This window comes from Labrenzia sp. CP4 (genome assembly GCF_001579905.1).
GTDB lineage: Bacteria > Pseudomonadota > Alphaproteobacteria > Rhizobiales > Stappiaceae > Roseibium > Roseibium algicola.
In genome coordinates this window covers 4,667,396-4,725,066 of sequence record NZ_CP011927.1, presented here as the reverse complement: position 1 = coordinate 4,725,066, position 57,671 = coordinate 4,667,396, and the positions used below count along the sequence as shown (strand labels likewise).

The window sequence follows — 57,671 nt, the reverse complement described above, 5'->3', positions numbered from 1 at the left end:
TTCGAACAGCATCACCCAGCATTCGTCTTCTGCGAGCGGATTGTGCTCGACGCCCTTGGGCACGACGTGCATGTCGCCGGCGTTCAGGACGACATCGTCCCGGTCGCGGTAGCGGATGGTGAGGCTGCCCTTGATGATGAAGAAGAGCTCGTCCTCGTCCTGGTGGTCGTGCCAGACGAACTCGCCTTTCAGCTTCGCAAGCTTGACGCTCTGGTCGTTGACGTCGGCCACCACACGCGGCGACCAGTAGTCAGTGATCTGGGCGAATTCCCTGTCGATGTTGCTGATCATGATCAGACCCGCTCGATGATGGTCGCTGTTCCCATGCCCGCGCCGATGCACAGCGTGACGAGAGCGGTGTTGAGATCGCGGCGTTCCAGTTCGTCGAGCACGGTGCCAAGGATCATGGCGCCGGTGGCGCCGAGAGGATGGCCCATGGCAATCGCACCGCCGTTGACGTTGACCGTTGCCGGATCAAGATCGAAGGCTTGCTGGTAACGCAGGACGACGGAGGCAAAGGCTTCGTTGATCTCGATGAGATCAATGTCCTTGATGTCCATCTTGGCGTTTTTCAGAAGCTTTTCGGTAACATCCACCGGACCGGTCAACATCAGGGCCGGTTCGGAACCGATATTGGCGAAAGCCTTGATGCGTGCACGCGGCTTCAGGCCGGAGGAACGGCCTGCGGTGCTGGAACCGATCAGAACGGCGGCAGCTCCATCGACAATGCCGGAGGAGTTGCCGGCGTGGTGCACATGGGTGATCTTTTCGATTTCCGGATGCGCCTGGATGCCGACCGCATCGAAACCGCCCATGTTGCCCATCATTTCGAAGGAGGGGTTGAGCGAGGCGAGCGACTGCATGTCGGTTTCCGGCCGCATGTGCTCGTCCCGGTCAAGAATGGTGATGCCGTTGACGTCCTTCACCGGCACGACGGATCCGGAGAACCGGCCATCTTCCCAGGACTTGCCGGCGCGCTTCTGGCTTTCCACCGCATAGGCATCGCAGTCATCGCGCGAAAAACCGTATTTGGTGGCAATCAGATCAGCCGAGACGCCCTGGGGCATGAAATAAGAGGGGATGGCCACCTGCGGCTCGATCGGCCAGGCACCGCCGGAAGCGCCAAGGCCGACACGGCTCATGCTTTCCACGCCGCCGGCGATTACCAGCTTGTGCTGGCCTGCCATGACCTGGGCCGAAGCCATGTTGACCGCGTCGAGACCGGAGGCGCAGAAGCGGTTGATCTGCATGCCCGGAACCGACTTGTCGTAACCGGCCGCAAACACCGCCGCACGGGCAATGTCGCCTCCGGCTTCCCCGACCGGGTCGACACAGCCCAGGACAACGTCGTCCACCCGGGTCGTGTCGAGACCGTTCCGGTCGCGGATCGCTTCCAGCGCGGTGGCCGCAAGCCGGACGGCGGGCACTTCGTGCAGCGAACCGTCCTTCTTGCCGCGTCCGCGCGGCGTGCGCACGTGGTCGTAGATATAGGCTTCGGGCATCAGATCCTCCTCTAGATCGGATTGGCCTCAGGTCTTATCCGGCAAGGGATGGCCGGGCATGAGGTCGTAAGGATGTTTCCAGCCGGGCAGAGCCTTGATCCGCCCCAGCCACTTGGTGACATTCGGATAAGCCTCGAGATCGATCCCGAGCTCACCTTCGTAAAAGAGGTAGCTGCACAGCGAGAAATCCGCGCTTGTCGGCTTCTTGCCGATGGCGAAGTCATTCTTCGCGAAATGCTTGTCCAGGATGGCAAGGGCGGATTTCGACCGCCCGTCGAGCCATTTGACCACGTCCGTCTCGCCGGTCTTCATCAGCGTGCGCAGGAAGCGCAACGGACCGAGCAAGCCGGAAACCTTCTGGTTGTCGAAAATCGTCCAGCGCAGGATTTCCCGCCGCTCTTCATCGTTTTCCCAGCCAAAGGCGCCGAACTTCTCGGACAGGTCGTCCATGATGACGGCGGACTGGGTCAGGATGTCGTCACCATGCACAAGCACCGGCACTTCACCCATCTCGTTCAGCGTGTCCCGGAATTCTTCGGTTCGGGTGACCCCGTTGAAGAAGTCGACCCACTCCGGCTTCCAGTCGGCGCCGCACAGCTCCAGCATCAGGGCCACCTTGTAGGAGTGTCCCGACTGGGCCATGCAGTGAAGAACGTATTCAGCCATAACTTGAAATTCCCCTCGCAAATCAAATTGGAACGCGACTATAGCCGCCGGTTTCGATTTGCGGGCTCAAATTTCCGCCATCAGCGAGCTGGCCCCCGGACGCTTTAAAAAGCGTCCGCGGCAACCGACATCATGGTTTCGGACCCGGACGAGATTCGGGCAAGATGCGCGCCCGTTTCCGGCAAGGTGCGTTCCATGAAGAAACGCCCGAAGGTCAGCTTGGTTTCCAGCCATTCAGCCTTTTCGCCTGCGCCTTCCGCGACCTTTTCCTGAATGGCCTTTGCGATCTTCGCCCACATGTAGCCAAGGGCAACAAGCCCGAAGAGATGCATGTAGTCGACGGAGCCGGCACCGGCGTTGTCCGGGTTCTTCAAGGCGTTGTTCATGAACCACATGGTCGCGGCCTGAAGATCGTCCATGCCCTTCTTCAATGGCCCGGTGAAGGCGGCAAGGGCCTCGTTGTCCTTGTTCTCCTTCAGGAAGGTATTGACCTCGTTGAAGAAGCTCATGACAGCCCGACCGCCGTTCGCGGGCAGCTTGCGGCCGACGAGGTCCAGTGCCTGGATGCCGTTGGCGCCTTCGTAGATCATGGCAATACGGGCATCGCGAACGAACTGCTCCATGCCCCACTCGCTGATGTAGCCATGGCCACCATAAAGCTGCTGGGCATTGACCGCATTGGCAAATCCGGTGTCGGTCAGAACGCCCTTGAGCACGGGTGTCATCAGCCCCATCATGTCGTCGGAGAACTGCTTGGACTTCTCGTCGTCGGACCTGTGCGAGACATCGCCATGAAGCGCGGTCCAGATGACGAGAGCACGGGCGGCCTCGTTGAACGAGCGGATTTGCATCAGGGTACGGCGTACGTCCGGATGCACGATGATCGGGTCGGCGGGCTTGTCCGGGTTTTTCGGTCCGGTGAGGGCGCGCCCCTGGATGCGATCCTTGGCGTAGATGACGGCATTCTGATAGGCGACCTCCGACTGGGAGAGCCCCTGAACCGCAACGCCGAGGCGGGCCTCGTTCATCATGGTGAACATGGCGCGCAGGCCCTTGTTCTCTTCGCCGATCAGCCAGCCGGTGGCATCGTCGTAGTTCATCACGCAGGTGGCGTTGCCGTGAATGCCCATCTTGTGCTCGATCGAGCCGCAGGAAACGCCATTGTTGTCTCCCACCGAGCCATCGTCGCCGATCGCGTTGCGGGGCACGACAAACAGCGAAATGCCCTTGGTGCCTTCCGGGGCGCCCTCGATGCGGGCCAGCACCAGGTGGATGATGTTTTCCGCCATGTCGTGCTGACCGGCTGAGATAAAGATCTTGGTACCGGTAATCTTGTAGGAGCCGTCGGCTTGCGGCACCGCCTTGGTGCGGATGAGGCCGAGATCCGTTCCGCAGTGCGGTTCGGTCAGGTTCATGGTGCCGGTCCAGGTTCCGGCGATCATGTTGGGAAGGTATGTCTGCTTCTGATCATCCGTGCCGTGGATCGTTAGGGCCGCAACGGCCCCTGCAGTCAGGCCCGGGTACATGGAAAAGGCCATGTTTGCCGAAGAGGCAAATTCATTGAAGACGGTGGTCAGAGTATGCGGCAGGCCCTGTCCGCCGTAATTCGCGTCCGCCGACAAGGTACCCCAGCCGTTTTCGCAAAACGCCTTGTAGGCTTTCAGAAAGCCTTTTGGTGTCGTGACCGTGCCGTCGTCGTTGCGCGTGCAGCCTTCGCTGTCGCCGGTCTGGTTCAACGGCTGGAGAACTTCTTCCGCGAACTTGCCACCTTCGCGCAAGATCGCTTCCACAAGGTCGAGAGGTGCATCGGAAAAACCTGGCAGGTTGGAATATCGGTCATAGCCGAACACGTCCTTCAACAGGAAAAGCGTGTCATCGACGGGAGCGGTATAGCTCGGCATGGAAATCCTCCCAGATCTGCCGTTTATGTCTCGACCTTACGTTTCCGTAAACGTCACCTTGAGGCCTATATACGCGTGTTGTTATTGCCCGGCAAGTGGTGTCCCAACGGAAGGGTTGTCAAAAAAATACGCCTAAAACATGCTGATGGGAATGATTTCCGAAGGTCCCGTGCGCGAAATCGTGTTGCGAGGTGTCGTTTTTGGGAAATTTCACAGTTTTGGAAAAAGGGCGTCAATTCTCGCAAAAATTGCAAGTTGGCGGACGCACAAACAAAAACCGCCGGCGTTGCCGCCAGCGGTTTCAAAACTCTGAGGTCGAAAGGAAAGGGACTTATGCCTCTTCCGCTTCCTTGTGCTTCAGCATGCCGGAAACGATCTCGACAGTGCGCGACAGTTCCTCGATGGCCTGTTCGATGTCCTTGCGCTGATCTTCCAGAACGGCGATCTGCTCGTTGAACTTGGACAGGGCGACGCGGAGCTGCGTCACCTGACCGTCGCGCAGGTCGTAAAGGTCGAGCATGTCGCGGATCTCGGACAGGGAGAAGCCAACGCGTTTGCCCATCAGTACCAGTTTCAGGCGGGCACGGTCGCGGCGGTTATAGACGCGGTTCAGGCCGTCGCGCTTGGGGTTGAGCAACCCCTTGTCTTCGTAAAAGCGCAGCGTGCGCAGGGTGCAGTCGAATTCTTTCGCCAGGTCGCCGATTGTGAACTGGGTTTTCTTTGTGCTGTCGTCGTTTGCGGACACAACGTCCACAAGATCGTCTTCATTGAGGATCGAAAGCGCTTCGCTCATAGCAGTTTGTTCTCGTTTTTCAGCCGTTGTCCGGCTCATCGTTGATGTTTTGCAGTTTTCGAAACCCGCTCCGAAGACATGATCTCCAGTGCGTTCTCAGGCGATGCGGTTGTGTGCACAGTGGCTCAGCCGGTTTCTTGCGCACTGTTTAGCTTACGTTTGCGTTAAGGTCCAGTCACGGAAGGTCGCAGGGGAAAAATTCGTTAACGCAGCGTTTGCCGATTCGCGTCACCCTGATCGCGTGAACATCGGATTTTCATTCGAAAACGGTCTGTTTTCGCATTTAGCAAGGCCAATTAACGGCCTGTTTACCCTAAAACGACAAAGTCTTTCAAAACGCTGTGCCTGTCCCGTCCTCGACGGAATCATGGCGCAGCCTGTTTCATCAGCGGTCTGAATGACCGTCAGCCCAGGGTCAAGAGATGCCGGCTTGGAAGAAAAACGAGGCAGGACGCCGCGGCCGTGATGCGTATGAAGGCGACGACTTTTACGATGCACCACGCCGCGAGCCAGCGCGAAACCGCATAGAACGGTTGACGCGCACTGCAACGGCGCTTGGCAAAAATGACCGTTATCCCTCCGAGGAACGTGACGAGGATCTCGACGCCGTGGCCGACGAGCTGGACCGGCTTCTGGCCGACCAGGCGGAACCACGCCGGCCCGAAGTGCGTCGGCCGGAGCCTCACCAGTCTGCGCCGCGCCGCAGGGTGTCTCGCCGTGAGCCGGGCATTGATGAAGTCATGGGTGCGCTCGACCGATTGGACGAACAGGTGCAGGGGCTTGCGAGACCGGACCCGCGGGAAGACTATCGTCAGGAGCATCGCGCGGACTACCGGGATGAGCCGCTTCGGCCGGCGCCGAAGCCACGTCCTCGCCCGGGGAGCTATGCCATCGACAATCTGCCGGCTGACGAACCCTATTATGACGAGGACGATGCCTACGAAGCGCAATATGCGCCGCAGCCCTCTCGCCAGCGCGACCGGGACGTACGCTCCAGAAGCGAAGCGTCCATGCATATCTACAAGGACCTTGGCCGCCGCATCGACGCATTGAGAGCGCCGCAGGAACAGGCCTTCAATCAGGTTCGCGATGAGCTTGGTTCGCTGCGCGAGGCACTTGGCGGCCTGTCGCGCGGCACCAACGAAACCGTGAGCCGGCAGAATGCGGAACTGCGTCGCCTGTCCGACATGGTCGAGCGTCTGCGTGCCGACAAGAAGAACGACCAGCTTGCCCGCGAGATCCGCAAGGAAGTCGCCGACCTGAAGGACATGGTCGGCCGCACGAACGTGGAAGGGGCTCTCCAGACCCTCGAGCACGGGTATGCCCATATCCTGCAGCGTCTTGATGAATTGTCCCGTGCGTCTGTGGATCCCCGCGTCCTGCGCGGTGTGACCGCGCGCCTGAATGAAATCGAGGACGCCTTTGCCGCGCTGCCGCGGTCCGAGCACATGATGGTGCTGGAAGACCGGGTCGTCAGCATTGCTGAACGCATGGAAGAGCTCCTGCAGCGCAAGGGCCATGCCGATATCGAACCGCTTCGCGCGGAACTGCGTGAAGTGCGCGGCTTTGTCGAACAGATCGATATCAAGGGTCTTGTCGAGGGTATTGATGACCGGATGAAGTTCGTGTCCGGCCGCCTCGACGATCTGGAAGTCCTGGCCCGGGAACAGCGCGGCCTGGACAGCCGTCTGTCCGCCATGGAACAGCGCATGCCCGAGCCGGAAACGATCTCCAGGCTGCAGGGCCGCCTGGAAGACATCGTCGGCATGATGGCCGATGACCGTGCAGCTCCGGTGGACACTCAGCATCTGGGTCAGGTTGACCGGCGCCTAGACGAAATCGTTGACCGTCTCGAGAGGATGGAGCAGGCAGGTCCGCTTCCGTCGACAGACACGGGCGCTTTTGCAGCGCTGGAGCAGCGTCTGGAAACGATCTCCGGCAAGATCGACGCGATCGAAAAGAAGTCTGCGCGCCCGGTGCCGGTTCTGGATGCAGCCGCGATGCGGTCCGGCGGCAATGCGCCGGACACCAAGTTCATGGCCCAGCTTCAGGAGCGGTTGAACGATCTGACTGCTCGTCTGGATCAGCCGAAAGACACGGTCACGACATCGGACCTCGACAAGCTGCGCGCCGAGATCGGATCCATGCGTGCCAGCGTGTCGGCACCGGCATCGACAGAAGCGCTAGAGCAGCGGATTGCCGATCTGGCACAGATCGTTTCGAAAGGTGCCGAAGTTACCGACGACAGCCGCTTCGAACAGCTTGGAGCCAAGGTTGCCGCGCTCGCGGAACAGATCGAAAGCACGTCCACTCAGGCGTTCAGCATGGAGCAGTTCTCACCGTTCCTGGAGCGGATCGAGAAGGGCCTGGAAAAAACCCGCTCAGACGTCGTGGGCATCGCCCGCGAAGCGGCAAGGGAAGCGATCGAAAGCGCACCGGCACCGAGAAACGGCCAGTACGATCAGGCCATCACGGAGCTTCAGTCCGATCTGAAGCGGTTGCTTGACGCTGCTGAAGGTACTGACGAACGGACGCGGAACACCTTTGACGGGGTCAAGTCCGTGCTGGGCTCTCTGACTGAGCGCCTGGACAACCTGGAACGTGCCGACCACTTCGGTGAAACGCCGGCCTCCAGCTTCTCCCCGATCAAGGTTGATGAACCGGCCCCGTTGTTCTCCAAGGCCCCACAGGCCAGGAAGACGGAAGGCGAGCAGCAGCCCGCTGATGCACCGCAGGCACCGCGCGCCGATGACCGGACCCGTGATCGCAAGGCAGACTTCATCGCAGCTGCCCGCCGTGCAGCACAGGCAGCTTCGGCGGAAGCTGCCCAGCTGGAAAAGCGGCAGAAGGTAACGGAAGAACCTGAAGCTGCCGACGAGGAACGCGGCAAGGCCCGTGTCGGCTGGCTGCGCAACGTTCTCAAGCGCGACAAGTCCGCTGCGAAGGAAGACAAGGCCGAGCCGGTTGGCGATCTGGAGCTGAATGCCGAGGACGTTGCCGATCAGGCGTTTGAAACCCAGGATTCTGCCGTTCTGCCGGGTGATCGACCGGCACCGGAAGCTCCGCAAGCCTCCAGCGGCCGTCGTCGGGCCATTCTCTATACAGCTGCCGCCGTTGTCCTATTGATCGGAACACTGCAGGTGTTCCGCCTGGCAACCGGTGGCCCGGAAGAGGCCGATCAGCTTGCCGCGAACACGCCGGAAACCGTTGAAGCGGTTCCTGCGCCGGAAATGGCAGACGCTGCTCCGGTACAAGCCGACGTGCAGCCGGACGTTGAGGTTACTAGCGAGGTCGCTCTGGCAGAAAGCCGCGGCGTCGGATCTGCGGCCGAAGGCGCAGAATCCGGGGCTGCCAGCACGATGCCGGACGAGACGGCCGACACGATGTCAGAACAGGCCCCGGCTGTTGCATCAGCGCAGTCCGCGCCGCCGCAAACGACACCGGTCACCGAAAGCAACAATGTTGAGGCTGCTTCCGCGTCCGGTCCGCTTGCCCCTGAAACCGAACTGGCGTTCGCGCCGCCCGCAGGCGTTGCAAGCAGCTTCGGCGAAGCAGGTGAAAGCACTGTGTCCGGGTTCCAACCGGCAAGCGAAGCCGGCGCTCCGGCAAGCCTCCTTGCAAACCTGCCACCGGAAGGCGTTGGCCCGATGGCGCTGCGTAGCGCTGCTGCCAGTGGCAATGCGGCTGCAGAATTCCTGGTGGGTGTGAAATTCACCGAAGGCAGCGGTGTGTCGGCGGATCTGTCCAAGGCAGCAGTCTGGTATCAGAAAGCGGCCGACAAGGGTCTCGCGCCTGCCCAGTACAGGCTCGCAAGCCTCTACGAAAAAGGCCGTGGTGTCGACAAGGACCTGCCGAAGGCAAAGGCCTGGTATTCCAAGGCGGCCGAAGCCGGTAATGCGAAGGCCATGCACAACCTCGCGGTTCTTTATGCCGAGGGAGGCGGTGAACAGCCTGACTATGCAGCTGCTGCCAAGTGGTTCGAAGAAGCCGCCAATTTCGGCGTCAAAGACAGCCTGTTCAACCTGGGCATCCTCTATGCCGGAGGCATCGGCGTCGATAAGGACCTGGTAGCCAGCTACAAATGGTTCGCGATTGCGGCCGATCAGGGCGATCCGGAAGCAGCCAAGCGCCGCGACGATGTCGCCAACATGATGGATCAGGAAACCCTCGCCAATGCTCGGCTCGCGGTTGAAAACTTCAAGCTGAAGACGCCGAACGCGGCAGCCAACAAGGTGACGATGGAGCCGGGTTGGGTGGACAGCGCTACATTGCCGGCGGAAAAGGTGTCGATCCAGGCACCCGACAACACGGCCATGGTCAAGGAAGCCCAGGACAAGCTCAACTACCTTGGTTTTGACACCGGTACCCCGGACGGCCAGATGGGTCCGCGCACCCGCAGCGCGATCCGCGCCTTCCAGCGGAGCATCGGAATGCCGGAAACCGGAGAAGTCGACAACCGTCTGCTGGACGAGTTGAAGAGCCAGGCGATCTAGACCATCCCTTGGTGTATCCGGGGTGGGCGCGACAAGCGGCGACCTGATGAAACAAGCACCCAGCCAGGCCAGATGCCCGGCTGGGTGTTTTCACATTGCGGCCCACATTGTTTTTTCACGGTGACACGAAATGGAATTTTCTTCGGTAACGGCGCTACAGGCAATTTGCCGATGGAAAAGGCAGAGCCTGAATGCAGTCAGATATTCGAACGTGAAGCACTATGGGCGTGGTTTCAAAAACAGACCGGAACGCGGGATATTTGCGCAACGCAATGGTCGAATTCCGCCTGGCACTTGTCTAAAATCGGCGAACCGAACCAAACAGACCTGCTGGCCGGTTGACATGCTGGACTCTACAGGTCTTTAACCATTTCATCGTAATCTTTACGCAGTCATTTCTGCAGTTTTCCGGTTGATCCCGTGCAATTATACCTGCCCATAGCCGAGATTCCGGTGAATATCTTCGTGATATTCGGCATGGGCGGCGCCGTGGGTTTTCTGTCGGGGCTGTTCGGTATCGGCGGTGGCTTCCTGCTGACACCGCTTTTGATCTTCTCCGGTATCCCGCCCGCTGTTTCCGTTGCCACCGTCACCACGCAGGTGGTTGCCTCTTCGTCATCGGCTGTCGTCACCTATTGGCGACGAAAGGCCATCGACCTGAAACTTGGCACAATCCTGCTCTGCGGCGGTGTCATAGGGTCGTTTATCGGCGTCATATTGTTTGAGGTTCTGCAGTCCATCGGTCAGCTGGATGTCGTGATTTCGCTGTCCTATGTGACGTTCCTGGGCGCCATTGGCGGCCTGATGCTGTTCGAATCCATCCGTGCCATCCGTCGGCGCAAGTCCGGCGTTGCGCCCAAAGCCCGCAAACCCGGTCAGCATAACTGGATCCACGGGCTGCCGCTGAAGGTCCGTTTCCGGCGCTCCAAGCTTTATGTGAGCATCATCCCGGTTGTCGGCCTTGGCGCGATCATCGGCTTTCTCGGCACGATCCTGGGGATCGGCGGCGGCTTCATGATGGTGCCTGCGCTGATTTACCTGCTGCGTGTGCCCACCAGCATCGTCATCGGCACATCCCTGTTCCAGATCCTTTTCACAATGGCAGCCGCGACCGTGTTCCATGCCATGGGCACGAAGACTGTCGACATCGTTCTGGCCATGACGTTGATGGTCGGGGGTGTGATCGGAGCCCAGTTCGGGGCTCGCATGGGCCAGAACCTGCGCGGCGATCAATTGCGTCTGCTGCTTGCGCTTCTGGTCCTGGCTGTCGGCTTGCGCTTTGCGGTCGACCTGCTGCTGACACCGGACGATTTCTATTCCATCGCGATCCGGAAGGGGGCAGGGGCATGAGCCGGCTGATCCTGCTTCTGTCGATTGTCGTTGGCCTGGTAACCGGCGCTGCTGCCCAGAGCCGGCCGAACCAGGAACTGGTGACGTCCCTGTCCTCGGATCTGATCTCGATCCAGTCCAATTTCACGGGCACGGAAATCGTCATCTTCGGGCAGGCCAGCAACATCGAGCGCCAACCCAACGATCCGAGCGGCTATGAACTGGCCATCGTCGTGGAGGGGCCACCGCAGGACATCACCACGCGGCGCAAGGGCCGTTTTCTGGGCGTTTGGGTGAACCGGGAGGCCGAGCGGTTCCAGAACGTCCCTTCCTACTACGCGGTCGCCAGCACCATCAATATCGGCAACCTTGCGAACCGCACGGTTCTTGACGACCTTGGCATCGGCCTCAACCACATCAACCTGGCTGTCTCGGGCGTTTCCAATGTCGCTCTGTCAGACAGGGATGATTTTCGCCGCGCCTTCGTCCGGCTGCGGGAGCAGATGGGTCTTTACTCGGAACAGCAGACCTCGATCACCTTTCTGACCGACACAATGTTCCGAACAAATATCCCCCTGCCAGCCAACATCCCCGTGGGCGACTACAAGGTCAAAAGCTTCCTCTTCCTCCACGGCGAGGTGGTGGCCCAGACGGAGCAGACGCTGGCTGTTGCCAAAAGCGGTTTCGAACAGGTCACCTTTGAATTGGCGCAGTCCTATCCGTTCTTCTATGGCCTCCTCGCGGTGTCACTGGCCATTTTCACAGGCTGGCTCGCCGGTGTGATCTTCCGCAAGGACTAGGCAGACCCGATCTCGGCCCGCCCGATTTCGTCTTCTCGAGCCGATTGTGTCCTACCGGGCTTACCCATCTGACTGAACGCCGAATGTTATCGTCGGAAACCGCATGTTCGCGCACTTTCCGCTGGCGCTTGCCGCCGCCGCGGCTATTCTCGAGTCCAAAGATTTTTCAGGCTGTTGGGGCAGGCGGACATGACAGAAGAACCCTCATCCACACCACGGGTGGAAACAGTTGTGAAACCTGACCCGACACTGGATGCAAAGGTCATCGATATCGCCATCCGCCTAGGCGTTCTGGGGCTCTTTGCCTATTTTTCACTTCAGCTCGTCGCGCCGTTCTTTCTGTTCCTGGTCTGGGCGGTTGTGCTGACGGTCGCACTCTATCCGGTGTTTGACTGGCTCGTCGCCAGGCTTGGTGGACGAAAGGTTCTTGCAGCAGTCCTGATCACGCTCTGCTGTCTTGCAATCGTGATCGGTCCCGTTGCCGTGTTGATCGTCAGTCTCGTGGACACGCTTCAGGGCTGGTACCACGGCATGGCGAACGGCGTCCTCAAGCTGCCGCCCCTGCCTGAGAAACTCGCCGGGTTGCCGGTCGTCGGTGCCAAGATTTCCGAGATCTGGCAACTCGCCGGTCAGGGGCTGGAACAACTCCTGGCCAAGGTCGGGCCGACGCTGGTTCCGGCCGGCAGCCGCATCCTCGGTGTTCTGGCTTCGCTCAGTGGCAGCGTGCTGTTCTTCATCGTCTCCATCGTACTCGCAGGCTGCCTGTTTGTGCCGGCCCCGTCTCTGGCAAAGGGCAGCAAGCTGTTTGCCGACCGCATCATCGCGCCGCGCGGATCGGAATTTGTCGATCTGGCCGGTGCCACCATCCGCAACGTCTCGCGCGGTGTCATTGGTGTTGCTGTCGTCCAGGGGCTGCTGACGGGGATCGTGCTGATATCGTTTTCCGTGCCGCTTGCCGGCGTCCTGACCTTCGTGGCGCTGATCCTGTGCATCATCCAGATTGGTCCGGCACTGGTGATTATTCCCACGATCATCTGGGCCTGGAGCTCCTGGGAACTGGTGCCGGCACTCCTGTTCACCGTGCTGATGGTTCCGGTGATGCTCATCGACAATGTCTTGCGGCCAATCCTGATGTCCCGTGGCCTCAACGTGCCGATGCTGGTGATCCTGATCGGCGTTCTCGGCGGCACCATTGCCTATGGCTTGATCGGTCTCTTCCTCGGGCCCGTCATCCTGGCGGTGTTTTACGAACTGATCATTGCTTGGGTGAAGGCAGGCGAGAAAAGGCCGCCTGAAGTGACGACCTTGCCCGATCGCTAGAGCGTCTGAAAATAGCCACTTACCGGATCTTCGGCGAGATGACCGGAAATCATGGCCCAGGTTCCATCAGCAATGAGTCCGTCGATATGTGCCTTGTGGATTGCTTCGTTTTCCCAGCTTTCGACAAGCGTGAAGCGGCATGCATCGTCCAGGTCCTTCAGAACCTCGACACCCTGACATCCGGACACGCCCGGAAGCTCGGCCGAAACCGAGTGCATGATGGTTTCAAACGCCTCTTGCCGGTCCTTGAGAGCCTTGAATTGAACGACAACTTTGATGGCCATGGGGGATCCTTTCCGCGTCGGCTGTATGTTGCCGGCATGGGATAAACAGCCAAGGTAGCTGGCGACAGATCCATTCCTGCTGAACGGCTGCCCGATCCTGCGGAACTTTCCTCAAGTACCGTTCTGGCGAGGCGGGTCCAGAGTTTCGGCATATTGGCGCGGAGCCAAACCGAAAGCCGATTTGAAATCACGCGTGAAGTGAGACGTGCTTGCATAGCCGGCAGCCTCGGCTGCACGAGCCACGCTGGCGTTTGACGTCAGTAGGTGTTGCCGGGCGCGGTCGAGACGTACCTGCTTGCGGTATTGAAGCGGGGACTGACCGAACAGAGCAGTGAAACCATGTGCGAAATGGGAGGGGCTCATGGCAACTTCGGCTGCGATTTCGGCAATCGTCAGCTCCGGTTGTGCCGCATGGGTCTCGATATAGCGCAAGGCCTTGACCAGCCTTTCATCCCTTGCACTAACCAGGGTCCTCAAGACGCCAAAGGCGTCGGACCGCAGGATCCGGTAACAGATTTCCTGCAGGCACAGCGGTGCCAGCACATGGCAGTCGGCCGGATCCCGAAAAGAGGTGACGAGGCGCAGCAGCGAACCGGCAAGTTCATCGTCCAGCGGTTCACAGGAGATAAGCGCGCCTTTGGCCGGGGAAGACGTATGGGCATCGGTTTCGGCAAGGCGAACCAGTGTTTGAGCAATCAGCTCAGGTGACAATTGCAGTTTGAGGGCCAGATAGGGCTTTGCCGGTGTGCCCTCGACAACTGCGCTGTAAGAAGCGTCACCATGAAACGCGATCACGTGGCCGGGGTCATTGACGATCTGCTTGTCACCCAGGCAAACGCGTTTCAGCCCGGATACGGCAACGGCGACCGAAAGTCCCTTGTTCCGGCCACGGTGATAGGGAAGGCATTCCGACAGTTTCAAAGCCCAGACGGAGCCGAGTGGGGACGGAGCGACCCCTTCCGTTTTCGCAAACTTCCGAACGGCATCACTCAGTGCAGCGATTGCTGGCGAAGCACTGTCGGTATGGACGGAGTGGCAAGCTTGTTCGGGAGAATTCGTCAGCATAGCTCTGGCTTAGCCAACGGCAGCCATGAGCACAAGCGGCAGATGAAGTGTCAGTCCCCGACCAGACGGCTGGCAGTAAAGGGGAACAGGCGGTCATTACCGAGCATGAAAACGGAAAACTGCCGTCGCCGGAAGAGCATGCCATAGGCTTCATCGGTGACATTGAGGCCGCCGGTCAACGCGCCAAAGGCGGGCAGGACAAGACGGGTGCCGTCGGTAACGAAGCAGGCCCGCCGGATCGAGCGGCCGAAGCGGCGCACGCGGGCGGCCGGATGCAGATGTCCGCAGATTTCTCCTGCGGTCGACGTGGAACCGACCTTCTCGATTGGTTCGTGCCGGAAGGTCAGCGGGCCGATGGTGATTTCGTCAACCGTTACACCGCACAGGCGCACCGGTGCAATCGGATCGTGGTTTCCCGTGACCCAGATCCATTCACGGCCGAGCTGAAGGGTCGTCAGCATCGCGCGGTAGGGCGCTGGCAACCGGTCGGAGCCGTCGGGATCGTGGAAACTGTCGCCAAGGCAAATGACGCAAGCCGGATCGAAGGCATCGATTACGCCGGCAAGTTTCTCCAGCGTTGCTCCGGTGTCATAGGGCGGAAGCATCACACCGCGTCGGGCGTAGCTGGACCCTTTTTCAAGATGGAGATCCGCGACGATCAGGGTGGACTCGTCCGGCCACCACAAGATCCCGCTGTCGTGCAGACCGACCAGCTGGCCATTGATCTGAATGTCATGACATACCGGCGCAGCAGCATATTTGCGCAAATGGGATGTCAGGGCACTCATTCCATAGCCTCCAGTACGAGTTCTTCGGCTGCCTCTGCCAACAGCGTGTCCATGGCCTCCCCGTAGACCGGTTCCTTCCCTATTTCCAGGAGAATTGGCACGGCAAGGGGAGAGACGTGCGGAAGTTCAGTATGCGTGATTCGTCCGCGGATCCGGGCAAGAAGTTCCCCCAAACGCGAGATATCCAAAAGTCCTTCGGCGGCGTCGTTCCAGGTTGCCTTGAGTAATATGTGGTCTGGTTCATGGGCTCGCAGCACGTCATAGATCAGGTCCGAGGATACGGTTACCTGCCGGCCCGACTTCTCCAGCCCCGGATGGCGGCGTTCGATCAGACCGGCAATGACAGCACAATTACGAAACGTACGTTTCATGAGGCTGGATTCGGCGAGCCAGGCATCGAGATCGTCGCCGAGGATGTCTTCCTCGAACAATTGGTCGAGAGGAATTCTGCCGGAAGAAAACAGCAGAGACAGGTCTCCGAGGCCCCATATGGCAAGCGCATAGTCGTTGGCGACGAAGCCGAGCGGGTTCGCACCCAGCCGCTCCAGACGCTTGGTCAGCAGCATGCCAAGTGTCTGGTGCACCAATCGTCCCTCGAACGGATAACAGACCATGTAGTGCTTGTTGGCGCGCGGAAACGTCTCCACCAGCAAGCCGTCCCTTGCAGGCAGGACGGATTTCTCCCTCTGGATGTTCAGCCAGTCGCGCACCTGTTCGGGCAGCGCCTTCCAGCTCTCGGGTGTCGCCAGCATCGTGCGGACGCCTTCAGCGAGATAGGTGGAGAGCGGAAACTTTCCGCCCATGTAGGACGGGATCATCGGATTGTCCGATGTGGTGCGCGAGACATAGGCCTCGTTTTCGCGGATGCCCTCGAAACGCACCACCTCGCCGCCGAAAAGAAACGTGTCGCCCGGCGCCATCTGCTCCAGAAAATACTCTTCCATCTCACCCAGAACACGCCCGCCGCGGCCGACGGGTGTTCTTCGCCCGGAAGCCTTGGAGCGCACCAGCCGCACCTTGAGCATCGGTGCTTCGACGATGGTGCCGACATTCAGCCTGTATTGCTGCGCGATCTTCGGGTGGGAAATCCGCCAAAGCCCGTCCTGGCCTTTCCGCAGCTTGGCATATTGATCGTAGCTCTTCAGTGCGTAGCCGCCGGTGGCGACGAAATCGAGAACCCGCTCGAACGTCTCCCAGTCGAGATGCCTGTAGGTTTCAGAGGACCGTATTTCATTAAAGACATCTACTGCATCCAAAGGGTCTGCGCAGGCAAGGCCGAGCAGATGCTGGGCAAGCACGTCCAGCGCGCCCTGGCGCAGCGGCGGCGTGTCCTGATCACCGCGCATCGATGCGGCAAGGGCCGCCTGACACTCGAGCACCTCGAACCGGTTGGAGGGGATGAGGATCGCCTTTGACGGTTCGTCCATGCGGTGGTTGGCACGGCCGATCCGCTGGGCAAGGCGGCTGGCCCCTTTCGGCGCACCGATGTTGACCACCAGATCGATATCGCCCCAGTCGATGCCCATATCCAGCGAAGAGGTGGCAACCACCGCCTTCAGGGCACCGGTGGCCATGGCCGTTTCGACTTTCCGCCGCTGGCCGACATCAAGCGAGCCATGATGCAGCGCGATCGGCAGCGTGTCGTCGTTTATGCGCCAGAGTTCCTGAAACACCATTTCGGCCTGGCTGCGCGTGTTGACGAACAGCAGCGATACGTTGTGTGCCTTGATCAGCTTGTAGATGTCGGCAATGGCATAACGCGACGAGTGGCCGGACCAGGGAACGCGTTCTTCGCTCTCCAGGATCGAGATGTCGGGCTTGGCGCCACCGGCGACCTCAACGACATGAGACAGCGCCCGGCCGTCCGGGTCGGGCTGATCGACAAGATAGGCGCGCAGGTCATCCGGTTCGGCGACAGTCGCCGAAAGCCCGATGGTCCTGAGGTTCGGGGCAAGACGCCTCAGCCGTGCCAGGCCAAGTGCCAAGAGGTCGCCACGCTTGGAGGTCACCAGCGCATGCAACTCGTCCAGAATGACGGTTCGAAGCGAGGCAAACATCCGTGCCGAGGCTGGATCCGACAGAAGCAGGGCAATCTGTTCCGGCGTGGTCAGCAGAATGTCCGGTGGATTGAGCTTTTGCCGCTGACGCTTGTGAGAGGGCGTGTCACCGGTGCGGGTTTCCAGCCGGACGGCAAGATCCATTTCCGAAACCGGAGCCTCCAGGTTGCGGGCAATATCGACCGCAAGTGCCTTCAGCGGCGAGATGTAAAGTGTGTGGATGCCATTGCCCGCGGAACCGGGTTTTCTTTTGCCCTGTGCTTCCAGTTCCACCAGGCTTGGCAGGAACCCGGCCAGGGTCTTCCCGGCGCCCGTAGGTGCAATCAGCAGCGTGGAATGGCCCTGTTGCAGATGATCGATCAGTTGCAGCTGATGGGGCCTTGGAGCCCATCCCCGCGAGGCAAACCAGCTTTGGAATCTGTTTGGTAGCAACTGCACGTCCATGGCTTTGGTTTTAGGCCAGGGATGGGTGAAAGGCGAGGGGGAATGTTCCTTGATTGTTCAGCTTGTGTTCAGGTGACCTTTGGTCAATTCTGCGCGAATATGACCTAGGGGAGGTTCTTTTGAAAACATTGGTATTTATGGGACTTTTGTCAGTAACCGTTCTTTGTGCAGGTGGAAGCGCAAATGCTTCGGAAAGCCTCAATTATCGTTGCAAACTCGGCAATGAGTTCGTCTTCATTGAAACGATCCCGGAAGAGGGACGCGCAATTCTCGAGGATATCAACGGCAAGACAATCCTGGTGCCGGACGGGCGGGGTGGTTACTTCAACGATGACGAGGAAATCTCTTTTGAGCAGGCTAAAGCCGTTCCTGAACTCTGGCTTGGCGATGTGTCGCATAACTGCGAAATAGCGGTGCCAGATTCGATCGGGCAGAGCCAGGCAAGCAACGCTGTGGGAAAAAATGAAACGCAATTGAATCTCCAGGGCCAATCTCGGGGGGGCAAGTTGCGCGCAGGCCCGGGAACGAATTTCGCGCAGGTCGGCAGCCTTTCGGAGGGGACCTGGGTCACCATCCTGAAAAACAGTGGTGTTCGAATGGACGGCTACGACTGGTTTGAAGTTGTGGCCGACAGCGGATTGCGCGGTTTCCAGTGGGGCGGAATCATGTGTTCCAACGGCTCGAAGATTGCCGGTGTCGATCAAGCTTGTGGTGCGCAGGCGTCTGCGCAGCCGGCCACGAAAGTGGCTCAGCAACTCGGTGGTGGCTGGATGGCGTTTGCCCTGGCACCTGGTGGAGCCTTTGGTCATGGAGCTGCCCCCACCAGGGCAGCCGCGGAACAATTCGCCATGCAATATTGCGGCAACAATCAATGCCGGATTGCGGACGCCACCCAGGCAAGGTGCCATGCATTGGCTGTTTCGCCTTCCAGCAACGGTATTGGCGCTGGCGACAGCGAGCAGGCAGCGATGAACTTTGCCATGGGCTGGTGTTCGAACAGCGGCGCAAGCGGCTGCCGTATCGAGTATTCCTATTGCCAGTGAGCCACTTGCCAGTGAACCACGACGCCATGGCCATGCGACCTTTTCGCCGCATGGCCATGGCAGATCCGCAAATCAGACCTATCTAGCGACGGATGTCCGATCTACTGACGCTGACACCCGAAGGCCTCTATTGTCCTGAAGCAGGTGTCCATATCGACCCCGTCCGCCCGGTCGAAAAGGCGGTCATCACGCATGGCCACGCAGATCATGCGCGTTCGGGTCATGGCGCGGTGCTGGCAACGGGCCAGACCCTCGACATCATGGCAATCCGCTATGGCGAGAACTTCTGCGGATCGGCGCAGGCGATCGGATATGGCGAGACGTTGAGGCTTCGGAATGTCGAGATCTCGCTGCACCCTGCAGGTCATGTACTTGGCTCTGCACAGGTTCTGCTGTCATCTGCCGGGCGGCGAACCGTCGTATCGGGAGACTACAAACGGCAGGCAGACCCGACCTGCGCGCCTTTCGAAGTGGTGCCCTGCGATACCTTCGTTACCGAGGCGACCTTCGGCCTGCCGGTGTTTCGTCATCCCCCGGCGCGAGAGGAGATTGCCAAGCTGCTGTCGTCGCTGGAGCTGTTTCCGGAGCAGACCCATCTGGTCGGTGCCTATGCGCTCGGCAAGGCGCAGCGCGTTCTCGCAGAATTGCGGGCGGCCGGTTACCAAAAGACGGTCTACCTTCACGGCGCATTAGAGAAGCTGACGGCCTATTACCGAAGCCAGGGGATCGAACTTGGCGATGTCGAACCTGTCGGCCAGCGCGGCAAGGAGCTTGCCGGTGAAATCGTCATGTGTCCGCCCGGCCAGCTTTCGGACCGTTGGTCCCGCCGGTTCGGCGACCCGGTCGCGGCAATGGCCTCGGGGTGGATGCGTGTTCGGGCGCGGGCGCGTCAAAGAGGGGCAGAGTTGCCTCTGATCCTGTCGGACCATGCCGACTGGGACGACCTTTGCCGCACCATTCTGGAAACGGGTGCCGAGCAGATCTGGGTGACCCATGGCGCGGAGGAGGCACTTGTCCACTGGTGCGAATTGAATGGACGAAACGCCCGCCCGCTCAATATGATAGGCTATGACGACGGCGAGGACGCCGACGTTGCGCGGGCCGCACAAGGCTGATCCGGCCCACGCGAAATTGCGGCATTTATTTCCTTTTGGGGGAGAGGCAGTCATGGCGGACGACGGTGAATTTGCAGGTGCCGGCAACGGCCAGACAAACGGCGCCGGAGCTGGTGCCAACGGCGAAGCCGAAGAGGCGATTGCACAGCTCTTTGACGACTATCAGGCCGGCTTCAACGATTATGACATCGACAGGATCTGCGACTGCTTCGCCCTGCCGACCATCATCTGGCAGCACGAGAAGGGGCATGTCTTCAACGACGATGAGGAGTTGATCGAGAACATCGAAGCGCTCCTTCAGGCATTGGAGAAGGAAGGCGTGTCCCATTCGGACTTTCACGTCGTATCCAGCCATGTGAGCGGCTCGGTCGCACTGGTGACCCTCGATTGGAGCCAGGAAACGGCGGACGGCGAAGTCGTGTTCGAGTTCACCTGCCATTATCAGCTTATCCAGGACGGAGCGGATTGGGTTATTGCCTGCATCGTCAATGAATAGAACGACAGGCCGGAGGGCAGGGTGCCTTGCCCTGCCGATCCTTTGCCTGCTTTCGCTCCTGTCGGGAACCGCAGCGGGCGAAACGCGGGCTATCTATGGGGCATTGACGCCAGCACCGGAAACCTTGCGAGCCTGCACACTTCCTGACATGACTCCTGGCAAGGTGTTGCTGGAGAGCGATTGCCGTTATACGGAACCGGTCGTCATCTCCTCCGACAACATCCTGCTGGATTGCCGCGGTGGCACGATCACGGGCATGCACCGGCGCGGCATTACCATTCGGCCAGGCCTGAAAAACATCACCATTCGCGATTGTCGCCTCGACGATACCGGCGGCATCCTGATTGAAGGTCAAACGCCGTCGGATGACGCTGCGGCGCGGGACGAGGCGCGGGCAAATTCGTCCCAAGGGGTTGTGCTCGACCATCTGACCATCACCAAGTCCTACATGACAGGCGTCTTTGTCGATCACTACGTCGTCGGCGCGACGATCCGTAATTCCATCGTTGCCGATGGTCACCATGTTGGCATCTATCTGGAACATGGGTCGCAGAAGAACGTCGTTTCCGGCAATCTGATCCGCAACAATGGCCTCTTCACCAACAAGGGCATCCGGCGCATCGGCCCGACCCGCCGAGAAGGCCTGTCCGTGGATGGATCCGCGTACAATCTGATCGAAAACAACATCTTCGACAGCAACGCTTTCGGCGGCATCTTTCACTACAAGAACTGTTGGGAGTTCCACACCACCAACCCGGAAAGCCGACCGCGCCTGCAAGGATCGGACGGCAACGTCATCCGCGGCAATGTCTTTCGGAACATGGACATCGGCATCTGGGTTGCCTCGCGCCAGGCGCGCGATCTGGTGATGTGGGACTGCGGCGACAAGAGCCCTTACGACAGTCCGGTTTCACTGGCCCCGATGATGGGTGACCGCCCATGGGGGCAGTCCGACACTTTTCTGGGGTATCACTTCAACCCGGAACTCATCGCCGGTTTCGTCGACAAGAACGCGCTTTCTCCCAGATGGCCGTTTCCGATGGAGCTGCACCTTTACGAGGATTTCGCCGAAGACAACACGTACCAGGACAACTGCTTCGAGAACCTTGTCACGGGCATCCGGATCGAGGACGACGGCAACACGGTCCGGGACAATCTGTTTGTGGGAGACTTCGAATACCTTTATCTCGGCAGTCCGTTCCGGGCAAAAATGCTGAACCGGCCGATAGAGGGAACAGTGATAGAAGGCAACAAGAATGCCTCTCCCTCGTCGCGAAGCTTCCTGCAGAACAGCTTTCTGGCCGATGACGAGCACAAGGACACTGTCATCGTCCAGCCCGATGCTGGTTCATCCGTGCCTGCGCCGGATACCTGCAAGACGGGACAGACCTAGACCGGTTCAAATGAAAAAAGCCGGTGACGCTGGTCACCGGCTGTTGTTGTTCACAGGCCCTTCTGTTTGTCATCCCGGACGCAGCGAAGCGAGGATCCGGGATCGGGGTACCGATGACTTTAAGAAAAACCTGAAAACAGAAAGGCTTGCGCCTCCCCGGTCCCGGCTCGCGCTACGCTTGACCGGGATGACGACAGGCGAGGCAAGTCTGGTTCATCGTCTTTGCCGGTGACACTGGTCACCGGCTTTCTGTCAGGGCTTTCTGTCAGGGCTTTGTTTTCGAGGCCTTGCGCTCGGCGCGCGACGGCTTGTTTTTCTTTGCGGCCTTTTTCTTTGGCGGCGCGGAGTTGGCAGCCGACCGGGTCCGCGGCTTGCGCCGGTCGCCGTCCGGGCCATCCGCGGCACGTTCCTTGCGCTTGGGAGCGCGCTCGCCGCCGTCGAGGTCGCGAGCCAATTCCTTGGTGTTCAGAGGCTCGTAGGCAGGGTGGTGCGGCACGAAATCGTCGTCACCGGACCGGCGGCGGGATTTGCCACGAGGTCCGTCAAACTTGCCGCGCGGCCCGTCGAATTTGCCTTTGGGCCCGTCGAACTTGCCTCTGCCTTCGCGCTTCGGCCGGCCGGATTTCATGCTGTCTTCGGCACCGAGGCTTTCGTAATCCGGTGCATCTGCACCACGCGGACGGCGCTTGGGCGGACCAGAACGGTCGGACCGGTCACGGCGGAAGCCGTCTTCCTTGGGCGGGGCGGGGATCTTGCCACCACGTGCATCAAGCAGTGTGATGGTGGCATTTTCCTCGCCCGTGCCTTCGCGCTTGACCACATCGGCGAAGCGCTGGCCATGACTGCCGGCGATTTCGAAGTAGAGCTCGTTCTGGAAGATCTTGATCGCGCCGACTTCCTTCTTGGTGACGTGACCGGCACGGCAGATCATCGGAAGAATCCAGCGCGGTTCTGCGCGCTGGCGGTGGCCGAGCGACAGCGAGAACCAGATGCCGTCTTCGAACTTGCCGGTGATTTCCGCATTGCGACCGCCGCGCGAGCCGGCATCCCTGCCTCGGAGCGAGGTCTCATCGAGATCGGAGACTTCTTCCGGAGCGGGTAGACGCGACTGACGCAGCTTGACGAAGGCGGCAGCAAGCTGTTCCGGGCTGTGAAGCGCAAGCAGCTCGTTTGCGATCGCCAGTTCTTCTTCTTCCAGTTCCACCTTGAGTGCGGGATCGGCCAGAAGCCGTTCCTTGTCCTTGGCACGAATGTCGTCGGCGGTCGGAGCACCCTTCCAGGTCGCAGTGATGCCGGCAAAATGCAGCACGCGCTCTGCCTGGCGGCGGCGCGGGAAGGGAACCATCAGCACACAGGTACCCTTGCGGCCGGCACGTCCCGTACGGCCGGAACGGTGCAGCAGGGCAGCCTTGCCTGTCGGCAGGTCGGCGTGGATCACCAGATCGAGGTTCGGCAGGTCGATGCCGCGTGCAGCAACGTCGGTTGCCACACACACACGGGCGCGGCCATCCTTCATCGCGGCCAGCGCGCTGGAACGCTGTTCCTGGCTGAGCTCGCCGGAAAGGGACACGATGGAGAAACCACGGTTCGCGAGGCGCGATGTCAGCCGGCTGACAGCTTCACGCGTCGAGCAGAAGACGATTGCCTTTTCCGCTTCATGCTGGCGCAGCACGTTGATGATGGCGTTTTCGCGCTCGTTCGGAGCAACCGGATGCGCGACGTAGTCGATATCGCCGTGCTGTTCGCGAGCGTTGATGGTCGACAGTCGAACGGCATCTTTCTGGAAGCGCTTGGCGAGTTCTGCAATCGGCTTCGGAACCGTTGCTGAGAACATCAGCGTGCGCCGGTCCTGCGGCGCGGTATCCAGAATGAATTCCAGGTCTTCGCGGAAGCCCATATCGAGCATCTCGTCGGCTTCGTCGAGCACGACAGCCTTGATCTCCGACAGGTCCAGTGCGCCACGTTCGATATGGTCGCGCAGGCGGCCAGGCGTGCCGACGACAATATGAACACCGCGTTCCAGCGTCCGCCGTTCGGTGCGCGGGTCCATGCCGCCGACACAAGAGGCCGTTACGGCACCGGCTTCATTATAAAGCCAGGTCAGTTCTTCCTTCACCTGAAGGGCAAGTTCGCGGGTCGGGGCAATGGCCAGCGCAATGGGAGCGCCTGCCTGGCCGAGACTGTCCTGGCCGTCAAGCAGCGTCGGGGCAAGTGCGAGGCCAAAGGCAACGGTCTTGCCGGATCCGGTCTGCGCAGATACCAGAAGGTCGGCTTCCGGCGGCGCGTCGCTGAGAACGCTTTCCTGCACGGAGGTGAGGTTTTCATAGCCACGTTTCGCCAGCGCGGCCTTCAGCGCCGGGGCGAGAGAAGTCAAATCGGTCATAGAAATCTTTCAACTGCTCCGGATCTTCTGCATGCCAGTCAGCAGTCTACCGGATAGGGCCATCCAGTCATCGGCCCATGGATGGCCGCGGCTTATACAGGCATTTTTCCTCGCCGTCCATCCCGCATTTTTTAGGTGTGAAAGTGGTGCACTGGCAAAAACTGCAGCGTTTCTACGCCGTGCGCCAGGTACCGAGCGATGACGCAAGTGCACTATTGTTCCCCGTAACCGGTCATCTTGTAGGGCATTGACTAATTATCTTATGCCGTTGCTGAATTGAACTGGGCCTAGAGCCGGTCTTAGCTTTCAGACCGCCTTGAGATGGTAAGCTGAATTTTTTGTCTCTGACGTAAGGGCTTGCGGTCCGGGCGCTTTCGCGGTTCGTATAACGCTTATGCTGGCTTTTTCCCATCTGCTCGACCGGCTTTCGCTGGAACCCAGGCGCCTCGCCAAGGAAGCGCTCCTGATCCGCTATTTCCAGGAGGTAGCGGATCCCGACCGGGGCTTTGCCCTGGCCGCACTGACAGGCGGGCTGAGTTTCAAACACGCCAAACCGGCCCTGCTCAGGGCTTTGATCGGCGAGCGGACGGACCCGGAGCTGTTCGCGCTTTCCTATGATTTTGTTGGTGACCTGTCCGAGACCATTGCGCTGATGTGGCCGCAGGCAGCAAACGGAGAGGTTGCCCTGAAAGAAGCTGCCCCCAGCCTGTCCGAAGTGGTCAAGCGGCTGGAAGGGGCCGGAAAGAGCGAAGTGCCCGGTTTGCTGACCGACTGGCTGGACACGCTGGATGAGACCGGCAGATGGGCCCTTTTGAAACTGGTGACGGGCGGTTTGCGCGTCGGGGTATCCGCGCGCCTTGCGAAAACGGCCGTGGCAAAGCTCGGTGGACTGGACGTTGCTTCCGTAGAGGAGGTCTGGCACGGGCTGGAGCCACCCTATGAAGCACTGTTCGCCTGGGCGGAAGGACTTAGCGGACAACCGCAAACATCCGATCCCGCACCATTCCGGCCGGTGATGCTGGCGCACCCCCTGGCCGAGGACAGGGACACGGAGCTTCTGGACGCGGAGGACTTTGCGGTCGAGTGGAAATGGGACGGCATTCGCGTTCAGGCGGCAGCCGGTCTGACAGAGCGTGGCGACCGCGTACGCCGCCTGTTCAGCCGGACCGGTGAAGACATATCCAGGGCCTTTCCCGATATTCTGGATTTGCTGACATTCGATGCCTGCATTGATGGCGAATTGCTGGTGGTGTCGGACGGTCAGGTGCGTCCTTTTGCAGATCTGCAAAAACGCCTCAACCGCAAAACCGCCGGGCCAAAGCTGATCCGTGAATTCCCGGCCGCGATCCGTGCCTACGACCTGCTCAGTGTCGGCGGAACCGATCTGAGGGAGCTGCCGTTTGCAGAACGGCGCAAGGCGCTTGAAACCTTTATCACCGGATTGCCGGAGGGAAGCATCGATCTGTCGCCCATGGTGAAGGTAACCGGATGGGAGGAAATCACCGCCGCGCGCGCCGATCCCCATGCCCATCTGCCTCCTGCCGACGCCGATGCCGTTGAAGGCTTGATGCTGAAGCGGTGGGATGCGCCCTATGTCACCGGCCGGCCGAAGGGATTGTGGTTCAAGTGGAAACGGGAACCCTACCTGATCGATGCCGTGCTGATGTATGCGCAGCGCGGTCACGGAAAGCGCTCATCCTTTTACTCCGACTATACCTTCGGTGTCTGGCGTGACGGGGAGGCGGGAGCCGAGCTGGTTCCGGTCGGCAAGGCGTATTTCGGCTTTACCGATGAGGAATTGCGTGAAATCGACCGCTATGTGCGCAACAACACCATCAACCGGTTCGGACCGGTGAGGGAAGTCGTTCATAGCGCTGAAAAGGGGCTTGTGCTGGAGGTCGCCTTTGAAGGGCTCAATCGGTCCACCCGGCACAAGTCCGGCGTTGCCATGCGTTTTCCTCGCATTTCCAGGCTGCGTTGGGACAAGCCGGCAGCCGAGGCCGACAGGCTGGAAACGCTTCAGGCAATGTTGCCAGGCGAAGAAGGGTAATTCGGTGTTCGACAACTCGCTTTTGAAAACCCGCCCTTAAGTCGTGCTTTGGCCATGGAAATATGGCACCCATGGCAAGATACAAACGGCCAGACGCTTGTGCCCCTGTTTCAACTGAAATGCCTGGGGCGCGAAAGCGCGAGGCCGGCAACCGGAGAGGCAATATGACGATCCGCAACAAATATCTGGCTCCCGTGGTCCGCGGGCTGGCCGTGGCCGTTCTTCTGGTCCCGGCAGCTGTCGCTCAGGACAGTGTCGCCCCTGAAACCGCAGACGCAGTGACAAAGGGACAGGCGGACCGCTTTTCCCTAGTCAGGGTGGATGAGGATATCCTCAGGGTGGACCGGCAGAACGGGACCGTCTCCATTTGCAAGGAGCAGAGCGACGCCTGGCGCTGCAATCCCGTGCCGCTGGCAGAAGATGCCTATCTTGCTGAAATCAACGAGCTGGCCGGTGAAGTGGATCGCCTGACAGCCCGTGTGGAGGAGTTGGAAGGCAATGGCGTAAAGTCCGACAAGCAATTGCCACCCGGTTCCGCACTTGATCGCCCAAAGGCACCCGGCTCCAGTCAGGGCGGACGCAGCCCATCGACAACCGAGGAAGATGAGGAACTGGAAAAGGTTCTGACTTTCACAGAAAGCGCCATGCGTCGTTTCTTTGGCATGGTTCGCGATCTGCAGAAGGACTTCGAAGGCGAAGCCAACTGATCGCCTGAAGTCAGGATAAAAAAACAGCGTGTCCCTGCCAGGGGCACGCTGTGTCCGGCAAAGTTCCTTGGCCGGGAGACGTCAGTCGATCAGCATCTTGTTGATGCTCTGATAGGCTTCATCCGGCTGTTCCACGGCAACACGCCTGGTCAGATCCATCGTCAGCGCGACAACATCCAGGACGGCGGCGAGACGGTTCGTCCGTGTTTCAAACAGGTGATGGCGCATCGAGAAGGTCTTTGGATTGACGCCGGTAAAGCCGGAAACCACCAGCATTGCGTCGCCGGTCTTCAGCGGTGTGATCCAGGTCAGCTTCATTTCAACGGCCACCCGGCCGAAACCGTTTTCCGTCAAATAGGCGTGTGTCATCGGCGTACGCTGCCAGACATGCGCTACGCCGTCCGTGCAGCAGGACAGCGCAAATCTGTCGTCGGCCTTGCCGTCCGGACCGATGTCGCGGGGCAAAACGGTTCCCCGGTAGACGATCTGAGCGCCTTTCGACTGCAGGGCCGCAAGCGTCGCGCGTGCATTTGCCGGTCCGGCGGAAATCCCCCTTGGTCCGGCTTCTGCAATCATTGGCGTCTGGAAGTCGCGGAAGCGCTGGCGCAAGGTCTTCGCGGCGCTGGCGCTCGGCTCATATCCGTCGAGAGCTGTTGCCGAGAGCGTTCCCGTGGCGGCGTCGCGCATTTCGTGAATGACAGTGAGCATATGCGGGCCGTCAAAGGCGATGCTGGAGTGCACCGTGATCAGGTCCCCCGTGCGCATCTCCTTGTGGTAGCGCACGTGGCGCACCCGGCGAGCCCCCACGACGGTTTCGCTCAAGCCGGTCATCAGCCGGAACTGGCGATCTGCTTCCTCGAAACGGCTGAAGTAGAACTGGACGTTCAGATGATCGTTTTCGTCACATTCCCAACGGTTCACAAATGAAAACAGCGTTGCCTGAATTGTCATAATTGCTTCGTGCACTCAGTGATTTTTGATTATGTGATGTGTATTGGACAGGTCATTTGTTGCTGTCTTTGCATTGATTATCAACAAGAAATGTAGATTCTGGAAAATTAGTTCAGGCAACGTTGAGGAAGTGGGTAAAATGAAAAGATCAACTGCGGCGGCGTGATTTAAACTTTAGGTTGTTTTTGTTGATGGTTCTAACTTGACTATTTTTCTTGCGCCCAAAGGCAGCCTATTTGCCGTGCCAGCAGCGAATGCGCAGCGCGTGAACATGGAGTGTTGGTCAAAAGCATGGTTTGACTTGCGCGTAACCCATGTTGCAAACATACTTCACAATGGCCGCAACAACGGGGCTTCGCCACAAAATCAAGAAGCGAGCGGGTGCAGGATGACTGTGACGCATGGCTCTGGCGGAACCTGCGGGCCAAACGGACCGTTGAGGGAGGAATAACAACGTGTCGGCGACATCGTATCGGTTCATCATCGCGGATGATCATCCCCTGTTCCGGGGTGCTCTGCGTCAAACGCTCGAAACACAATACCCCGATGCTGTGATCGAGGAAGCCGGTGCGTTGGAGGACGTTACGGCCAAGCTGGAACAGGATGGCGAAGTCGATCTCATCCTGCTTGATCTGTCCATGCCCGGCATGCGCGGCTTTTCCGGGCTTATGTACCTGCGGGCCCAATATTCCGGCGTTCCGGTGGTCGTGGTCTCGGCCAATGAAGATCCGCAGGCCATCCGGCGCGCGGTTGAATTCGGAGCTTCCGGCTTCATTCCGAAGTCTCACGGGATCGATGTCATCCGTGAGGCGATTTCGGAGGTCATGTCCGGCAACATGTGGACCCCGCCGGATGTCGACCTTGCCGCCGACGATGGCAGTGGTGATCTGGTCCAGCGCCTCGCAACGCTTACCCCCCAACAGGTTCGTGTTCTGATGATGCTGTCCGAAGGTCTTCTGAACAAGCAGATTGCCTACGAACTGTCCGTTTCGGAAGCGACCGTAAAGGCCCATGTATCAGCGATCCTGCAAAAGCTTGGCGTGGAAAGCAGAACCCAGGCCGTTATTGCAGCGTCCAAGATCGAGGCCGGGCAGTGGCAGGTTGGCGGCGAAACCGCCGAGGCTGTCCAGGCACAGTGACAGCGAGCACACGCGCCACGTTACTTTCTGGCTGCTCTACCTGGAAACGGTCTCCAATGCGGGAGACCGTTTTCTGCTTTGCGTGCTGAGAGAGACCTGCCCGGATACAATTTCTGTAGGCCTTCAGTGCGAGCTTTCCAGTCAGGATTGCAAAAACATTGCGGAATCCAGACCACCGTTTTTACCGTAATTTCAGGGAATGGCTGTAACCGTCATTGCTGCGGGGCGCTGCCACGCAGAGTGCGAGTAGCCACCCGGAGAGAAAATGCGGTCCAGCTTCAATTGGCGACTGATCTTCAAGACGATCGGCATGGCCTTCGTGTTGCCCGGTCGTCAGCTCAAGGTGGACTTCCAGTCTGACGCGGACACGCAGACCGGACAGCAGGAAAGCAATCCTGTTCGCGCCTTCATGCTCGCGTTCGGTCACCCGGTGGTCGACGAACTCCTCGCCCGCAAGGTACGTGCAGCGCAGATCGCAAGTATCGCGCGCCTGACACCCTTTATCGTGCTGGCAAACGTCGTCAACGTAATCGTCATTACGCTCGCGTTTCAGCACTTCATGCCGTTCAGTTTCATTGCGGTCTGGATTGCGGCCATTGGAGCTTTTCTTGCCTACACCCTGTACAAGTGGCTGAAAGCGAACAGATCGCCTATTCATCTTGCCTCGCGGCGATCGCTGAACAAGGCGGTCTTGCACGCGACGATTTTCAGTGGTCTTTGGGCGGTCGTTCCAATTGCCGCATTCGGCTATGGCGATCCGGACGGCATCTGGATTGCCTCCTGCGTCACCACCGGCATGCTGTGTGGTGGCGGTTTTACTCTGGCAACCGTGCCGCAGGCAGCCTTTCGCTGGGTTGCGATCCTTTTCCTTGCATCGCTCGTATCGTTCGCAATCGGACGCAGCGCGGAGCTGTGGCCGCTGGTCTTCCTGTTGAGCAGCTACACGCTGGTGGTGGTCGGCAGCGTTGCTTCGGCAGGCTGGCTGTTTGCCTCCCATTTTCTTGCTGAAGCCGAGCTGGAACAACGCGGTGAACTGATCGCCCTGCTGCTGAACGAGTTCGAGGAAAAGTCCAGCGACTGGCTCTGGAAATCGGATAGCCACGGTAATCTGCATTCCATTTCCGACCGGTTCTTACATGCCAGCGGCCGGGACCGGGCAGAACTGGAAACCATGCGCATGGTCGATCTGGCCTATTCCCTGGACGAGAACGATGCGCGGTCCGCCGTGACCAGGCTGGAAAACGCCATGAAGCGTCAGCAGGCCTTCCGCGAAATCGTCATCGGGGTGGACGTGAACGGCGAGGAACGCTGGTGGTCCCTGGCAGCACGTCCGGTCTACGACGACCATGGTTCCTTTACCGGTTACCGCGGTGTTGCTTCCGACATCACCGAAGCCCGCAGGGCAAGCGCCCTTGTTTCTCACCTGGCCGAGCACGATTCCCTGACGGGGATCGGCAATCGGAGCTGGTTCCTGAAACAGGCCGAAGCGCAACTGGAAGAGCAAAACCAGAATGGCCAGAACACACTGACGCTCTTCCTCATTGACCTCGACAATTTCAAGGTCGTGAACGATACCAGCGGACACCCGGCAGGGGATGAACTTCTGAGGCAGGTCGCAAGCCGGTTTACCGCCCTTGGCGAAGGCAGAACGATGCTCGCGCGTTTCGGTGGCGACGAATTCGCCGCGCTCGGCCGTTTCGTCAGCGATCAGGCGGCTCTTGCATTTGCCGAGGAACTGGTTGCCGTGACACGCAAGCCTTTCCGGATTGGCCGTCGCGACTTCGCCATTGGCGCCACCGTCGGGTTCACCCGTCTGTGCGATAGCAAGGACACTGTCGACGATCTGATGCGCAAGGCTGACATTGCGCTTTACAAGGCAAAGGAAGGCGGCCGGGGACGGTCGCTCGCCTTCGAGCAGGACATGGAGCGTGAGGTCCGCGAACGCCGCGAACTGGAATCGGATCTGCGCGAAGCATTCGAATACGGCAAGCTCAATGTCGATTTTCAGCCGATCGTGGACGCCCGGTCCGGCAAGGTGGTGTCCAGCGAGGTCCTGCTCCGCTGGCTGCATCCCGAGCGTGGTGAGGTGCCGCCGGACGTGTTCATTCCGATTGCCGAACACGCCGGTCTGATACTGCCGCTCGGCAGTTGGGTTCTGAGGAAAGCCTGTGCAGCGGCGGCCCAATGTCCCGAGCTGGAGAGCGTTGCGGTCAACCTGTCGCCGGTCCAGTTCATGGATCCAAATCTGGTGGAACAGATCCTGACCGTGCTGCAGGAAACGGGGTTCCCGCCGGAACGCCTTGTCCTGGAAATAACCGAATCCGTGTTCCTGCGCGACTTCGGCACAGCATCGATCAAGCTGCAGAAATTGCGTGACCTTGGTATCCGCATCGCGCTGGACGACTTCGGCACGGGCTATTCGTCTCTTTCGTATCTGCGGCACTACAAGTTCGACAAGATCAAGATCGACAAATCCTTCGTCGATGAGATCGGCGAACGCAGCGACGGTCTGGCGATCATCTCTGCAGTCATTGCGCTTGCGCATAACCTTGGTCTGGAAGTCACGGCAGAAGGCGTGGAGCGCCAGTTTCAGGTGGATGCTTTGCGCACGCTCGGCTGCGACACCATGCAAGGCTATTACTTCGGCAAGCCGGATCCCAATCCGATGCGGGTTGCCCAGATCCGCAGGGAAGACTGGCAGGACCGTTCGCCGAGCACCGCGCCGAAGAACCCTGGAGCGCTCCGCTCCGCTTCCTGATGCATTGGTGCCGACAGCGTCCGGATCCCGGGCTCCAACGCGGCTTATTCGGCCGCCTGGCCTGCCTGGCAGCGGGCCAGATGGGCACGCAGGGCAGCTGGTTTCAACGGCTTGTTGAAGAAGGCGATGTCCTTTTCCTCGGCTTCCGTGCGCACAGGCCGGCTTCGGTCCGCGGTGATCAGGATCGCGGGGATCTGGCGACCGAATTTCCATCTCAGTTTCAAGATCGCCTCGATACCGGTGCCATTGTCGAGGTGATAGTCCGCCAGTATGACGTCCGGCGTCAGGCCGGCTTTGCTGAGCTCGTTTGCCGCCTCCACGTCATCGGCAGCTGCAATCACCTTGCAGTTCCAGTTCGTCAGCAGGTGGCGCATGCCGCTCAGGATGTCCGGCTCGTTGTCGATGGCCACAACGCAAAGACCATCAAGCTGGCCAGCCATGGTTGGGGCCTGCGGAATGGGAACGAGATCGGGCATGTCCGCGGAACGAGGCAGTTCGACCGAGAAGCACGAGCCCTTGTTGGCTTCCGAGCGGAGTTCAACCGGGTGGTTCAGAACGTGGCTGATGCGCTCGACAATGGACAAGCCTAGCCCCAGCCCCTTGGCAACGCGCATGCCGTCATCCAGCCGGTGAAACTCCTGGAAAATCGCCTTCTGCTTGCTTTTCGGGATGCCCATGCCGGTGTCGTGAATTTCCACGATCACCCGATTGCCGCGTCGGCGGCACCCCACAAGGACGCGGCCTGACTGAGTGTATTTCAAGGCGTTCGAAACGAGGTTTTGCAGCAGGCGACGCATAAGGCGTCTGTCTGTCCGCACCGAAAGGGACGTCGGCACGATCCGCAGTTCCAGCCCCTTTTCCTTGGCGACAGGCTGGAAATCGAGATCGATTCCGCGCAGCAGTTCGTCCAGCCGGAAGACCGTCGGTTCCGGTTTCAGGGCGCCGGTGTCGAGCCTGGAAATATCGAGGACGGCGCCGAGAATGTCCTCGACCGATTCCAGTGCCATTTCCACATTGCGGACCAGCGAGCCGTCGTCGCCGTCCTTAAGCTTGTCGACCAGAACCGAGGCGTAAAGACGGGCGGCATTCAGGGGCTGCAGGATGTCATGTCCGGCCGCTGCCAGGAAACGGGTCTTGCCGATATTGGCTTCTTCCGCGGCGTGGGTGGCCTCCACCAGGCGTTCGTTGACGTGGGTGAGTTCTTCCGTGCGTTCCCTGACCCGGCGTTCCAGCGTCTCGTTGGCGCGGGCGAGAGCTTCTTCTGCCAGAACCCGTTCGGTGATGTCTGTATAGGTGGTCACAATGCCGCCGTCGGGCATCGGACTGATGCGGACTTCGAACACCGCTCCGCTTGATTCCAGTTTTTCCTGAAAGGTTTCCTGGATCAGCACCAGCTTCTCGATCCGGTCGGCGACGATCGCTTCCACTGGCCCGGGGCCATGCTCGCCCCGTTCCGCGTTGAAACGCAGGATCGCATCCAGTGTGGTGCCGACCTGACCATATTCGGCAGGCAGTCCCAGCAGGTCGCGGAACTGCCTGTTCCAGCAGATCAGACGCAGATCCCGGTCGAACACTCCGATGCCCTGGCGCACCTGATCGAGTGCCGTCTGCAACAGGTCGCGGTTGTACTGAATGGCGATGGAGGCGTCGTCGAGCAGCTTCACTGCGCCCTTGGTCGACGGGTCGTGCCGCTTGAGCATCAAGGTCAGCACAAGGCGCGACGAGGCCGCGCCAATGGCACTTGCCAGAAGCTGCTCGGAAAAGCGCAGCAGGTTGGCGTCCGCCAAAGTTTTCGGATCGAGTTCGATACCTCGTTCGCTCGCAAACCGCCGGAACGAACGGGCCGTCCGCTCTTCGCCGAGATAGCGCGCGACGGTTGCCTGCAAGTCTCCGGCGGTAACGGACGTACGCCAGTAACGCAGGCTGGGGGAGGGGGCGAACTCGGCCGGTACGAAGACGTTTGCCTGAAGGGTTTCCGCGGGCAGAGGCTTTCTCAGGAAGGAGCCGCCTACAAACAGGACAATGTTGACGAAAAGGCTCCACAGGGTGCCATGGATGAACGGGTCCATGGTGATCCCGAGCAGGGCCTGCGGGTTCAGTTCGCTAATTCCGAACGGGCCGGTTTCCAGGAAGCCGTCGGAAATCAGACCGGATTTGGCGAAGGTCGGCAGAAGAAGTGTGTAGGCCCAGAAGACAAAGCCGCCGCTCAGCCCGGCGATGGCCCCCAGAGACGTGGCCCGGCGCCAGAAGAGGGCGCCGACGAAAGCAGGAGCGAATTGCGCGATTGCGGCGAAGGACAAAAGCCCGATGGAGACGAGCGCCGCGGTATTGCCGGCTGCCTTGTAGTAGGCATAGGCCAGCAGAAGGATGCCGAAGATGGCGAGGCGGCGGATCGTGAGCAGCCGGTCGCTCATGTCCTGGCCGCCGATGTTGACGATGTCGTCCTCGCTGTGCCGGCGCAGCAGGAGCGGAACAACGATGTCGTTGGAAATCATGATGGCCAGCGCAACCGTCGCCACGATGACCATGGCTGTTGCCGCCGAAAGGCCTCCTATGAAGGCAAAGAGGGCAAGCCACGGGTGTCCGGCGTCTATGGGCAGAGCCAGAACGAAGGTATCCGGATTGACGTCCTGTCCGAAGCGCAGCAGGCCGGCAGCTGCAATCGGGATTACGAACAGGTTGATCAGCACCAGATAGAGCGGAAACATCCAGGTCGCGCGGCGCAGCTCGGCGTCTGAATTGTTCTCTGTCACGGTGACGTGGAACTGGCGCGGCAACAAGAGCACCGCAAAGGCCGACAGGCACGACATGACGAGCCAGTTGCCGATGTTCAGCGGTTTTTCGAAAATCTGCGCGACTTCAGGCGCTTCCGAGATGGAACGGATCAGATCGACCGGGCCGTCGAAAAGCGAGTAGGTGACCCAGAAGCCGACCGCGAGAAAGGCAATGAGCTTGACCACCGCCTCGGCTGCGATCGCCAGCATCAGCCCTTCCTGATGCTCCGTCGCATCAATGTGTCTTGTCCCGAACGCCCAGCTGAAGATGGCCATGCCGAGGGCAATCAGCAGGGTGACGTCATCGAACACCGGCGTGAAGATGTCACCGGGGGAAATCAGCGGGCCGATCATGGTGGTGATCGACAGCGACACGGCTTTCAGCTGCAGGGCGATGTAGGGAATGACGCCAATGACCGCAATCAGTGTGGCAAGTGCTGCGACCGACTGGCTCTTGCCGTACCGCGCACCGATGAAATCGGCGATCGACGTGATGCTTTCTGTCTTGGAGATCTGGATGATCCGCTGCAGCAGCGGGTATCCGAGCGCGAAAACAATCAAGGGGCCGATATAGATGGTCAGGAATTCGATGCCCGTCCGGCTGGCATTGCCGACTGAGCCGTAGAAGGTCCAGGAGGTACAATAGACCGAAAGCGACAGGGCGTAGATGAAGGGGCGGCCGCCCGTACGCGACGAATACCGGCGCGGCATCCGGTCGCCGAAGCTGGCGATGGCGAACAAGCACAGGATGTAGGCCGTTGCGGCCAGTATCACGAGCCATCCATGCAGCATGATCTGGTAACCGTCCTCCCGAGCGGCATGGGGTCCGTCGGCCTCTTGTTGGGCCGGCTCGAACCTGTTTCCCGGCAACCCCTTACGCTGCCTTGTCCGATCCGACCACAGCCAAATCGATCTGTCTATTCGCCTTGCGACTGATCTGCTTTCAAGGCTTTCCCAAGGTATGTGAATTGATCACCTTCGGTGAAGTCTTCTTCACATCCTTTCATGGAACATTGGCAAGCAAACCCGATAAGGTGGCGCCAATTGACAATGAAGGATCTGCCACGTGACCAGCCTGATCGAGCGATTGAGCCCGGAAGCCAGAACCGCACCTGAAAGCGGTATCGTCGAAGTTTTCAATGCCGGTCGTGACCGGAAAGATCTGATCCCGCTCTGGGCCGGCGAAGGCGATCTGCCGACGCCCGAGTTCATCCGCGCAGCCGCAAAAGCGTCGCTCGACCGGGGCGAGACGTTCTACACATACCAGCGCGGCATCCCGCAGCTGCGCGAGGCACTGGCGGCCTATCATCAGGATCTATACGGCAAGCCTTTCTCGCCGGAACGATTCTATGTGACCGGATCGGGCATGCAGTCCATTCAGCTCGCCGTGCAGGCGGTTGCAGGAGCCGGGCGCGAAGTGATCGTGCCGACGCCGTCCTGGCCGAACATATCGGCTGCCATCGAAATTCACGGGGCGCGTTCGGTCAGTGTGCCGATGCGGGAGGAAGATGACGGCTGGCGGCTGGCCATCGAGGACGTCGAAGCAGCGATCACACCGCACACGACCGCGCTCTTCCTGAACTCGCCCTGCAACCCGACCGGATGGGTTGCAAGCGAAAACCTCTTGAAGGCTTTTCTGGATCTCGCGCGAAAGCATGACCTTTGGATCATCGCGGACGAAATCTATGCACTGTTCTATTACGGGGAAGGGGAGCGTTCGCCCTCCTTCTACGATATCGCCGAAGAAGACGACCGCATCATCTTCGTGAATTCCATGTCCAAGAACTGGGCAATGACCGGGTGGCGGGTCGGCTGGGTCTCGGCGCCGCCGGAACTCGGCCAGGTGTTTGAAAACCTGATCCAGTATTCCACGTCGGGTGTTCCGTCCTTTTCGCAGTGGGGCGCCGTTGCCGCCCTGACCGAAGGGCGCACGTTCCTGCAGGAGCAGGTCGCACGTGCTCGCAAGGGGCGTGACTGTGTTCTCAAGGGATTGCAGGGCCTTAACCGCGTGAAGGTGCTGCCACCCGACGGCGCGTTCTATCTCTTCTTTTCCATTGAGGGCGTCACGGACACACGCAACTTTGCGCTGGACCTTGTTCGCCAGACAGGTGTGGGTCTTGCGCCGGGCACTGCGTTCGGCAAGGGCGGTGAACATCACCTAAGGTTATGCTATGCCCGGCGCGAGGATCACCTGGAGGAAGCAGTGCGTCGAATTAGCACTTGGATACCAGAGATTTAGAGCCCTGACGGGTTGCTGGCCTACGGGAAAACCCTTAAACCTAGACGGGACGAGAATTCCATTTGGGTGCGGGGACGGTGGGCGACGACGTTTTAGATCACGATGATGACAATGCAGCCGTAACGGAAGCGCGTCTTGCCAGTGTTTTCGATACCGCGGCCGACGGTATTGTCGTGATCAATGACCGTGCGCAGGTGCTGGCCTTCAACAAGGCCTGCGAACGCCTTTTCGGCTATGAAGCCGCCGACCTGCTGGGACGCAATGTCAACAGGATCATGCCTGCTGAATATGCCAACGCGCACGATCACTACGTGAACAACTATCTCACCACCGGTCATAAGAAGATCATCGGTATCGGCCGCGAGGTCCAGGCCCGCCACAAGGACGGTACGGTCTTTCCCATCGAGCTGTCTGTCGGTGAGGCATGGACACCGGCCGGACGACAATTCATCGGCATCCTGCGCGACCTGCGCTCGCGCCGACAGATGGAAGACCGGTTGGCCAAGACCCAGGCACAGCTTCTCCACATGACCCGGATCAGCGCACTGGACGAAATGGGCGCGGCGATCGCGCATGAGCTCAACCAGCCGCTGACCGCGGTACTGCTCTACCTGCAATCCGTATCGCGCAAGACCCGTGCCGACAAATCCCTGGATCCCTTCATCATCGAGGTTATCGACAAGGCGGTACGCGAAGCCGAGCGGGCGGGAGAAATCATCCAGCGCATGCGTCAACTGGTGGAAAAGAAAACGCCCAATCGCCAGTCGATCGAAGTGCGGGACTTTGTCACCAGCTGCCTGGAAATGGCGGAACTCGGCAGCGGCAATGGCAGATCGATCATGAAGGCCGAGATCGCAAGAGGACTGCCGCCACTGATGGCCGACCCGGTGCAGATTCGGCAGATTCTCATCAACCTGCTGCGCAATGCGCGAGAAGCGGTCTGCGATCAGGCCGACCGCAAGGTGGTACTGGCCGTATGCCGGAATGGAGATCGCCTGGAATTTCGGGTTACGGACAACGGTCCGGGCGTTCCCGAAGAGCTGGTTGACAACCTGTTCCGGGCCTTTACGGGTGCCAAGCACAAGGGGGTTGGCCTGGGCTTGGCGATATCCCGTTCGATTGCTCAAAACCATGGTGGTGATTTGCGCCTGGAGAAGGGGGCAAACGGACGAGGAGCCTCCTTCGTGTTGTCTCTGCCAATAGACCCGCCCGAAGAAGATGTTGCAGAAAGAGCCGAAACGAACGGTTCGAAAGAAATGAGCTGAGGAAGTGATGGACATGAAAGCTGACGCGGAGGCCATATACATCGTTGATGATGATCCAGCGGTGCGCGACGCGCTGTCGGTGCTTTTCAATATGGAAGGCTATGTGGTCGAAACCTTCTCGGATGGCGACACTTTCGTGCAGTCTGCAAGCAAGGCTGTTCCTGCCTGTGTCATGCTGGATGTCCATATGCCTGGGCGCTCCGGCATCGAGATTCTCAAGGCGCTGAATGCCGAACACTATCCGGCGCCGATCTTCATCATTTCCGGCCAGGGCGACATTCCGATGGCTGTTGAAGCCATTCGCAACGGCGCCTTTGACTTCGTGGAGAAACCGTTTTCCGCTGAAACCGTGCTGGAGCGGGTGAAGGAAAGCATCGCCATCACCAAGCAGCGTCAGGACGAGGTCGTCACGGCCTCCTTCCAGGGAGCGGATCTGCTGACCCGCCGTGAGCTGGAAGTCCTGAAGGAAATCACCGACGGAGCTTCCAACAAGGAAGCCGGGCGCACTCTTGGAATCAGTCCGAGAACGGTAGAAGTGCACCGGGCGCGGATCATGGAAAAACTGGGTGCACGCAATGCGGCGGATCTCGTTCGCATTGTTTTGGGCCACTCCGCCTCGGGATAAGCCGGGTTCAGGTGAACGGCAGGAATGCATTTCCGGATGACCGGCATGCCGAAACGTATTTCTGCGTACATCCGGCAAGCAAAATATCGCGTATGTATGATTGATCGTCTGCGTTGGGGGCAGGCTTTGAGGATCTACATTCGTGGTTGTTCACATTGTTGAAGATGATGAAGCAGTCGCCGATGCATTGGCGATTGCGCTCGAAGATCTCGATCATCATCCGATAACTTACAAAGATGCGGAGAGTTTTTTCGCCGGCGGAATTCCTTCGTCGGACGATTGGGTGATCGTGGACATCGGCCTTCCCGACAGATGCGGCACGGATGTCGTTCGTGAACTCATGGGCCTGCCAACACCTCCGAGCATCCTTGCCATTTCAGGCAAGTCGAGAGTGAACCTGTTGCAGCAAATTCGTGAGCTTCCGGGGCTCAAGGTCCTGAGGAAACCGCTGTCGATAGACATGCTGACGGCGGCCATGGCTCAGAAGGCGATCATCTGATCTCTCCGCCTGCTTGAAGCAATTTCAGAAAATTGAGTGTTCGAGATTGAGCGCTGCCGATTTTGGCGGGCGTTGGCTTCGCGCGCCCGAAACGCGCAGACGGTCCCGGCCTGATTAGACCTTAGTCGGCTGCGTCGTTACAGCTCATATGTAGTTTATCTTACGCAGTCGACCGAATTACGTTGTGTGCACTCCGCGTTTTAGAGTGCATCCTGCAAGCTGCGGGGTGTCGGACGGGACACCTGCAAGCAGTGGTCGATTTTTCGAGCGGTGCGGAAATGGAAGCGCCAAGGAATGGAGATCACCCGCTGACGTAGCAAATGAAGGCCGTGCCACAGGCACGAAGGAGGGACATATGGCTTATTTCGACGCGGGTACCCCCGGCCAGGGCGCAGCACCAAGAATGACAGGTGCTCCCATCTGCACACCCAGCAAGACATCGTTTTCGGAATTTGGCGGCAAGGCTGTCCAATACGACACCCATGCGGTGATCTATTACGAAGGCGATCCCGCAAAGCGGCTCTATGAGTTGGTGAAGGGCTCGGTGATGCTTTACAAGCTGCTGCCGGACGGACGCCGCCAGGTTGTCGAAGTCCTTCGTCCCGGTGACATTTTCGGTCTTGCCGGCAGTGACGAGAACGACTGCACCGCCGAAACACTCACCAATGCCGAAATTCAGGAAATCGATCTGAAGCAGGTCGAACGCTCCGATGCGCTTCAGCGCACGCTCACCAGATGCCTGACCAACCAGATGCGCGTGCTGCACGAGCATGCCGTTCTGCTCGGCCGCAAGTCTGCCGTCGAAAGGGTTGCAAGCTTTCTGATGCATCTCGTTCCGGATCGCGGTGGTGTCGGCTGCATCGGGCCGATTGACGACAGCGACGACGGGTTCGACCTGAGACTGCACATGACCCGGCAGGAAATCGCCGACTATCTGGGTTTGACCATCGAAACTGTCAGCCGCGTTGTGTCCGATCTGAAACGCCGGGGCGTTATCCGCGTCGACCGCGCCGACCAGATCCATCTCAACAAGGTCTGCAGCCTCTGTCAGATGACAGGTATGCACTGATCCGTTGCTTTATAGTCGACCTGGAAAGGGCTGCGATTTTCGCGGCCTTTTTTGTTGTCGATCTTCGGCGATCCGTAAGCTGGCAAGTTCGGTATTCCGCCCCAAGGTTTCGCCTTGGGGCCATTTTCTTCAAACCGCGGCAGAATGCCGGGCCTTGCCACTTGCCTGGCTCGCCGCCAGATAGGCGTCAAAGGCTGCAGCTGCGAGACGTACGTAGGGCCGTCCGGCCTCAGTCACTTCAACCCTGGCAATTTCATTGCCGACTTCCAGACGGACCAGGCCATCGGCGGCCAGGTCCTGCAAGGCATCGAAAGCATCGTTCAAATGGCTTGTCGGCAGGCCGAATGCGCGGCAGGCCGGTATGAGATCGCAGGCATAGTTGGTCATCAGCTCTTCGATGATCCGTGCCCGCAAACGGTCGTCGGCAGAAAGCGCCAAGCCCTTGGATACCGGCAATTCGCTCGCCATGATTGCCCGGCGCCAGTTGCCGACATCAGACATGTTCTGAACATAGCCGGCAGACAGACGTCCGATGGAGGAGACGCCGAAGCCAACGAGTTGTTCGCCCTGGTCCGTCGTATAGCCCTGGAAATTGCGCTTCAAGGAGCCGTCCGAAAGGGCGATGGCCATGCTGTCGTTCGGCCGGGCAAAATGATCTAGTCCGATGGCGACATAACCGGCCTTGAGCAGTTCCGCGCGGGCGAGGTCCGCAAGGGCCAGCCGTTCGGCGGCATTCGGCAAGGTGCTTTCGTCAATCAGGCGCTGATGCTTGCGCATCCAGGGCATATGGGCATAGCCGAACAGGGCAATGCGCCCGGGCGCCAGCGAGAGCGTCTTTTCCACCGTATCGAATATCGTTTCCGGCGACTGGCCGGGCAATCCGTACATCAGGTCGAAATTGAGCGCGGTGACACCGGCTGCCGTCAGAAACTCTACGGCCTGTTTGACGACCCTGTAGGGCTGAAGACGGCCGATAGCCTTTTGAACGTCGGGATCAAAGTCCTGAACGCCAAGGCTGGCCCGGTTCACTCCGATGATGGCCAGCGTCTCGGCGAGCTGTTCCGTAACAAGCCTCGGATCGAGTTCGATGGCATGTTCCAGGTCCGGTGCAAGGTCGAAATTGACACGCATCAGGCCGGTGAGGTCGATCAGGCTCTGCCGTGGCAGAAGGCTGGGTGTGCCGCCGCCCCAGTGAATGTGCCGGACAGGACCGGCATTCGGCATGTGCCCGGCAACCAGATTGATTTCCTGGCCGAGTGTCGCTGCATAGGCCTTGAGCGGCGCATCCTGACGGGTTGCCTTGGTATGGCAGCCGCAATAATGGCAGAGCTCCCGGCAATAGGGGACATGCAGGTACAGCGAAAGCGAGTCCTGCGGCGAAAGCGCCTTGAGCCAGTCCGCATAAACGCCGGCCGTTACGCCGTCATGAAAATGCGGTGCTGTCGGATAACTTGTATAGCGCGGTACGTTGCGCATGGCGTAGGAGAGCGGATCTTTCATCATGTGTCGATCTATCCGTCCTTCGCCCGGTCGTGCCTTGATATCGCTCAAGGCCAGCCGTTTGAAAGACACGCAATTCGATGGAGAGCTGTGGGGTGACCGATTTGCTTGTCGCAACTGAACCGACCCGGAAACCTGAGGGGCTGGAGTGCTATCGCCTGCACGGTTCGCCTGACAGCGCCAATTTCATTGTCAGGATGATACTGGAAGAACTGGGCCTGCCCTATGACTACGTGGCTGTTGACAGGTTGATCTCCGAACAGAATTCGGAAGCATATCGGCGGCTCAATCCCCAAGGTTTGATCCCGGTTCTGGAAGTGCCGGGTCAGGATGCCCCCATGTTCGAAACCGCCGCGATCGCCCTGCATCTGGCGGATGCGCAAGGCTGTCTGGCCCCGGCGCCGGCCTCTCCACAGCGCGGCCGATTTCTGAAATGGCTGTTTTTTCTCTCAAACACCCTGCATTCCGACCTTCGGATCTCCTTCAAGCCGGAAAGATACGTTCGAGAACCGGAGACGGCCTTGAGCCTTCACGCTGGGCTGACCCGCCGGATTGCCGGCAGTTTCGCGCATCTGGAAACTGAACTTGCCACTTGGAACGGACCATTTCTCCTGGGACAGGACCTTTCCATCCTCGACCACTATCTTGCGGCCTGTGCCAGGTGGGCGCAGATCTATCGTAATGAGGGCAAGTGGTCCCTGGCGGCGACGCCGCACCTGCGCGCCCTGTGCGAACGGCTGGAAATGCGCCCGGCGATACACAGGGCCTGTGAACTGGAAGGAATTGAGGGTAAACCTTTCACGGAGCCCCGTCCTGTAAAGTTGCCGGGGACAACCGCCTGATAAAATACAGGCCGTACATGTTGATCCATGCAATCAACCATGCGCTGGCCGATCAATCCATTTATAGCTCAAGGAGCCATTCCAAGCTCAACGGTTCCCGATGCCTGCCAATTCGTTTCAATCTGCCGCCGGAAGACTTGCGGTCACACTTCTCATTGCCGCTGGCGGAGGAGCAACATTCAACCTGTTCGGGCTTCCCGCGGCATGGCTGTCGGGCGCCATGGTCTTTGTTGCCATCGCAACGCTTGCGCAAGTGCCGACGCTCATGCCGGTCCCGCTGCGAGACGCGCTCTTCGTCATGATCGGCATCTCCATGGGGGCGGGTGTTCATCCCGATATCGTTGACCGGGTGGCGGAGTGGCCGGTGTCCATGGCCATGCTGATCGCTGTCATGGTGGCGGTCACGTTCGCGGGCTACGCGGTTCTGCACTACGGGGCGAAATGGTCCAGGGAAACGGCCTATTTCGGCGCCATTCCCGGTGCACTTTCCTATGTCATAGCCCTTGCCACCGAACGAGGGGCGGACCTTCCGCGTATCGCCTCCAGCCAGTCCTTGCGTCTGTTCGTTCTGGTGGCGGTGCTGCCTTTCGCCGTTGTGTCCTCCGCAGAACCGGCGGGCGGTGGTAGCGGCACGATTTATGTCTCCGGTCTCAAGGACTTCCTGATCGGCATACCGCTCTGCCTCGCGGCAAGCTGGCTTGCCATCAAGGCCAGAGTTCCGGGGGGCGGTCTGACGGGTGCGTTTTTCATGAGTGCCGGCCTCAATGCATCCGGACTCTTGGTCCTTGTCCTGCCGGGCTACATCGTGTTGCCGTGTTTTGTCATGATGGGCGCTCACATCGGTTGCCGCTTTGCTTCCATGACACTGCGCCAGTTTCTCAGCGTGCTCGGCGCATCCATGGCCGCCTTTGCGGCGGCGTTCCTGACCTCGCTTGCCGGGGCGTGGATCGTTGCCGAACTGGTGGACATTCCCTTTGGCCAGGCCCTGCTTGCCTATGCGCCGGGCGGACTTGAGGTGATGACGCTTCTCGCATTCATGCTGGATCTCGACCCCGCCTTTGTGGCTGCGCACCAGATCGCCCGCTTTACCGGAATGGTGCTGCTGCTGCCTTTCATCACCGGACTTGTTCTGGGGCGTCGACGCAACTGATCCTGCTTAGCGGTCCTGTGTGCGGAACAAAGAACCGCCGATCTGCAGGTTGAGTGATGCTTCTCAAGGGTGGATGAAGTGGAGCGTGTTGAAACTCCGGCGCCATTTGGCCACGCGTCCTGCCATCGCTGCCGGATCGTTCGATCGCAGCGCTTCGGCTACCAGTTTGGCCAGCTCTGGCATGTCGACCGTCGTCATGCCCCAACGGACCAGTTCCGGTGTTCCGAACCTCAGGCCGTTCATGTCACCGGCGACGGGCGCTATCGGCAGTCCGATTCCGCATGCCAGAAACCCTGCCTGACGAAGCTTCTTCGAAGCTGCCTGACCGCCGCCGAGGGCTGCCGCTTCCAGGGCAAACTGATGTGAAGCGGTTGTCCCCTTGGCGGTAGAGAACACCGGCATTCCCTCTGCTTCGAGACCAGCGGCGAGCGCACCGGCGCTGGCGGCCATTTCGGCAGCGTAGGCCTTGCCGAAATCGCGCCAATCCAGAAGGGTGATGGCGAGCGCTGCAGACTTTGCAACGTCAAAGTTGGCTGTCAGACCCGGAAAGGCAATCTTGTCGAGCTTTCGGGCAAGATCCTGATCATTGCTGACGATCAGCCCGCCAGCGGGACCACCCAGGCTCTTGTAGGTGCTCATGGTCATGAGATGTGCGCCTTCCGATAGCGGGTCGGAAAAGACGCCACCGGCAATCATGCCGCACTGATGGGCTGCATCGAACAGGACAAAGGCGCCGACTTCATCGGCAATGGCCCGAATTTCTTTCACCGGGTGCGGGAACAGGTTGAGGCTCATGCCGATAGTAATCAGCTTCGGCCGGACCTTCAGGGCCAGGGCGCGCAGACCTTCCAGATCGATCGTGTAGCCGTCGGCATCGACCGGTGCTTCGTGGATATCCAGGCCATAAAGACCGGCACACCCCGGCGCATGGTGAGTGACGTGGCCACCGACGGACGCAGGCGGTGCGATGATGGCGTCGCCCGGCCTTGTGGTTGCCATGAATGCATAAAGATTTGCCAGCGCGCCCGAGGCGACCCGGATTTCCGCATAAGCCGACTGGAAGATCTCGCAGGCAAGGTTCGCTGCAATCACCTCGATTTCCTCGATGGCTTCGAGGCCCATCTCATATTTGTCACCCGGGTAGCCGAGCGAGGGGCGGGACCCCATGCCGCTTGCCAGCAAGGCTTCGGCGCGCGGGTTCATCACGTTGGTCGCGGGGTTGAGATTGAAACAGTCTTTCTCGTGGATGGTCCTGTTGGCCTCGGCCAGCGCTTCGATGCGCGCGGCAATTCCTTCGGATCCGAGAGGCGAAGTTGCTTGGGTGATCTCGTCGATACGGGTGGCAGCCACAGCGGGGAGCCAGGGGCATTTGTCTTGCGCGGTCATGTCGGAACTCCGGTTCTATTTGGACAAAGTGTCCACCTCCGCTTGTGTTCGCGCAAATCAGATTTTAGAAATTCGAGGGCTAGAAAAAATAGGTCTTGCAGATGTCGGTAGCTCCTCCCGTCCCCAGACTGCCTTCGCTGAACGCATTGAGAGCGTTCGAAGCGTCCGCGCGCCTCGGCGGGTTTGCACAGGCCGCGGCGGAACTGCAGGTTACACCCGGAGCCGTGGCGGCGCAGATCAAGGCGCTGGAACAGGAGATCGGCGCGGCCCTGTTCGTGCGGCATGCCAAGGGGGTCCGCCTGACGGCCACTGGTCAGCGGGCACTGCCGGGTTTTGTCGCCGCATTCGACCAGCTTGGAACTGCGGTGCGCGACCTGAGGCGTGATGCTGCACCCGGCAGGATACACATCGCGGCCCTGCCGGCGCTGGCGCAGCTTTGGCTGGCCCCCAGACTGCCGCAGCTACGCGAGAAGTTGTCGGAGATCGACATTTCGGTCACAGCCCTTGAAACACCGCCGAACCTGAAGCGGGTGCCATTCGATCTCTGCCTGTTCTACTGCGACAGCGTTCCGGACAACGGGATCGCGTTTGCGGGAGACGAATTGCTGCCGGTCTGCACACCAGCGCTTGCAAAGGCGCTCAAGCAGCCCCGTGATCTGAAAGAGGCGGTCTGTCTGACGGACACGGCCTGGGCAGACGATTGGCGGATATGGGCGGATGAAGCTATGCCGGGCGAGGGGTTTGCGCCACGCGGACCTGTCTTCTCGCTTTATGCTCTTGTGGTTGAAGAAGCACTGAACGGCGCAGGCGTTCTGATGGCGCACCGCTCACTTGTCGCAGATCAGCTTGCCGCCGGCACCCTGGTGGCGCCTCTTGCAGCAGTCGTCCCGCTACAGCGTCAGATCTGCCTGTGGACCCTCCCGGCAAGCCGGGGCAAAGGTGCGGCCGGTCAGGTGCTGCAGGCCTTGCGTCAGATGGGCTAGGTGTCTGGAAGGTTGTTCTCGTTTCAAGTGCGCCGGGTCTTCGCCTTGTTGCCGCGCCACAGGATGAACAGTCCCGATCCGACGATGACGGTGCAGCCGACCAGCATCTGGGCGTCGATCCGCTCGTTGAACCAGACGGCGCCGAGCAAGACGCCGAACAGCAGCCGCGAATAGCGGAACGGTGTGACGGTAGCGATTTCTCCGGTGCGCATGGCCTTCATCAGGGCGCTATAGGCAAAGACACCACAGAAGACTGCGGTTCCAAGGGCGAGAAGGGAGGTTGTGTCGGGCACCACGAAGGCGGACCTGTCCCAAAGACCATAGACAAGACCGGCGATAATGATCGTCAGGAAACCGTAGAACCCGAGGATATTGGTGCTGAGGGTTGCCGGAGCAGCGCGGCTGGCAAGGTCGCGGCCGGAGAAGCCAAGCATGCCGATAACGGCCAGGATCGATAGCAAAGAAAAGCTGTCGCTGGTCGGTCGGAGCACGATCAGGACGCCCACAAGGCCGATAAAGATTGCTGTCCACCTGCGCCACCCGACCTTTTCGCCAAAGAACAGGGAAGCGCCCAGCACAACGAATATCGGTGTTGCCTGGAGAATGGCAGTGGTCGAGGAGAGCGGCGTCAGGGCCAACGCCAGAACATAGAACAACCGGCCGACCAGTTCGAAGGCGAAGCGAACTCGCATGACAGGCGAGAAAACATCCCGGTTGAGAACTTTCTCGCCTGTGATTGTGGCAAGGCCGAAAAAGGCAATCGTTCCACCGATCCCGAACAGCACCAGGATTTCCGCCACGGGCAACTGCGCGGCAGCCTGCTTCACGAAGGCATCTTCCAATGCGAAGGCGGCCATCGCAGCCACCATCCAGAGGCTGCCGATGATGTTGGGATGGAGGCTTGCGCCATTTTGAGATGCAGCGTTCAAGGGAGGCGTCCCGTGTCGAGGTGGAAGGTCGTCAGCGGCAGATCAGGGGTCATTGGACGGGCCAGAAGGCAACGCCCTTCAGCGGAGGGAAGAACGGCGTAACACGTTTCCCGGTTCTTGGCTTCGGAAAACCGCAAGACCGGCGGATGAGCAAGGGTGCCAGGACATTGCCGCAAACGGGCCTACGTCCTTCAGGCCGGCGTCACATCCCTTTCACGGCGTGCCTTCATCTTGCCCGCGACAATTTACGCAATGCAATCTGACATTTGGAGGCTGTTCCGACATCGCCAATTGCTGGCATGTTGATATGAATCAACGCGGCATTTTCAGAGTCGTGTGCATGGTCGTGCCATCGTTGGCACCTTGTAACGATTTCAAGACTGGGGCGCTAAAATGGCACAAAACAAGGCCAAAATGATCTCGCTCGAGGAAGGCGGCTTCGCCATCTTCCTTGTGCTGCTTGCGTTTGCCTGCATCATCGTGGCAGGCAAGACATTCGATCAGGTCATGGCATTCCACGCTGGCATAGGCGCATTGTTCGCCGCCGTCAGCGTGTTTCTGATTTTCAAGAACTACTTCGATGATGGCGGGGAAGTGATTCCGGCCGAAATCGACGGCAAACCAAACTACAACATCGGACCGATCAAATTCGGTGCGGTCGCGGCAATGTTCTGGGGCATTGCCGGTTTCACGGTCGGTTTGATCATCGCTCTTCAGCTGGCCTGGCCAGCGTTGAACTTTGATTTGCCGTGGACCAATTTCGGGCGCCTGCGCCCGCTGCACACCTCCGCGGTGATTTTCGCCTTCGGCGGCAACGTACTGCTGGCAACATCCATGTATGTGGTCCAGCGCACCTGCCGCGTGCGCATGCCCGGCAAGGTCCTGCCCTGGTTCGTGATCCTGGGTTACAACGCCTTCATCGTGATCGCGGGAACGGGCTATCTGCTCGGCGCGACACAGAGCAAGGAATATGCCGAGCCGGAATGGTATGCCGACCTGTGGCTGACCATCGTCTGGGTGGCCTACCTGCTGCTGTTCCTGGGCACGCTCTGGAAGCGCAAGGAACCGCATATCTACGTGGCCAACTGGTTTTATCTGGCGTTCATCGTCACGATTGCCATGCTGCACATCACCAACAACCTGACCATTCCGGTCTCGATCTACTCGACCAAGTCCTACATCGTCTGGTCGGGCGTTCAGGATGCCATGGTACAGTGGTGGTACGGCCATAACGCGGTGGGCTTCTTCCTGACCGCCGGCTTCCTTGCCATCATGTACTACTTCATCCCGAAGCGCGCGGAGCGGCCGGTCTATTCCTACCGTCTTTCCATCGTGCACTTCTGGGCGCTGATCTTCATCTACATCTGGGCAGGTCCGCACCACCTTCACTACACGGCTCTGCCGCAGTGGGCGTCTACGCTGGGTGCAACCTTCTCCATCATCCTGTGGATGCCGTCCTGGGGTGGCATGATCAACGGCCTGATGACGCTTTCGGGTGCATGGGACAAGCTGCGGACCGACCCGGTTCTGCGCATGATGGTGGTTTCGGTCGCCTTCTACGGCATGTCCACCTTTGAAGGTCCGCTGATGTCGCTGCGCTCGGTCAACTCCCTGTCGCACTACACCGACTGGACCATCGGTCACGTGCACTCCGGTGCTCTGGGCTGGGTTGGCTACATCTCGTTCGGCGCGATCTACTGCCTGATCCCGTGGCTCTGGAACAAGCGTCAGCTTTACTCTCTGAAGCTGGTGAACCTGCACTTCTGGCTGTCCACGATCGGTATCGTTCTCTACATCACCGCGATGTGGGTGTCCGGTATCATGCAGGGCCTGATGTGGCGCGCCTACGATCAGCTCGGCTTCCTTGAATACTCCTTCGTGGAAACCGTCGAGGCGATGCATCCCTTCTACATCATCCGTGCTCTTGGCGGTGGGCTCTTCGTGCTCGGCGCCGTGATCATGGCCTACAATCTCTGGATGACCGTCCGTCACGGCGAGGCTGAAGAAGCCGATGCCACGCCGGCTGGCTCCCTGGCTCCGGCCGAATAAGGGAGGGACAGACAATGTCTGCATGGAAAAAACACGAAGTCTTTGAAAAGAACTCCTTCGTTCTCTTGATCGGCATTCTGGTCATGGTCGCCATCGGCGGCCTGGTCGAGATCGCTCCGCTCTTCTATCTGAAAAGCACGATTGAAAAGACCGAAGGCATGCGGCCCTATACGCCGCTCGAACTGGCCGGACGCAACATCTACATCCGCGAGGGGTGCTATCTGTGCCATTCGCAGATGGTGCGTCCGATGCGCGACGAAATGGAACGCTATGGCCATTTCTCGCTGGCAGCGGAGTCGATGTACGACCATCCGTTCCAGTGGGGCTCCAAGCGGACCGGCCCGGATCTGGCCCGCGTCGGCGGCAAATACTCCGACGACTGGCATGTGGAGCACCTGAAGGACCCGCGCGCGCTGGTTCCCGCCTCCATCATGCCCGGCTATCCGTTCCTGGCTGAAAACCGCCTGAACACCCGGGACATAGAGGCTCACCTGTCGGTCAACACCGTGGTCGGCGTGCCTTACACCGAAGAACAGATCGCAAATGCCGCATCTGACATCATCGGTCAGGCAAAACCGGATACGGAAGCAGCCGATGGCTTCGAGGAACGCTGGCCGAACGCCACGATCCGCGATTTCGACGGCAACCCGAGAGAAGTCACCGAGATGGACGCGCTTGTCGCCTATCTGCAGGTTCTCGGGACCATGGTCGATTTCTCGATCTATGACGACAAGGCAAACGCGAGGTAAGGGCGATGAACGAGACATACTCCGCATTCGCAGGCTTCGCGCAAACTTGGGGCCTACTCTATTTCATGATCCTGTTTGGCGTTGTTCTGGCCTACGCACTGTGGCCGAAGAACCGGAAAAAGTTCGACGACGCTGCTCAAATCCCGTTCCGGGAGGACTGATCCATGGCAGACACACATAAAAAGGAAGTCGACCAGATTTCCGGGGTCGAAACCACCGGCCACGAATGGGACGGTCTGAAAGAACTGAACAACCCACTGCCGAAATGGTGGCTGTATCTGTTCTATGCCTGCATCGTCTGGGCTGTGATCTACTGGGTTCTCTACCCGTCCTGGCCGCTGATTTCCAGCTACACCACCGGTGTGCTGGGCGCCAACCAGCGGACCGAGGCGATCGCAGCCTATGACAAGGGCATCTCCGACCGGTCGGTCTTCGCCGACAAGATCGTGGCAGCCTCGCTTGAGGATATCTCCACGGATCAGGAGCTGCTGCAATTTGCCCGGGCCAACGGCCAGGCAGCTTTCGGCGACAACTGTGCACCGTGCCACGGTTCCGGCGGCACGGGTGCGGAAGGCTTTCCGAACCTGCAGGACGACACCTGGATCTGGGGTGGCACGCTGGATAACATCCACACCACGCTGGAATTCGGTATCAGGTCCGGTCATGACGAAGCACGCATCGGCGAAATGCCAGCCTTCGGCCGTGATGAGCTGTTGAGCCGCGAGGAGATCAATCAGGTTGCCAACTTCGTCGCATCCCGCGCGGGACTTGAGACCGACGAAGGCGTCGATCTGGCAGCGGGGCAGACCGTCTATGACGACAACTGCGCAGCCTGCCACGGCGAAGACCTGAAGGGCATTCAGGATGTCGGTGCGCCGAGCCTACTGTCTGCCAATTACCTCTATGGCAAGTCGCTGGACGCCATCAAGGCGCAGATCAACAATCCGCGCAACGGCGTGATGCCGGCCTGGGTCGATCGTCTCGATCCGGCAACCATCAAGTCGCTGACGGTCTACGTCCACTCCTTCGGGGGCGGGCAGTAGAACTTGCGGATCTGGTGCGACAAATGCGCCAGATAGCCTGAACGATTTGATCCGGCGCAAAGTGTGACGCTTTGCGCCGGTTTATTTTGAGCACTCGCTGCTAATGGTGGGTGGCGAATGATTTTCCAAAGATCCTATTGGGGCAGGATCGCGTTGAAGAGGACGGACGGTATGTCTACGGACACCGAGACGCATGAGGGCGCGCAATCCGATGAATGGTTTGCATCAGCCAAAAAGATCTATCCCATGGCGACGCATGGCCTGTTTCGCAGGATCAAGTGGACGCTGCTGTTCATCACGCTGGGCATCTATTATTTCCTGCCTTTCATCCGCTATGACCGCGGGCCGGACGCACCGAGCCAGGCGGTTCTGGTCGATATGGAAGCCCGGCGGGCCTATTTCTTCTTTATCGAGATCTGGCCGCAGGAAGTCTATTACCTCACCGGCCTGCTGATCCTGGCCGCCTTGACGCTGTTTCTCATGAACGCCGTCGCAGGACGTGTCTGGTGCGGCTATCTGTGCCCGCAGACGGTCTGGACGGACCTGTTCCTGTGGGTTGAGCGCAAGGTGGAAGGTGATCGGCGCGAACGTATCGCCCTCGACAAGGACCCGTGGACCTTCGACAAGGTTCGCAAGCGCGTCACCAAGCACTTCCTGTGGCTGATGATCGCCTGGTGGACCGGCGGCGCATGGGTGCTCTATTTCAACGATGCACCGACCCTGGTCTGGGAACTGCTGACCTTTCAGGCACCGATGATTGCCTACATCTGGATCGCCATCCTGACCACGACGACCTATCTCCTGGCCGGCTTCATGCGGGAACAGGTCTGTATCTACATGTGCCCGTGGCCGCGCATCCAGGCTGCCATGACCGACGAGAAGGCCCTCAACGTCACCTATCGCTGGGATCGCGGAGAGCCTCGCGGCTCCCTGAAGCAGAACAAGAAGCTTGCCGAGCAGGGCCTGCCGGCTGGTGACTGTGTCGACTGCTACCAGTGCTTCCAGGTCTGCCCGACCGGTGTCGATATCCGCAAGGGCATGCAGCTCGATTGCATCCAGTGCGGCCTGTGCATCGATGCCTGCGACAACGTCATGGACAAGGTCGGCAAGCCGAGAGGTCTGATCGGCTACGATACGGACGAAAACATCCAGCGCCGTCTGGAGGGCAAGGAGTCTGTCTACGAGATCGTCCGCCCGCGTACGGTTCTCTATGTCGGCATCATTGCCGTGGTCTGCGGCATCATGCTGTTCGCGCTGCTTAACCGCGATTTCGCCGACATCAGCGTTCTGCACGACAGGAACCCGGTGTTCGTCGAACAGTCTGACGGTTCCGTGCGCAACGGCTATACCGTGCGCCTGTCCAACAAGCGCCGCCACGAGCGCCACTTCATGCTGCATGTGGAAGGTATGCCGGCCAACACGATGGTCGAAGCCGTTGGCACCGAAGACACCTTCGCCGGCCGTCCGATCATCTCTGTCGGCCCGGACACCACGCGTGAAGTTCGTATTCTCGTGACCTCTCCGCCCTGGGCGAAGATGCCGCATTCGACGCCGGTCACCTTCCGCATCACCGAAAGCGTGATGGGCGAGGTCGTGACGGCCAAGGATACGTTCAAGGCACCGCAAAAACCTTGAGGAGCAAGGAATGACGATGGTTCAATCGAACATGAAGGATCCCAAGGCGATTTCCGGAAAGACGGTCCTTGCCTGGCTTCTGGGTTTCTTCGGGGTGGTCTTTACCGCCAACGCGATCTTCATCTATCTCGCGCTCGGGTCTTTCCCGGGCGTGGTGGTGGAAAGTTCCTATGAGGCAGGACAGGCCTACAACGAGGAAATCGCGGCGGCAAAAGCCCAGGCGGAACTGAACTGGCAGGTGTCGAGCGAATTTACCCGCACCAGCAGTGCGGACGGCAAGCTGGTCGTCACGGCCGAGGACGCGCAGGGAACGCCGCTTTACGGGGTGGTCCTTCATGCCCTTTTGCGTAATCCGGTTCATGACGACGCCGACGTGAAGGTCGAATTCACGGCTGACGGCGGTGGGCGCTATGTCGGGACAGTCGAGAACCTTGCCGATGGCAACTGGACACTCATCCTGGAAATCGAACAGGATGGAGAACGGAAATTCCGGTCCGAAAACCGGATTTTCGTCAAGAACTGAGGCAAATGCCGTGACGGTCCATCAGCGTGATTGGCAGGCGTTCGTGACACCGGGTGAAGATGGCGCGGTCCATATGGATCTCGCCGTCGACGGTATCACCTGCGCAGCCTGCATGGGAGACATCGAGCGAGGTCTGAAACGGCTTCCGGGTATCCGGACGGCACGCGTCAACCTGACCAGCCAGCGGCTCGCCGTCGACTGGTCGGAAGACCAGACCGGGGCCGATGAGATCGTCGCCGAGCTGGAGCGGCTCGGCTACAAGGCCCACCCGTTCGATCCGGCCAGCCAGAAGGAACGTCAGGACAAGACCGGCAAACAATTGCTGCGCTGTCTGGCGGTCGCCGGTTTTGCCGGCATGAACATCATGCTTCTGTCTGTCTCCGTCTGGTCGGGCAATGCTACGGACATCACCCCGGAAACCCGGGATTTCTTCCATTGGCTGTCGGCGCTGATCGCCATGCCGACGGTTGCCTATGCCGGGCGGCCGTTCTTTCGCAGTGCCTTCAACGCCCTGGCTGCCGGCCGGTTGAACATGGATGTGCCGATCGTGATCGGCGTGACACTGGCGGTCGCCCTGTCGGTCGTCCAGACCATCCAGCACCAGCATCATGCCTATTTCGAATCCGCCGTCATGCTGTTGTTCTTCCTGCTGGTCGGACGGTATCTCGACCACAACATGCGAGGGCGGACGCGATCCTTTGCAGAGAACATCGCCGCTCTGAAGGCCGAAGTTGCCGCGCTGATCCATCCCGACGGCGCAGTCCGCGAAGTTCCGCTTTCAAAAATCGCCGCGGGCGACCTGGTTCTGGTATCGGGCGGCGAGCGGGTGCCGGTGGATGGTGTGGTTGAAACCGGTGTTTCCGAGATCGACCAGAGCCTTGTGACCGGTGAAAGCGTGCTGGTGCCGGTTGCGGCCGGTCAGCGGGTCTATGCCGGTACCCTGAACGGAGCAGGGGTGTTGCAGGTCCGGGTTCAGGCTGCTTCCGGTGCCACGTTGCTGGATGAGGTCAACCGCCTGCTCGAAGCCGCATCCCAGGCCAAATCCAAATACGTACGCATCGCAGACCGAGCCGCCCGCCTTTATGCGCCGCTGGTGCATGGTGCGGCTGCGCTGACATTTCTTGGCTGGTTGCTGGTCGGGCTCGACTGGCAGCCTGCCCTGATCATCGCCATTTCCGTTTTGATCATCACCTGTCCCTGCGCGCTCGGTTTGGCGGTTCCCGCGGTTCAGGTGGTGGCATCCGGGCAGCTCTTCCGGTGTGGGATCCTGCTCAATTCGGGCGATGCCATCGAACGGTTGTCGGATATCGACACCATCCTGTTCGACAAGACCGGAACGCTGACGCTTACCGAGCCGGATCTGTGCGGCTCCATCGATCCAGATGACGAAACGCTTGCGCTGGCCGGACGCCTTGCCCTGGCCAGTCGGCATCCCTTGTCCGCAGCCCTGGTCAAGGCAACAGGAGCGCTGCAGCCTCTGCCGGATGTCAGCGAGATATCCGGGGCGGGTCTTGAAACCATGGTTGCCGGACAGCGTCTGCGGCTTGGCAGCCCGCTGTTCTGCGAAGCATCCGAAGAAAAGGTCGAGGCAGCACTGCAGTCGAACCCGGGTGCCTCTCTGCTTGCTATCCGCTTTGGCGCGGATCCTGCCCGCCTGTTGGCCTTCCGGCAACGGTTGCGGCCGGATGCCAGGGCGGTGGTCGATCAGTTAAAGTCAGCCGGCTACGCGCTTGAAATTCTCTCCGGGGATACGAAACCTGCTGTGGCCGATTGCGCGGCTGTGCTGGGTGTATCGGACTGGCGCTCGGGCATGAAGCCCGCCCAGAAAATTGCGCGTCTCGAAGAACTCCAGGCCAGTGGCCGCAAGGTCCTGATGGTTGGCGATGGCCTGAATGATGCTCCGGCGCTGGCCGGGGCGCATGTCTCGCTGTCGCCTGTCTCGGCCGTGCATCTCAGTCAGGCCGCTGCAGACGCCGTTTTTCTCGGTGACAAATTGCAGCCGGTGGCCGATGCGCTCAGGCTGTCGAAACGGGCAAGGGCGGCAATTGAGCAGAACCTCTGGATTTCGGTCGCCTACAACATCATTGCCGTGCCCATTGCCGTGGCCGGTTTCGTCACACCTTTGATGGCGGCGGCAGCGATGTCCGCTTCCTCGCTGGCAGTTACCGCAAACGCGCTCAAGCTGCGCTGGGGAGAGGGCGGCAGGAACGCGGGAGCGAACGCCCCCACAGTGCGACAGCAACAGGCCGCTGAATGAGATCAACATGGACGTTCTGATCTATCTGATACCGATTGCACTGCTCCTGGGTGCGCTAGGGCTTGGGGCTTTCCTCTGGTCCTTGAAAAGCGGCCAGTATGACGATCTCGAAGGTGCCAAATGGCGCATCCTTGACGACGACGACCTGCCAGACAAGTAGTTGCCGGCAATCTTGACTTTGTGTTCCCGTGCGCCTAGCCCCATGCATTCCTTTAGGTAACTGGAGCTATGCATGGATTCGTTTCCGGACGCGCACAAACCGGGCTACGCCGTTTATTCCAGAACGTCGCTGGCCATCTACGATGCCCTGGTGCTGGGTTTGTCGAACCGCTGGATCTGGCGTTGTCCGAGCTCTCATCTGGTCGCGCTCTATGACCAGCATGTTTCCGCCAATCACCTGGATATCGGCGTGGGCACCGGTTACTTCCTGGACAAGACCAGGTTTCCCGTTTCAGATCCAACGGTGACGTTGCTCGATCCCAACCGGGAGTGCCTCGACAAGGCTGCTGCCAGGATTGCCCGCTTGAACCCCGTCACCGTTCAGGCAGATGCACTCGTGCCGTGGCCAAAAGATATCGGCAGTTTCAAGACAATCGGCCTCAACTACGTGCTTCATTGCCTTCCGGGCACCATGACTGAAAAGGCAGTGATTTTCGATCATGCGGTACCGCATCTCGAAGAAGGGGCAACGGTCTTTGGCTCCACCATCCTGCAAGGCGATGCGCCGCGGTCCGGTGCCGCCCGCAAGCTGATGCAGATCTATAACCGCAAGGGTGTCTTTTCGAACGAAGCCGACACGCAGGACACTTTGCGAGCGGAACTTGAAAAACGCTTTGCCGAGGTGAAGATTGAAAGGATCGGGTGCGTGGCACTCTTCAGTGCCCGGAAGCCGCGCCTTGCCTGAGCCCTGCCGCGGCAAGGCACAACGGGCAGCTTAGGAGAGGACGTTGGACAGGGCCATGCCTGTGGCAAGCAGGACAAGCCCTATGCCGGCAAGCAGAAGGAGATTGTCTCTCAGTCTTGCATTAGTGCCGAGGTCGGACGGTTCATGCTCCATAGGGAGCGGATCGTCTTCCCCGAACGTTTCAGGATCCCGGGACATGGTTCTTACAATCGTTTGCAAAGGCTGCTCATTCAGTTCGATTTCTTGCCTGCAAGATGGGGGCGTACAATTGAAAGTCCCGTTAATATCGAACCGGCCAAAAGATTAATTGAGCGCAATATTACCAATAGGTGAAATCCCTCAGTGTATTGCGAGTAATTTCTCAGCCTTTCCGAAACTATTCAAAGTCGATGCCGCGTCGGCGGATGATTGTGTGCGCCTCGCGGCCGGAGACTAACTCATTGTTCAGACTTTCATGGCAAAGGTTAAGTCAAACAAGGAGGACTAGGTGAGCCTGGATCTTGCCTCTCTGACATTCTTGCTGGTCGAAGACAGTGCTTACATGCGGACCATCCTGCGCACCATGCTGCAGGGGTTCGGTGCGCGGCGCATTGTCGAGGCTGAAGACGGCGCGTCCGGCCTTGAAGCCATGGACCGGGCGAACCCTGACATCCTTATTCTGGATTGGGTCATGCCGATCCTGGACGGGGCGGACATGGTGCGCATGATCCGCAGTCCAAACAATCCCTTCGCCTATATCCCGATTATCATGGTGACCGCTCACACCGAGCGTAGCCGGATCGTGGAAGCGCGCCGGCTCGGCGTACACGAGCTGCTGTCCAAGCCGATCTCGGCAAAGGCGCTGTATCAGCGCGTATCCAGCGTGATCCTGCACCCGCGCGATTTCATCAAGACGGCCACCTATTTCGGCCCTGCACCGCGCGAAATCCGGAACCGCCAGAAGATCTGGCAAGGTGGCCCCGGCCAGCCGCAACAGCAGGGCGGCGAAGGCGACGGTAACCTCACCGCGATCGGTTAAGCGTAAAATTCAGCTGAATGTGATGTGGACGCGTCAGGCGGCCGACTGTGCTGCCGCGCGATTTTCCGCTGCCGCATAAGACGATGCGCCTTGAGCTTGGGCACTTTCTGCCGCTTCGGCAAACTGCGCCAGAACGTCCAGATCAACCGTGTAGTGGTCGAGCAGGAACTGGGAAAGAACATCGATAGGGAGATGATGGTAGCCTTCGATGGCGGCCATCAAAGCTTCAAGTGTGTCCAACCGTTCGCGGAGTTTAATCATGGTTACCCGATGAGCCGATTTTTTCTCACACTGGAGTTTTATAGTTAATAATGCGTAAAACCGAGCGTCGCAAGGATGCGGGACCGCGGTATCACCTCCGATAACAATCGTCCACAAACTTTTGCCGGAAATCTTCGAATTTCTTGGTAAAAATCGCCAGTGCGGGGCAAGTTGTCGACGAAGGTCTAGGGAAAATTCAATGGCAAAAATCATCTATGTTCTGAACGGTCCGAATCTCAATCTGCTCGGCAAGCGGGAACCGGAGATCTACGGGGCTCAGACCCTGGATGACGTCCGTGCGATGTGTGAGGCCGCCGCTGCGCCCAAGGGGCTGGAGATCGCATTCCATCAGAGCAATGCCGAACACGTGCTGATCGACTGGATCCATGAGGCGAGAGAAGCAGCCGCGGGTATCATTATCAACCCGGCGGCCTATACGCACACGTCGATCGCAATTCTGGACGCATTGAATACCTGCACCTGCCCGGTGATCG

48 protein-coding genes (2 of these 48 running past the window's edge) are annotated in these 57,671 nt (G+C 59.6%); 31 read left to right on the top strand and 17 right to left on the bottom strand.

Going from position 1 to position 57,671, the window contains the following annotated elements; all coding sequences use genetic code 11:
• From ACP90_RS21640 to ACP90_RS21620, 5 genes are all read right to left on the bottom strand, one after another.
• Positions 1-291, bottom strand: partial view of a cupin domain-containing protein gene (locus ACP90_RS21640; RefSeq protein WP_023001781.1) — the 5' portion only. The gene continues 93 nt to the left of window position 1, outside the view; 291 of the gene's 384 nt are visible here — the first part of the coding sequence; it begins with the start codon at positions 289-291; its stop codon lies off the left edge, out of view.
• 2 nt (positions 292-293) lie between these two features.
• Positions 294-1,502 (bottom strand): acetyl-CoA C-acetyltransferase, encoded by a 1,209-nt coding sequence (locus tag ACP90_RS21635; RefSeq protein WP_023001780.1) that lies wholly within the window; start codon positions 1,500-1,502, stop codon positions 294-296.
• A gap of 27 nt (positions 1,503-1,529) precedes the next feature.
• A complete protein-coding gene (locus ACP90_RS21630; protein WP_062489973.1) occupies positions 1,530-2,168 on the bottom strand; it encodes a glutathione S-transferase in 639 nt (212 codons plus the stop codon).
• A gap of 104 nt (positions 2,169-2,272) precedes the next feature.
• Positions 2,273-4,069, bottom strand: coding sequence for an acyl-CoA dehydrogenase C-terminal domain-containing protein (locus ACP90_RS21625; protein ID WP_062489971.1), 1,797 nt, complete (start codon positions 4,067-4,069; stop codon positions 2,273-2,275).
• 331 nt (positions 4,070-4,400) lie between these two features.
• A complete protein-coding gene (locus ACP90_RS21620) occupies positions 4,401-4,862 on the bottom strand; it encodes a MerR family DNA-binding transcriptional regulator (protein ID WP_023001777.1) in 462 nt (153 codons plus the stop codon).
• A 422-nt stretch (positions 4,863-5,284) separates the two neighbouring features.
• On the opposite strand from ACP90_RS21620, the gene ACP90_RS21615 reads away from it, so the two are divergent.
• From ACP90_RS21615 to ACP90_RS21600, 4 genes are all read left to right on the top strand, one after another.
• Positions 5,285-9,355: a peptidoglycan-binding protein gene (locus ACP90_RS21615; protein WP_062489969.1), complete on the top strand. Its 4,071-nt coding sequence runs from the start codon at positions 5,285-5,287 to the stop codon at positions 9,353-9,355.
• 420 nt (positions 9,356-9,775) lie between these two features.
• Positions 9,776-10,705, top strand: coding sequence for a sulfite exporter TauE/SafE family protein (locus ACP90_RS21610; RefSeq protein WP_031269647.1), 930 nt, complete (start codon positions 9,776-9,778; stop codon positions 10,703-10,705).
• Positions 10,702-11,484 carry a TIGR02186 family protein gene (locus ACP90_RS21605; RefSeq protein ID WP_023001774.1) on the top strand — a complete coding sequence of 261 codons (783 nt, stop codon included), beginning with the start codon at positions 10,702-10,704 and terminating at the stop codon, positions 11,482-11,484. Before ACP90_RS21610 ends, ACP90_RS21605 begins: the two co-directional genes overlap by 4 nt.
• Before the next feature lie 189 nt (positions 11,485-11,673).
• Positions 11,674-12,804 carry an AI-2E family transporter gene (locus ACP90_RS21600; RefSeq protein WP_062489968.1) on the top strand — a complete coding sequence of 377 codons (1,131 nt, stop codon included), beginning with the start codon at positions 11,674-11,676 and terminating at the stop codon, positions 12,802-12,804.
• Here ACP90_RS21600 and ACP90_RS21595 read toward each other — a convergent pair.
• The 4 genes from ACP90_RS21595 to ACP90_RS21580 form a co-directional block, all read right to left on the bottom strand.
• Entirely contained in the window at positions 12,801-13,088 is a 288-nt protein-coding gene (locus ACP90_RS21595; protein WP_062489967.1) for an antibiotic biosynthesis monooxygenase family protein, read from the bottom strand. The genes ACP90_RS21600 and ACP90_RS21595 overlap by 4 nt on opposite strands.
• A gap of 111 nt (positions 13,089-13,199) precedes the next feature.
• Positions 13,200-14,153, bottom strand: coding sequence for an AraC family transcriptional regulator (locus ACP90_RS21590; RefSeq protein ID WP_062489966.1), 954 nt, complete (start codon positions 14,151-14,153; stop codon positions 13,200-13,202).
• A gap of 50 nt (positions 14,154-14,203) precedes the next feature.
• A complete protein-coding gene (pdeM, locus tag ACP90_RS21585) occupies positions 14,204-14,941 on the bottom strand; it encodes a ligase-associated DNA damage response endonuclease PdeM (RefSeq protein ID WP_023001770.1) in 738 nt (245 codons plus the stop codon).
• On the bottom strand, positions 14,938-17,442 hold the full coding sequence (locus ACP90_RS21580; RefSeq protein WP_062489964.1) for a ligase-associated DNA damage response DEXH box helicase: 2,505 nt from the start codon (positions 17,440-17,442) through the stop codon (positions 14,938-14,940). Before ACP90_RS21580 ends, pdeM begins: the two co-directional genes overlap by 4 nt.
• 119 nt (positions 17,443-17,561) lie before the next feature.
• Here ACP90_RS21580 and ACP90_RS21575 point away from each other — a divergent pair, with 119 nt between their 5' ends.
• The 4 genes from ACP90_RS21575 to ACP90_RS21560 all read left to right on the top strand — a co-directional run bounded on the left by ACP90_RS21575 (position 17,562) and on the right by ACP90_RS21560 (position 21,489).
• Positions 17,562-18,485 (top strand): DUF4189 domain-containing protein, encoded by a 924-nt coding sequence (locus tag ACP90_RS21575; RefSeq protein WP_145915822.1) that lies wholly within the window; start codon positions 17,562-17,564, stop codon positions 18,483-18,485.
• 92 nt (positions 18,486-18,577) lie between these two features.
• Positions 18,578-19,600 carry a ligase-associated DNA damage response exonuclease gene (locus tag ACP90_RS21570; RefSeq protein WP_055658150.1) on the top strand — a complete coding sequence of 341 codons (1,023 nt, stop codon included), beginning with the start codon at positions 18,578-18,580 and terminating at the stop codon, positions 19,598-19,600.
• Positions 19,601-19,652: 52 nt separating this feature from the next.
• Positions 19,653-20,096 carry a DUF4440 domain-containing protein gene (locus ACP90_RS21565; protein WP_082809823.1) on the top strand — a complete coding sequence of 148 codons (444 nt, stop codon included), beginning with the start codon at positions 19,653-19,655 and terminating at the stop codon, positions 20,094-20,096.
• Positions 20,089-21,489 (top strand): right-handed parallel beta-helix repeat-containing protein, encoded by a 1,401-nt coding sequence (locus ACP90_RS21560; RefSeq protein ID WP_082809822.1) that lies wholly within the window; start codon positions 20,089-20,091, stop codon positions 21,487-21,489. Before ACP90_RS21565 ends, ACP90_RS21560 begins: the two co-directional genes overlap by 8 nt.
• Positions 21,490-21,754: 265 nt before the next feature.
• On the opposite strand, the gene ACP90_RS21555 is transcribed toward ACP90_RS21560, so the two are convergent.
• Positions 21,755-23,872, bottom strand: coding sequence for a DEAD/DEAH box helicase (locus ACP90_RS21555; protein ID WP_062489960.1), 2,118 nt, complete (start codon positions 23,870-23,872; stop codon positions 21,755-21,757).
• Positions 23,873-24,266: 394 nt separating this feature from the next.
• Here ACP90_RS21555 and ACP90_RS21550 point away from each other — a divergent pair, with 394 nt between their 5' ends.
• Both ACP90_RS21550 and ACP90_RS21545 read left to right on the top strand, forming a co-directional pair.
• The gene (locus ACP90_RS21550; RefSeq protein WP_062489958.1) at positions 24,267-25,922 is read left to right on the top strand and encodes a cisplatin damage response ATP-dependent DNA ligase; all 1,656 of its coding nucleotides are present in this window, start codon (positions 24,267-24,269) and stop codon (positions 25,920-25,922) included.
• Positions 25,923-26,086: 164 nt separating this feature from the next.
• Positions 26,087-26,629, top strand: coding sequence for a hypothetical protein (locus tag ACP90_RS21545; protein ID WP_208993383.1), 543 nt, complete (start codon positions 26,087-26,089; stop codon positions 26,627-26,629).
• Positions 26,630-26,710: 81 nt separating this feature from the next.
• Here ACP90_RS21545 and ACP90_RS21540 read toward each other — a convergent pair whose 3' ends face one another.
• On the bottom strand, positions 26,711-27,580 hold the full coding sequence (locus ACP90_RS21540) for a thioesterase family protein (RefSeq protein ID WP_023001760.1): 870 nt from the start codon (positions 27,578-27,580) through the stop codon (positions 26,711-26,713).
• A gap of 455 nt (positions 27,581-28,035) precedes the next feature.
• Here ACP90_RS21540 and ACP90_RS21535 point away from each other — a divergent pair, with 455 nt between their 5' ends.
• Together ACP90_RS21535 and ACP90_RS21530 are read left to right on the top strand one after the other, a co-directional pair.
• Complete coding sequence (locus tag ACP90_RS21535; RefSeq protein WP_062489954.1) at positions 28,036-28,719, top strand: response regulator transcription factor; 684 nt, start codon at positions 28,036-28,038, stop codon at positions 28,717-28,719.
• A 265-nt stretch (positions 28,720-28,984) separates the two neighbouring features.
• A complete protein-coding gene (locus ACP90_RS21530; RefSeq protein WP_062489953.1) occupies positions 28,985-31,477 on the top strand; it encodes an EAL domain-containing protein in 2,493 nt (830 codons plus the stop codon).
• A 44-nt stretch (positions 31,478-31,521) separates the two neighbouring features.
• Here the strand turns inward: ACP90_RS21530 and ACP90_RS21525 are convergent, their stop codons facing one another.
• Entirely contained in the window at positions 31,522-35,043 is a 3,522-nt protein-coding gene (locus ACP90_RS21525; RefSeq protein ID WP_031269641.1) for a PAS domain-containing hybrid sensor histidine kinase/response regulator, read from the bottom strand.
• Positions 35,044-35,317: 274 nt separating this feature from the next.
• Between ACP90_RS21525 and ACP90_RS21515 the strand changes: the two genes are divergently transcribed.
• From ACP90_RS21515 to ACP90_RS21495, 5 genes are all read left to right on the top strand, one after another.
• Positions 35,318-36,490, top strand: a complete 1,173-nt coding sequence (locus tag ACP90_RS21515; protein WP_062489951.1) for a pyridoxal phosphate-dependent aminotransferase — start codon at positions 35,318-35,320, stop codon at positions 36,488-36,490.
• Between the two features lie 77 nt (positions 36,491-36,567).
• Entirely contained in the window at positions 36,568-37,755 is a 1,188-nt protein-coding gene (locus ACP90_RS21510) for a PAS domain S-box protein (RefSeq protein WP_023001754.1), read from the top strand.
• A gap of 7 nt (positions 37,756-37,762) precedes the next feature.
• Positions 37,763-38,380, top strand: a complete 618-nt coding sequence (locus ACP90_RS21505) for a response regulator (RefSeq protein ID WP_023001753.1) — start codon at positions 37,763-37,765, stop codon at positions 38,378-38,380.
• A gap of 142 nt (positions 38,381-38,522) precedes the next feature.
• Positions 38,523-38,879: a response regulator gene (locus tag ACP90_RS21500; protein WP_062489950.1), complete on the top strand. Its 357-nt coding sequence runs from the start codon at positions 38,523-38,525 to the stop codon at positions 38,877-38,879.
• Between the two features lie 355 nt (positions 38,880-39,234).
• A complete protein-coding gene (locus tag ACP90_RS21495; protein ID WP_208984447.1) occupies positions 39,235-39,948 on the top strand; it encodes a helix-turn-helix domain-containing protein in 714 nt (237 codons plus the stop codon).
• Between the two features lie 129 nt (positions 39,949-40,077).
• Here the strand turns inward: ACP90_RS21495 and hemN are convergent, their stop codons facing one another.
• Positions 40,078-41,451, bottom strand: a complete 1,374-nt coding sequence (gene hemN / locus ACP90_RS21490; RefSeq protein ID WP_062491856.1) for an oxygen-independent coproporphyrinogen III oxidase — start codon at positions 41,449-41,451, stop codon at positions 40,078-40,080.
• Between the two features lie 92 nt (positions 41,452-41,543).
• On the opposite strand from hemN, the gene ACP90_RS21485 reads away from it, so the two are divergent.
• Both ACP90_RS21485 and ACP90_RS21480 read left to right on the top strand, forming a co-directional pair.
• Positions 41,544-42,290, top strand: coding sequence for a glutathione S-transferase family protein (locus ACP90_RS21485; protein WP_208993382.1), 747 nt, complete (start codon positions 41,544-41,546; stop codon positions 42,288-42,290).
• A gap of 100 nt (positions 42,291-42,390) precedes the next feature.
• Positions 42,391-43,440 (top strand): AbrB family transcriptional regulator, encoded by a 1,050-nt coding sequence (locus ACP90_RS21480; RefSeq protein ID WP_062489948.1) that lies wholly within the window; start codon positions 42,391-42,393, stop codon positions 43,438-43,440.
• Between the two features lie 63 nt (positions 43,441-43,503).
• On the opposite strand, the gene ACP90_RS21475 is transcribed toward ACP90_RS21480, so the two are convergent.
• Positions 43,504-44,826: an aminotransferase class I/II-fold pyridoxal phosphate-dependent enzyme gene (locus ACP90_RS21475; RefSeq protein ID WP_062489946.1), complete on the bottom strand. Its 1,323-nt coding sequence runs from the start codon at positions 44,824-44,826 to the stop codon at positions 43,504-43,506.
• A gap of 101 nt (positions 44,827-44,927) precedes the next feature.
• Between ACP90_RS21475 and ACP90_RS21470 the strand changes: the two genes are divergently transcribed.
• Complete coding sequence (locus tag ACP90_RS21470) at positions 44,928-45,809, top strand: LysR family transcriptional regulator (RefSeq protein WP_062489944.1); 882 nt, start codon at positions 44,928-44,930, stop codon at positions 45,807-45,809.
• Between the two features lie 23 nt (positions 45,810-45,832).
• Here the strand turns inward: ACP90_RS21470 and ACP90_RS21465 are convergent, their stop codons facing one another.
• The gene (locus ACP90_RS21465; RefSeq protein ID WP_082809820.1) at positions 45,833-46,738 is read right to left on the bottom strand and encodes a DMT family transporter; all 906 of its coding nucleotides are present in this window, start codon (positions 46,736-46,738) and stop codon (positions 45,833-45,835) included.
• A gap of 393 nt (positions 46,739-47,131) precedes the next feature.
• On the opposite strand from ACP90_RS21465, the gene ccoN reads away from it, so the two are divergent.
• From ccoN to ACP90_RS21420, 9 genes are all read left to right on the top strand, one after another.
• Entirely contained in the window at positions 47,132-48,787 is a 1,656-nt protein-coding gene (ccoN, locus tag ACP90_RS21460) for a cytochrome-c oxidase, cbb3-type subunit I (protein ID WP_062489942.1), read from the top strand.
• Positions 48,788-48,801: 14 nt separating this feature from the next.
• A complete protein-coding gene (gene ccoO, locus ACP90_RS21455; RefSeq protein WP_062489940.1) occupies positions 48,802-49,536 on the top strand; it encodes a cytochrome-c oxidase, cbb3-type subunit II in 735 nt (244 codons plus the stop codon).
• 5 nt (positions 49,537-49,541) lie between these two features.
• Entirely contained in the window at positions 49,542-49,697 is a 156-nt protein-coding gene (locus ACP90_RS21450) for a cbb3-type cytochrome c oxidase subunit 3 (protein ID WP_006933670.1), read from the top strand.
• A 3-nt stretch (positions 49,698-49,700) separates the two neighbouring features.
• The gene (gene ccoP / locus ACP90_RS21445; RefSeq protein ID WP_062489938.1) at positions 49,701-50,579 is read left to right on the top strand and encodes a cytochrome-c oxidase, cbb3-type subunit III; all 879 of its coding nucleotides are present in this window, start codon (positions 49,701-49,703) and stop codon (positions 50,577-50,579) included.
• A gap of 171 nt (positions 50,580-50,750) precedes the next feature.
• Complete coding sequence (ccoG, locus tag ACP90_RS21440; RefSeq protein WP_208993381.1) at positions 50,751-52,214, top strand: cytochrome c oxidase accessory protein CcoG; 1,464 nt, start codon at positions 50,751-50,753, stop codon at positions 52,212-52,214.
• Between the two features lie 10 nt (positions 52,215-52,224).
• Entirely contained in the window at positions 52,225-52,737 is a 513-nt protein-coding gene (locus ACP90_RS21435; protein ID WP_062489936.1) for a FixH family protein, read from the top strand.
• Between the two features lie 10 nt (positions 52,738-52,747).
• Positions 52,748-54,994 (top strand): heavy metal translocating P-type ATPase, encoded by a 2,247-nt coding sequence (locus ACP90_RS21430; protein WP_062489934.1) that lies wholly within the window; start codon positions 52,748-52,750, stop codon positions 54,992-54,994.
• Between the two features lie 7 nt (positions 54,995-55,001).
• Positions 55,002-55,154, top strand: coding sequence for a cbb3-type cytochrome oxidase assembly protein CcoS (gene ccoS, locus ACP90_RS21425; RefSeq protein WP_023001738.1), 153 nt, complete (start codon positions 55,002-55,004; stop codon positions 55,152-55,154).
• 72 nt (positions 55,155-55,226) lie between these two features.
• Entirely contained in the window at positions 55,227-55,898 is a 672-nt protein-coding gene (locus tag ACP90_RS21420) for a class I SAM-dependent methyltransferase (protein ID WP_062489932.1), read from the top strand.
• 30 nt (positions 55,899-55,928) lie between these two features.
• Here ACP90_RS21420 and ACP90_RS28460 read toward each other — a convergent pair whose 3' ends face one another.
• The gene (locus ACP90_RS28460; RefSeq protein ID WP_023001736.1) at positions 55,929-56,096 is read right to left on the bottom strand and encodes a hypothetical protein; all 168 of its coding nucleotides are present in this window, start codon (positions 56,094-56,096) and stop codon (positions 55,929-55,931) included.
• 289 nt (positions 56,097-56,385) lie between these two features.
• Here ACP90_RS28460 and ACP90_RS21415 point away from each other — a divergent pair, with 289 nt between their 5' ends.
• Positions 56,386-56,916, top strand: coding sequence for a response regulator (locus ACP90_RS21415; protein ID WP_023001735.1), 531 nt, complete (start codon positions 56,386-56,388; stop codon positions 56,914-56,916).
• Positions 56,917-56,949: 33 nt separating this feature from the next.
• Here the strand turns inward: ACP90_RS21415 and ACP90_RS28310 are convergent, their stop codons facing one another.
• Positions 56,950-57,390 carry a hypothetical protein gene (locus tag ACP90_RS28310; RefSeq protein ID WP_139314026.1) on the bottom strand — a complete coding sequence of 147 codons (441 nt, stop codon included), beginning with the start codon at positions 57,388-57,390 and terminating at the stop codon, positions 56,950-56,952.
• Between ACP90_RS28310 and aroQ the strand changes: the two genes are divergently transcribed.
• Positions 57,377-57,671 carry the 5' portion of a type II 3-dehydroquinate dehydratase gene (gene aroQ, locus ACP90_RS21405; protein WP_055658186.1) on the top strand. Its footprint extends 149 nt past the window's final position, so the window shows 295 of its 444 coding nt (coding positions 1-295); its start codon is at positions 57,377-57,379; its stop codon lies beyond the right edge, outside the window. The two genes, ACP90_RS28310 and aroQ, sit on opposite strands and share 14 nt — an antisense overlap.

Bases quoted from the DNA above. Each gene is read 5' to 3' on its own strand.
- ACP90_RS21635 (WP_023001780.1), bottom strand. From the start codon at position 1,502: ATGCCCGAAGCCTATATCTACGACCACGTGCGCACGCCGCGCGGACGC.
- ACP90_RS21630 (WP_062489973.1), bottom strand. From the start codon at position 2,168: ATGGCTGAATACGTTCTTCACTGCATGGCCCAGTCGGGACACTCCTAC.
- ACP90_RS21625 (WP_062489971.1), bottom strand. From the start codon at position 4,069: ATGCCGAGCTATACCGCTCCCGTCGATGACACGCTTTTCCTGTTGAAG.
- ACP90_RS21620 (WP_023001777.1), bottom strand. From the start codon at position 4,862: ATGAGCGAAGCGCTTTCGATCCTCAATGAAGACGATCTTGTGGACGTT.
- ACP90_RS21615 (WP_062489969.1), top strand. From the start codon at position 5,285: ATGCCGGCTTGGAAGAAAAACGAGGCAGGACGCCGCGGCCGTGATGCG.
- ACP90_RS21605 (WP_023001774.1), top strand. From the start codon at position 10,702: ATGAGCCGGCTGATCCTGCTTCTGTCGATTGTCGTTGGCCTGGTAACC.
- ACP90_RS21600 (WP_062489968.1), top strand. From the start codon at position 11,674: ATGACAGAAGAACCCTCATCCACACCACGGGTGGAAACAGTTGTGAAA.
- ACP90_RS21595 (WP_062489967.1), bottom strand. From the start codon at position 13,088: ATGGCCATCAAAGTTGTCGTTCAATTCAAGGCTCTCAAGGACCGGCAA.
- ACP90_RS21590 (WP_062489966.1), bottom strand. From the start codon at position 14,153: ATGCTGACGAATTCTCCCGAACAAGCTTGCCACTCCGTCCATACCGAC.
- pdeM (WP_023001770.1), bottom strand. From the start codon at position 14,941: ATGAGTGCCCTGACATCCCATTTGCGCAAATATGCTGCTGCGCCGGTA.
- ACP90_RS21580 (WP_062489964.1), bottom strand. From the start codon at position 17,442: ATGGACGTGCAGTTGCTACCAAACAGATTCCAAAGCTGGTTTGCCTCG.
- ACP90_RS21570 (WP_055658150.1), top strand. From the start codon at position 18,578: ATGTCCGATCTACTGACGCTGACACCCGAAGGCCTCTATTGTCCTGAA.
- ACP90_RS21565 (WP_082809823.1), top strand. From the start codon at position 19,653: ATGGCGGACGACGGTGAATTTGCAGGTGCCGGCAACGGCCAGACAAAC.
- ACP90_RS21560 (WP_082809822.1), top strand. From the start codon at position 20,089: ATGAATAGAACGACAGGCCGGAGGGCAGGGTGCCTTGCCCTGCCGATC.
- ACP90_RS21555 (WP_062489960.1), bottom strand. From the start codon at position 23,872: ATGACCGATTTGACTTCTCTCGCCCCGGCGCTGAAGGCCGCGCTGGCG.
- ACP90_RS21550 (WP_062489958.1), top strand. From the start codon at position 24,267: ATGCTGGCTTTTTCCCATCTGCTCGACCGGCTTTCGCTGGAACCCAGG.
- ACP90_RS21545 (WP_208993383.1), top strand. From the start codon at position 26,087: ATGACGATCCGCAACAAATATCTGGCTCCCGTGGTCCGCGGGCTGGCC.
- ACP90_RS21540 (WP_023001760.1), bottom strand. From the start codon at position 27,580: ATGACAATTCAGGCAACGCTGTTTTCATTTGTGAACCGTTGGGAATGT.
- ACP90_RS21530 (WP_062489953.1), top strand. From the start codon at position 28,985: ATGCGGTCCAGCTTCAATTGGCGACTGATCTTCAAGACGATCGGCATG.
- ACP90_RS21525 (WP_031269641.1), bottom strand. From the start codon at position 35,043: ATGCTGCATGGATGGCTCGTGATACTGGCCGCAACGGCCTACATCCTG.
- ACP90_RS21505 (WP_023001753.1), top strand. From the start codon at position 37,763: ATGGACATGAAAGCTGACGCGGAGGCCATATACATCGTTGATGATGAT.
- ACP90_RS21495 (WP_208984447.1), top strand. From the start codon at position 39,235: ATGGCTTATTTCGACGCGGGTACCCCCGGCCAGGGCGCAGCACCAAGA.
- hemN (WP_062491856.1), bottom strand. From the start codon at position 41,451: ATGATGAAAGATCCGCTCTCCTACGCCATGCGCAACGTACCGCGCTAT.
- ACP90_RS21480 (WP_062489948.1), top strand. From the start codon at position 42,391: ATGCCTGCCAATTCGTTTCAATCTGCCGCCGGAAGACTTGCGGTCACA.
- ACP90_RS21475 (WP_062489946.1), bottom strand. From the start codon at position 44,826: ATGACCGCGCAAGACAAATGCCCCTGGCTCCCCGCTGTGGCTGCCACC.
- ACP90_RS21470 (WP_062489944.1), top strand. From the start codon at position 44,928: ATGTCGGTAGCTCCTCCCGTCCCCAGACTGCCTTCGCTGAACGCATTG.
- ccoN (WP_062489942.1), top strand. From the start codon at position 47,132: ATGGCACAAAACAAGGCCAAAATGATCTCGCTCGAGGAAGGCGGCTTC.
- ccoO (WP_062489940.1), top strand. From the start codon at position 48,802: ATGTCTGCATGGAAAAAACACGAAGTCTTTGAAAAGAACTCCTTCGTT.
- ACP90_RS21450 (WP_006933670.1), top strand. From the start codon at position 49,542: ATGAACGAGACATACTCCGCATTCGCAGGCTTCGCGCAAACTTGGGGC.
- ccoP (WP_062489938.1), top strand. From the start codon at position 49,701: ATGGCAGACACACATAAAAAGGAAGTCGACCAGATTTCCGGGGTCGAA.
- ccoG (WP_208993381.1), top strand. From the start codon at position 50,751: ATGTCTACGGACACCGAGACGCATGAGGGCGCGCAATCCGATGAATGG.
- ACP90_RS21435 (WP_062489936.1), top strand. From the start codon at position 52,225: ATGACGATGGTTCAATCGAACATGAAGGATCCCAAGGCGATTTCCGGA.
- ccoS (WP_023001738.1), top strand. From the start codon at position 55,002: ATGGACGTTCTGATCTATCTGATACCGATTGCACTGCTCCTGGGTGCG.
- ACP90_RS21420 (WP_062489932.1), top strand. From the start codon at position 55,227: ATGGATTCGTTTCCGGACGCGCACAAACCGGGCTACGCCGTTTATTCC.
- ACP90_RS28460 (WP_023001736.1), bottom strand. From the start codon at position 56,096: ATGTCCCGGGATCCTGAAACGTTCGGGGAAGACGATCCGCTCCCTATG.
- ACP90_RS28310 (WP_139314026.1), bottom strand. From the start codon at position 57,390: ATGATTTTTGCCATTGAATTTTCCCTAGACCTTCGTCGACAACTTGCC.